This is a genomic window from Citrobacter sp. Cpo142 (assembly GCF_030332425.1).
Taxonomy (GTDB): Bacteria; Pseudomonadota; Gammaproteobacteria; order Enterobacterales; family Enterobacteriaceae; genus Citrobacter; species Citrobacter portucalensis.
Map to the genome: position 1 here is coordinate 230,687 of NZ_JAOWHW010000126.1, position 57,671 is coordinate 288,357.

51 protein-coding genes, 7 tRNA genes and 1 pseudogene (2 of these 59 running past the window's edge) are annotated in these 57,671 nt (G+C 53.0%); 41 read left to right on the forward strand and 18 right to left on the reverse strand.

The genetic code is table 11. The annotated features are described in order from the left end of the window. The 6 genes in view from OGY18_RS16040 to ybgI are tightly spaced (at most 55 nt apart) and all read right to left on the reverse strand, a layout consistent with a single transcriptional unit that may run on beyond the window. Positions 1-924, reverse strand: partial view of a DUF979 domain-containing protein gene (locus OGY18_RS16040; protein WP_286553597.1) — the 5' portion only. 72 nt of this gene lie to the left of the window's left edge; 924 of the gene's 996 nt are visible here — the first part of the coding sequence; the start codon lies at positions 922-924; its stop codon lies off the left edge, out of view. Further along, a complete protein-coding gene (locus OGY18_RS16045) occupies positions 921-1,643 on the reverse strand; it encodes a DUF969 domain-containing protein (RefSeq protein WP_003831395.1) in 723 nt (240 codons plus the stop codon). Before OGY18_RS16045 ends, OGY18_RS16040 begins: the two co-directional genes overlap by 4 nt. Positions 1,644-1,698: 55 nt before the next feature. Next, the gene (gene pxpA, locus OGY18_RS16050; RefSeq protein ID WP_008784130.1) at positions 1,699-2,433 is read right to left on the reverse strand and encodes a 5-oxoprolinase subunit PxpA; all 735 of its coding nucleotides are present in this window, start codon (positions 2,431-2,433) and stop codon (positions 1,699-1,701) included. Continuing rightward, entirely contained in the window at positions 2,423-3,355 is a 933-nt protein-coding gene (gene pxpC / locus OGY18_RS16055) for a 5-oxoprolinase subunit PxpC (protein WP_286553599.1), read from the reverse strand. Before pxpC ends, pxpA begins: the two co-directional genes overlap by 11 nt. Next, positions 3,349-4,005 (reverse strand): 5-oxoprolinase subunit PxpB, encoded by a 657-nt coding sequence (gene pxpB / locus OGY18_RS16060; protein ID WP_003831391.1) that lies wholly within the window; start codon positions 4,003-4,005, stop codon positions 3,349-3,351. The genes pxpC and pxpB overlap by 7 nt, the downstream gene beginning before the upstream one ends. Before the next feature lie 15 nt (positions 4,006-4,020). Further along, positions 4,021-4,764 (reverse strand): radiation resistance protein YbgI, encoded by a 744-nt coding sequence (gene ybgI, locus OGY18_RS16065; protein WP_286553740.1) that lies wholly within the window; start codon positions 4,762-4,764, stop codon positions 4,021-4,023. Positions 4,765-5,053: 289 nt separating this feature from the next. On the opposite strand from ybgI, the gene dtpD reads away from it, so the two are divergent. After that, on the forward strand, positions 5,054-6,535 hold the full coding sequence (dtpD, locus tag OGY18_RS16070) for a dipeptide permease DtpD (protein WP_003831389.1): 1,482 nt from the start codon (positions 5,054-5,056) through the stop codon (positions 6,533-6,535). A 46-nt stretch (positions 6,536-6,581) separates the two neighbouring features. On the opposite strand, the pseudogene OGY18_RS16075 reads toward dtpD, so the two are convergent. From OGY18_RS16075 to OGY18_RS16090, 4 genes and pseudogenes are all read right to left on the reverse strand, one after another. Next, positions 6,582-6,950, reverse strand: a pseudogene (locus OGY18_RS16075) (Rpn family recombination-promoting nuclease/putative transposase); the annotation flags it as partial. Between the two features lie 38 nt (positions 6,951-6,988). Beyond that, positions 6,989-8,407, reverse strand: a complete 1,419-nt coding sequence (phrB, locus tag OGY18_RS16080; protein WP_286553601.1) for a deoxyribodipyrimidine photo-lyase — start codon at positions 8,405-8,407, stop codon at positions 6,989-6,991. A gap of 18 nt (positions 8,408-8,425) precedes the next feature. Further along, a complete protein-coding gene (locus tag OGY18_RS16085) occupies positions 8,426-8,980 on the reverse strand; it encodes a DUF1722 domain-containing protein (RefSeq protein WP_003831377.1) in 555 nt (184 codons plus the stop codon). Between the two features lie 97 nt (positions 8,981-9,077). Continuing rightward, positions 9,078-9,284 carry a YbfA family protein gene (locus tag OGY18_RS16090; RefSeq protein ID WP_003022870.1) on the reverse strand — a complete coding sequence of 69 codons (207 nt, stop codon included), beginning with the start codon at positions 9,282-9,284 and terminating at the stop codon, positions 9,078-9,080. A gap of 308 nt (positions 9,285-9,592) precedes the next feature. Between OGY18_RS16090 and kdpF the strand changes: the two genes are divergently transcribed. From kdpF to kdpE, 6 genes are read left to right on the forward strand one after another with little or no spacing between them, the layout of a single operon-like run. Next, the gene (gene kdpF / locus OGY18_RS16095; RefSeq protein WP_001670793.1) at positions 9,593-9,682 is read left to right on the forward strand and encodes a K(+)-transporting ATPase subunit F; all 90 of its coding nucleotides are present in this window, start codon (positions 9,593-9,595) and stop codon (positions 9,680-9,682) included. Next, complete coding sequence (gene kdpA, locus OGY18_RS16100; protein WP_149335050.1) at positions 9,682-11,361, forward strand: potassium-transporting ATPase subunit KdpA; 1,680 nt, start codon at positions 9,682-9,684, stop codon at positions 11,359-11,361. Before kdpF ends, kdpA begins: the two co-directional genes overlap by 1 nt. A 20-nt stretch (positions 11,362-11,381) precedes the next feature. Further along, positions 11,382-13,430: a potassium-transporting ATPase subunit KdpB gene (gene kdpB / locus OGY18_RS16105; protein WP_286546762.1), complete on the forward strand. Its 2,049-nt coding sequence runs from the start codon at positions 11,382-11,384 to the stop codon at positions 13,428-13,430. Positions 13,431-13,438: 8 nt separating this feature from the next. Next, positions 13,439-14,005 carry a potassium-transporting ATPase subunit KdpC gene (gene kdpC, locus OGY18_RS16110; RefSeq protein WP_286553606.1) on the forward strand — a complete coding sequence of 189 codons (567 nt, stop codon included), beginning with the start codon at positions 13,439-13,441 and terminating at the stop codon, positions 14,003-14,005. Between the two features lie 10 nt (positions 14,006-14,015). Continuing rightward, positions 14,016-16,700, forward strand: coding sequence for a two-component system sensor histidine kinase KdpD (gene kdpD, locus OGY18_RS16115; RefSeq protein ID WP_286553608.1), 2,685 nt, complete (start codon positions 14,016-14,018; stop codon positions 16,698-16,700). After that, the gene (gene kdpE / locus OGY18_RS16120; protein WP_174785000.1) at positions 16,697-17,374 is read left to right on the forward strand and encodes a two-component system response regulator KdpE; all 678 of its coding nucleotides are present in this window, start codon (positions 16,697-16,699) and stop codon (positions 17,372-17,374) included. The genes kdpD and kdpE overlap by 4 nt, the downstream gene beginning before the upstream one ends. A 96-nt stretch (positions 17,375-17,470) precedes the next feature. Here kdpE and pgm read toward each other — a convergent pair whose 3' ends face one another. Both pgm and seqA read right to left on the reverse strand, forming a co-directional pair. Further along, complete coding sequence (pgm, locus tag OGY18_RS16125) at positions 17,471-19,111, reverse strand: phosphoglucomutase (alpha-D-glucose-1,6-bisphosphate-dependent) (protein WP_008784117.1); 1,641 nt, start codon at positions 19,109-19,111, stop codon at positions 17,471-17,473. A gap of 24 nt (positions 19,112-19,135) precedes the next feature. Continuing rightward, positions 19,136-19,678 carry a replication initiation negative regulator SeqA gene (gene seqA / locus OGY18_RS16130; protein WP_003022848.1) on the reverse strand — a complete coding sequence of 181 codons (543 nt, stop codon included), beginning with the start codon at positions 19,676-19,678 and terminating at the stop codon, positions 19,136-19,138. A 194-nt stretch (positions 19,679-19,872) separates the two neighbouring features. Between seqA and ybfF the strand changes: the two genes are divergently transcribed. The 9 genes from ybfF (at position 19,873) to OGY18_RS16175 (ending at position 27,640) form a co-directional block, all read left to right on the forward strand. Next, on the forward strand, positions 19,873-20,646 hold the full coding sequence (gene ybfF, locus OGY18_RS16135; RefSeq protein WP_286553616.1) for an esterase: 774 nt from the start codon (positions 19,873-19,875) through the stop codon (positions 20,644-20,646). 128 nt (positions 20,647-20,774) lie between these two features. Then, positions 20,775-21,062 (forward strand): LexA regulated protein, encoded by a 288-nt coding sequence (gene ybfE / locus OGY18_RS16140; protein WP_003831362.1) that lies wholly within the window; start codon positions 20,775-20,777, stop codon positions 21,060-21,062. Between the two features lie 279 nt (positions 21,063-21,341). Beyond that, entirely contained in the window at positions 21,342-21,872 is a 531-nt protein-coding gene (fldA, locus tag OGY18_RS16145) for a flavodoxin FldA (protein ID WP_003022839.1), read from the forward strand. Between the two features lie 210 nt (positions 21,873-22,082). Then, entirely contained in the window at positions 22,083-22,169 is an 87-nt protein-coding gene (locus tag OGY18_RS16150; RefSeq protein WP_100247215.1) for a ryhB-regulated fur leader peptide, read from the forward strand. Beyond that, on the forward strand, positions 22,162-22,614 hold the full coding sequence (gene fur, locus OGY18_RS16155) for a ferric iron uptake transcriptional regulator (RefSeq protein WP_286553618.1): 453 nt from the start codon (positions 22,162-22,164) through the stop codon (positions 22,612-22,614). Before OGY18_RS16150 ends, fur begins: the two co-directional genes overlap by 8 nt. Before the next feature lie 123 nt (positions 22,615-22,737). Then, positions 22,738-23,664: a tricarballylate utilization LysR family transcriptional regulator TcuR gene (gene tcuR / locus OGY18_RS16160; protein WP_003831357.1), complete on the forward strand. Its 927-nt coding sequence runs from the start codon at positions 22,738-22,740 to the stop codon at positions 23,662-23,664. A 97-nt stretch (positions 23,665-23,761) separates the two neighbouring features. Further along, positions 23,762-25,165 carry an FAD-dependent tricarballylate dehydrogenase TcuA gene (gene tcuA, locus OGY18_RS16165; RefSeq protein ID WP_286553621.1) on the forward strand — a complete coding sequence of 468 codons (1,404 nt, stop codon included), beginning with the start codon at positions 23,762-23,764 and terminating at the stop codon, positions 25,163-25,165. Then, the gene (gene tcuB / locus OGY18_RS16170; RefSeq protein WP_286553624.1) at positions 25,152-26,291 is read left to right on the forward strand and encodes a tricarballylate utilization 4Fe-4S protein TcuB; all 1,140 of its coding nucleotides are present in this window, start codon (positions 25,152-25,154) and stop codon (positions 26,289-26,291) included. The genes tcuA and tcuB overlap by 14 nt, the downstream gene beginning before the upstream one ends. A gap of 53 nt (positions 26,292-26,344) precedes the next feature. Beyond that, the gene (locus OGY18_RS16175) at positions 26,345-27,640 is read left to right on the forward strand and encodes an MFS transporter (protein ID WP_149384129.1); all 1,296 of its coding nucleotides are present in this window, start codon (positions 26,345-26,347) and stop codon (positions 27,638-27,640) included. Between the two features lie 51 nt (positions 27,641-27,691). On the opposite strand, the gene OGY18_RS16180 is transcribed toward OGY18_RS16175, so the two are convergent. The 4 genes from OGY18_RS16180 to nagE form a co-directional block, all read right to left on the reverse strand. Further along, the gene (locus OGY18_RS16180; protein ID WP_063940703.1) at positions 27,692-28,024 is read right to left on the reverse strand and encodes a ChiQ/YbfN family lipoprotein; all 333 of its coding nucleotides are present in this window, start codon (positions 28,022-28,024) and stop codon (positions 27,692-27,694) included. A 48-nt stretch (positions 28,025-28,072) separates the two neighbouring features. Then, entirely contained in the window at positions 28,073-29,479 is a 1,407-nt protein-coding gene (chiP, locus tag OGY18_RS16185; protein WP_003831346.1) for a chitoporin ChiP, read from the reverse strand. A gap of 436 nt (positions 29,480-29,915) precedes the next feature. Next, positions 29,916-31,583, reverse strand: a complete 1,668-nt coding sequence (gene glnS / locus OGY18_RS16190) for a glutamine--tRNA ligase (RefSeq protein WP_048226099.1) — start codon at positions 31,581-31,583, stop codon at positions 29,916-29,918. 187 nt (positions 31,584-31,770) lie between these two features. Next, positions 31,771-33,720, reverse strand: a complete 1,950-nt coding sequence (nagE, locus tag OGY18_RS16195) for a PTS N-acetyl glucosamine transporter subunit IIABC (RefSeq protein ID WP_003831342.1) — start codon at positions 33,718-33,720, stop codon at positions 31,771-31,773. Between the two features lie 342 nt (positions 33,721-34,062). Between nagE and nagB the strand changes: the two genes are divergently transcribed. From nagB to OGY18_RS16255, 12 genes are all read left to right on the forward strand, one after another. Then, complete coding sequence (nagB, locus tag OGY18_RS16200) at positions 34,063-34,863, forward strand: glucosamine-6-phosphate deaminase (RefSeq protein ID WP_003022803.1); 801 nt, start codon at positions 34,063-34,065, stop codon at positions 34,861-34,863. A 61-nt stretch (positions 34,864-34,924) separates the two neighbouring features. Next, positions 34,925-36,073, forward strand: coding sequence for an N-acetylglucosamine-6-phosphate deacetylase (nagA, locus tag OGY18_RS16205; protein WP_003831339.1), 1,149 nt, complete (start codon positions 34,925-34,927; stop codon positions 36,071-36,073). A gap of 8 nt (positions 36,074-36,081) precedes the next feature. After that, positions 36,082-37,302: a DNA-binding transcriptional regulator NagC gene (gene nagC, locus OGY18_RS16210; RefSeq protein WP_126955851.1), complete on the forward strand. Its 1,221-nt coding sequence runs from the start codon at positions 36,082-36,084 to the stop codon at positions 37,300-37,302. A 166-nt stretch (positions 37,303-37,468) separates the two neighbouring features. Next, positions 37,469-38,221 (forward strand): ribonucleotide monophosphatase NagD, encoded by a 753-nt coding sequence (nagD, locus tag OGY18_RS16215; protein WP_003022792.1) that lies wholly within the window; start codon positions 37,469-37,471, stop codon positions 38,219-38,221. A 251-nt stretch (positions 38,222-38,472) separates the two neighbouring features. Continuing rightward, complete coding sequence (gene asnB / locus OGY18_RS16220; protein WP_003831332.1) at positions 38,473-40,137, forward strand: asparagine synthase B; 1,665 nt, start codon at positions 38,473-38,475, stop codon at positions 40,135-40,137. Between the two features lie 223 nt (positions 40,138-40,360). Beyond that, positions 40,361-40,437, forward strand: a tRNA-Met gene (locus tag OGY18_RS16225). A gap of 8 nt (positions 40,438-40,445) precedes the next feature. Beyond that, a tRNA-Leu gene (locus OGY18_RS16230) sits at positions 40,446-40,530 on the forward strand. Positions 40,531-40,553: 23 nt separating this feature from the next. Beyond that, positions 40,554-40,628, forward strand: a tRNA-Gln gene (locus OGY18_RS16235). A gap of 37 nt (positions 40,629-40,665) precedes the next feature. Further along, positions 40,666-40,740 (forward strand) — tRNA-Gln (locus tag OGY18_RS16240). A 21-nt stretch (positions 40,741-40,761) separates the two neighbouring features. Next, positions 40,762-40,838 (forward strand) — tRNA-Met (locus OGY18_RS16245). A 43-nt stretch (positions 40,839-40,881) separates the two neighbouring features. Next, positions 40,882-40,956 (forward strand) — tRNA-Gln (locus tag OGY18_RS16250). 36 nt (positions 40,957-40,992) lie between these two features. Then, positions 40,993-41,067 (forward strand) — tRNA-Gln (locus OGY18_RS16255). A 120-nt stretch (positions 41,068-41,187) separates the two neighbouring features. Here the strand turns inward: OGY18_RS16255 and ubiF are convergent. Beyond that, complete coding sequence (gene ubiF, locus OGY18_RS16260; protein ID WP_174785005.1) at positions 41,188-42,363, reverse strand: 3-demethoxyubiquinol 3-hydroxylase; 1,176 nt, start codon at positions 42,361-42,363, stop codon at positions 41,188-41,190. Between the two features lie 145 nt (positions 42,364-42,508). Here ubiF and miaB point away from each other — a divergent pair, with 145 nt between their 5' ends. From miaB to rihA, 10 genes are all read left to right on the forward strand, one after another. Next, positions 42,509-43,939, forward strand: coding sequence for a tRNA (N6-isopentenyl adenosine(37)-C2)-methylthiotransferase MiaB (miaB, locus tag OGY18_RS16265; protein ID WP_286553627.1), 1,431 nt, complete (start codon positions 42,509-42,511; stop codon positions 43,937-43,939). Positions 43,940-44,145: 206 nt separating this feature from the next. After that, positions 44,146-45,192 (forward strand): PhoH family protein, encoded by a 1,047-nt coding sequence (locus OGY18_RS16270; RefSeq protein ID WP_003022776.1) that lies wholly within the window; start codon positions 44,146-44,148, stop codon positions 45,190-45,192. Beyond that, the gene (gene ybeY / locus OGY18_RS16275) at positions 45,189-45,662 is read left to right on the forward strand and encodes an rRNA maturation RNase YbeY (protein WP_048214688.1); all 474 of its coding nucleotides are present in this window, start codon (positions 45,189-45,191) and stop codon (positions 45,660-45,662) included. Before OGY18_RS16270 ends, ybeY begins: the two co-directional genes overlap by 4 nt. 158 nt (positions 45,663-45,820) lie before the next feature. After that, positions 45,821-46,699, forward strand: a complete 879-nt coding sequence (gene corC / locus OGY18_RS16280) for a CNNM family magnesium/cobalt transport protein CorC (RefSeq protein ID WP_003022770.1) — start codon at positions 45,821-45,823, stop codon at positions 46,697-46,699. A gap of 24 nt (positions 46,700-46,723) precedes the next feature. Then, positions 46,724-48,262, forward strand: coding sequence for an apolipoprotein N-acyltransferase (gene lnt, locus OGY18_RS16285; protein ID WP_063940705.1), 1,539 nt, complete (start codon positions 46,724-46,726; stop codon positions 48,260-48,262). Positions 48,263-48,681: 419 nt separating this feature from the next. Then, positions 48,682-49,590, forward strand: coding sequence for a glutamate/aspartate ABC transporter substrate-binding protein GltI (gltI, locus tag OGY18_RS16290; protein ID WP_003831318.1), 909 nt, complete (start codon positions 48,682-48,684; stop codon positions 49,588-49,590). 159 nt (positions 49,591-49,749) lie between these two features. Then, positions 49,750-50,490 carry a glutamate/aspartate ABC transporter permease GltJ gene (gltJ, locus tag OGY18_RS16295; RefSeq protein WP_286553630.1) on the forward strand — a complete coding sequence of 247 codons (741 nt, stop codon included), beginning with the start codon at positions 49,750-49,752 and terminating at the stop codon, positions 50,488-50,490. Further along, the gene (gene gltK, locus OGY18_RS16300) at positions 50,490-51,164 is read left to right on the forward strand and encodes a glutamate/aspartate ABC transporter permease GltK (RefSeq protein ID WP_003831315.1); all 675 of its coding nucleotides are present in this window, start codon (positions 50,490-50,492) and stop codon (positions 51,162-51,164) included. Before gltJ ends, gltK begins: the two co-directional genes overlap by 1 nt. Next, entirely contained in the window at positions 51,164-51,889 is a 726-nt protein-coding gene (gltL, locus tag OGY18_RS16305; RefSeq protein ID WP_003022754.1) for a glutamate/aspartate ABC transporter ATP-binding protein GltL, read from the forward strand. Before gltK ends, gltL begins: the two co-directional genes overlap by 1 nt. Before the next feature lie 116 nt (positions 51,890-52,005). Beyond that, positions 52,006-52,941, forward strand: coding sequence for a pyrimidine-specific ribonucleoside hydrolase RihA (gene rihA, locus OGY18_RS16310; protein WP_128611436.1), 936 nt, complete (start codon positions 52,006-52,008; stop codon positions 52,939-52,941). A 96-nt stretch (positions 52,942-53,037) separates the two neighbouring features. Here rihA and OGY18_RS16315 read toward each other — a convergent pair whose 3' ends face one another. Next, entirely contained in the window at positions 53,038-53,520 is a 483-nt protein-coding gene (locus OGY18_RS16315; protein ID WP_003022748.1) for a zinc ribbon-containing protein, read from the reverse strand. A gap of 235 nt (positions 53,521-53,755) precedes the next feature. On the opposite strand from OGY18_RS16315, the gene leuS reads away from it, so the two are divergent. The 3 genes in view from leuS to holA are tightly spaced (at most 14 nt apart) and all read left to right on the forward strand, a layout consistent with a single transcriptional unit that may run on beyond the window. Continuing rightward, positions 53,756-56,338 carry a leucine--tRNA ligase gene (gene leuS / locus OGY18_RS16320; RefSeq protein WP_286553633.1) on the forward strand — a complete coding sequence of 861 codons (2,583 nt, stop codon included), beginning with the start codon at positions 53,756-53,758 and terminating at the stop codon, positions 56,336-56,338. A 14-nt stretch (positions 56,339-56,352) separates the two neighbouring features. Further along, positions 56,353-56,952: an LPS assembly lipoprotein LptE gene (gene lptE / locus OGY18_RS16325; RefSeq protein WP_286553636.1), complete on the forward strand. Its 600-nt coding sequence runs from the start codon at positions 56,353-56,355 to the stop codon at positions 56,950-56,952. Continuing rightward, on the forward strand, positions 56,952-57,671 hold the 5' portion of the coding sequence (gene holA, locus OGY18_RS16330) for a DNA polymerase III subunit delta (RefSeq protein WP_126318843.1). The gene runs 312 nt beyond the window's last position; 720 of the gene's 1,032 nt are visible here — the first part of the coding sequence; the start codon lies at positions 56,952-56,954; its stop codon lies beyond the right edge, outside the window. Before lptE ends, holA begins: the two co-directional genes overlap by 1 nt.

Below are 57,671 nucleotides of genomic sequence, written 5' to 3' on the forward strand. Positions count from 1 at the left end.
TTTAATCACCGCATTTTTGTCCGGTAGTTCCAGCAACGCTGCAGGAACAATATTAAAGTTCGCCGCCATTGGCGTCATCAGCGTCCCGCAATAGCCGGAGAACATACCAATCGCCGCCATTACCGCTGGGTTGCCGCCGTGTTGCAGTACGAGGATTGGGATACCAATCCCAGCGGTCACGATCGGGAAAGCAGCAAACGCATTACCCATAACCATGGTCAGCAATGCCATGCCGATGGTGTACACCGCCACCGCGATAAAGCGACTATCCACCGCCAGATATTCCTGCGTCAGGTATGAAATGCCGCTACCCACACCCGCCGCTGTAAACAGCAGCCCAAGCGTAGCCAGAATCTGCGGCAGAATGAACGCCCAGCCAATGGAGTCCAGCAGACGTCGTGCCTCCTGAATCGGTTGATGCACCCGCTCATGGGTCATTTTTATCGCCATCGCCAGACCAATCAACGAGCCCGCTGTCATTGAAAAGAGCGTTACCAGCGTGGCGTGATTACCCGGCCCGAACAGCACATCCTGTAAGCCCGGAATATGGTTGAACATCAGTACGCCAATGACCGTTACCACCGGGATCGCTAATGCCGGGAAAAACAGGCGGTTGCCCAGGCGGCTGGCGCTTTCTTCGCGCTGTTGCTGCGTGCGTTGATGGTAGCTTCCCAGCTTCACACCGCCAAAACCCGCGATCAGGGCCAGCACGACCACCGCAACGCCGACGGCAATATGCACTGCGCGTTTATCGCCAAACAGCGAGTATGTCCAGTCACCAAGCAGAAACAGTACGCCATAGATGCCCCAAAACAGGCCTGTGGTGAAACGGCGCGGGTTTGCTTTGTCCTGCCATGACATCAGCGCCACAATCAGTAATACCGCACCTGCCAGCCAGTAGAGATAGCTTTGTTGAAAATTCATTTCGCTTCCCCTTTCGCTGCGGCATTCGCTTTCGCCACCTCACGTTGCAAATAGCTATCCAGACGCCACAAACGCGTGCCGTGTATCAGGAAAGCACAAATTGCCGTTGGGATCCCCCACAAGGCGATATGCAGCGGTTCGGTCTGGATCCCACCAGACTCCAGCATAAAGTTGTGCATGAATATGATCGCGCCGAAGGCAACAAAGATATCTTCACCGAAAAACAGCCCGACGTTATCGGTCGCCGCTGACATTGCGCGCAGGCGATAGCGAACCGCGCCGGGTATCTCGCCGTGATTTTTCTCGGCGGCCCCTTCCGCCATTGGCGCCAGCAGCGGGCGCACCATCTGCGGATGCCCCCCCAGACTGGTCAACCCTAACGCAGCAGTCGCTTCGCGAATGAACAGATAGACAATAAGCAGACGGCCACTGGTGGCACTGCGGATTTTAGCAATCCACGCCTGAGCACGCTCTTTGAGTCCGTGGCGTTCCAGCAGGCCAATAACCGCCAGCGGGATCAGCAGGATAAACGGCAGGTTGCGGGTGTTAAGAAAACCTTCACCCAGCTTCTCGAGGATGGTGGCGATCGGCATATGCGCCGCCAGTCCCGTGACGATCCCGGCAATAATAACCACCAATACCGGATTAAAACGTAAAAGAAATCCGACCACGATGACGGCGATCCCCGTCAATGGCCAGAGAGATATCACCTCTCCCATAACTCATTCCCGTATATGTTGTTGTGTAATATATTGTTGTTTTGTATGGTAAATCTTATGCACCAATTTCAATATTGCATGCATTAAAGGCGCTACGCAAGCGACGGGCAAAAGCGAGTGCGTGCTCGCCATCCCCATGAATGCATACCGTCTGGGCGGTCACGCTTGCCCATGTTCCACTTTGGCTTTTTACTCTGCCGGATTGCACCATTTCTAACGTTTGCGCCAGCGCCTGTTCTTCATCCTCAATCAGTGCGCCCGGCTGGTTACGTGGCACCAGACTGCCATCGGCCTGATAACCCCGATCGGCAAAAACCTCCTGACGCGTTATCAAGCCATAGTGTTCTCCAGCGCGAATCAGTTCGCTTCCCGCCAGCCCGACCAGAACCAGCGACGGATCGCAGGCATGAACCGCTTTCGCAATCGCATCGGCCAATTGAGGATCTTTCGCCGCCTGGTTATAGAGCATGCCATGCGGTTTGACATGGCGCATCACGCCACCTTCTGCCCTCGTGATGGCAGCCAGCGCGCCAATTTGATACAGCGTCTGTGCATACACCGTTTGTGCAGGCAGAGTCATGGCGCTACGACCAAAATTTTCCCGATCCGGAAAGCTGGGATGCGCGCCTACCGCCACACCATTTTTTAACGCATCACGCACGCTTGAGAGCATAGTTTGCGCATCGCCGGCGTGAAACCCACAGGCGATGTTGGCCGATGAAACCAATTGCAGCAACGCTGCATCGTTCGCACATCCCTCACCGAGGTCTGCATTGAGATCAATTTTCATTGTTAAGTCGCCATGCTAACTGTTCCAGATAACGCTGCTGGTCGTAGCGCGCCTTCAGCGCTTCCTCCAGCGAACACTGCACAAAATGAATCGGCTGACCGAGCGGGATCTGCGCCAGATGATACATATCTGCCTCGATAATACAGGCGATGCGCGGATAGCCACCCGTCGTCTGAGCATCGTTCATCAGCACGATTGGCTGGCCATTATGCGGAACCTGCACCACGCCGGGGAGCAAACCATGCGACAGCAGCTCGCGATCGGTCGTGCGCGTCAGCGGCTGCCCCTGAAGACGATACCCCATACGGTTACTTTGCGGGCTAAGCTGCCACGGCGAGCGCCAGAAAGAGGCCTGCGATACCTCATCAAACTCCTGATACTCAGGGCCGGGCAGTGCGCGAATGAGATTACCCCACATCAGTTGTTTTACACCTTGTGGCCCGTTGAATTGCCGGGTAGATACGCCAATCGCCAGTCGATCGCCATCACGCAGCAGACGCCCTTCAAACCCACCGATGCCCACTTTCAGATCGGTACTGCGCGAGCCCATCACTTCGGGAACATCAATACCGCCCGCTACCGCCAGATAACTGCGCATGCCATGAAGCGGGCGTTTTAGCGTCAGGCGCTGCCCGGCTTTTACCGGTAACCGCCATCCGCTCCATACGGGAGTTCGATCCAGATGCGCTTCGCATCCGGCACCGGTCAGGGCAAACCAGCCATCGGCTTCAAACTCCACCACCAGTTGCCCCAGCGTGATTTCCAGCGCTGCGGCATTCGCATCATTACCCACCAGCAGGTTAGCCACGTTCAGCGCCGGTTTATCCAGCGCGCCGCAGTGACTAATTCCGGATTGACGAAAACTATGGCGTCCCCCGTCCTGTACTGAGGTGTACATGCCAGCGCGGATGATGTTTAACATATCCCCTCCTTCTGCGGGACAAAACGCACGGTATCGCCAGCCCGTAACAGAATCGGCTCCTCCCGTTTTGGATCAAATAACGAAACGGAGGTACGCCCAATCAATTGCCACCCACCGGGTGTGGCAAGCGGGTAGATCCCCGTTTGAGATCCACCGATACCGACAGAACCTGCCGGAACAAGCAAACGCGGTTCCGCACGTCTGGGGGTATGCAGCTGTTCAGGTAAGCTCCCGAGATAGGGAAATCCCGGCTGAAAACCGATAAACCACACCACATAGTCAACTGACGCATGAAGTTCGACGACCTGCTTGTCGCTTAATCCACTGTGTCGGGCGACCTCTGCCAGATCAGGGCCAAACTCACCACCATAGGTCACAGGTATTTCAATAAAGCGTGAATCCGGCTCCAGTGCTTCACTCTCTTCCCACCAGCGCTGCAGGCGTTCAATCGCATCCAGCGCCAGTGTTTGCGGGTCGCGCAGGGTAACCGTGATATTGTTCATTCCCGGAATAGCTTCAAGCACATTCGGGGCGTCAACTAAACGCTGAGCCAGACGCCAGATGCGTTTCTGAGTCGCCAGCGTGATGGGGGGCTCCAGTTCGAGAACCACCGCCGTTTCACCTAACAGATAACAACGCGCTCGCTGCACTTTCATCCCTCTTTATTACGCTGGATTAGGAATATCGATAAAGGTTACGTCCAGAGCGGTATTTTCATTCAGCCATTCGCTTAATGCGCGAATGCCGCCGCGTTCGGTCGCATGGTGACCGGCAGCATAAAAATGCAGCCCCTGCTCGCGGGCTGAGTGAATGGTTTGCTCAGAGACTTCACCGGTAATAAAGGCGTCGACACCAAATCGGGCTGCGCTATCAATAAAACTTTGACCGCCCCCGGTACACCAGGCAACGCGCTGAACTTTCTCCGGCCCGGTATCACCGCACCATAACGGTTTACGACCTAAACGCGCTTCAATCCACGATGCCAGCTCCAGCCCCGGAACCGGCATGGAGAGTTCTCCCCATGGCACCAGCGGTTCAATTTCACCCATCACGGTGATTCCTAACAGCGCGGCCAACTGCGCGTTATTCCCCAATTCCGGGTGTGCATCCAGCGGCAAGTGCCAGCAATACAGGTTGATATCATTTTCTAACAGCGTTTTCAGACGATTGCGCTTCATGCCGCGAATAACCGGAGATTCGCCTTTCCAGAAATAACCGTGGTGAACGATAACCGCATCCGCTTGCTGGCGTACCGCCTCGTCCAGCAATGCCTGGCTTGCAGTCACACCGGTCACGATTTTATGCACCGTCTCTTTGCCCTCAACCTGCAAACCATTCGGCGCATAATCGCTAATGGCGGCGCTGTTTAGTTTGTCGTTGATCAGTTGTTCCAGTTCGGTGTTTTTCATCATCGTCCTCGTAGTCATCATTTCTGCCTGCCCAATCAGCAACACAGCTTAGGTTAAAATAGCGTCCCCGCCTGCGTTCGTCGATAGCCATTTCACTGACACATAAAGAAACAATCACACCCGCTTTGAACGTGATTTGCTTACCACTACGCGATCTAATTCATGTATATTTATGCAATCAGACAGCATATTGCAAAAATAATCAGATCTGTATCAAAGTTACAACTTTAAGGAAACACACTCGCGCAGCACGTTCAGCCAGTCGCGAGGCATTTACTTCGAGAAAATAATGAATAAACAAGCATCTCAACCACGGGCGATATACTACGTTGTCGCGCTACAAATCTGGGAATACTTCAGTTTTTACGGCATGCGTGCGCTGCTGATCCTGTATCTCACTAACCAGCTTAAGTACGACGATAATCACGCATATGAACTGTTCAGCGCCTACTGCTCGCTGGTCTATGTCACCCCTATTCTCGGGGGATACCTGGCCGATAAAGTGCTCGGCAATCGAATGGCGGTGATGATCGGCGCATTTTTAATGGCGGTGGGGCATCTGGTTTTGGGTGCCAGTGAAATGGCCCCGGCGTTCCTCTATTTGTCGCTGGCGATAATTGTCTGCGGTTACGGTCTGTTTAAATCAAATATCAGTTGCCTGCTTGGCGAGTTATATCAACCTGAAGACCCACGTCGCGATGGTGGATTCTCTCTGCTCTACGCCGCCGGTAACATCGGTTCGATCATCGCACCAATTGCCTGCGGATACGTGCAGGAAGAGTACAGTTGGGCGATGGGCTTTGCGCTGGCTGCCATCGGCATGCTGGCAGGGCTGGTGATATTCTTATGTGGTAATCGCCATTTCGCCCACACCACCGGCGTCAACAAGGCCGTTCTGTGTGCTAAAACCTTTATTCTGCCAAACTGGGCCTGGCTGTTAGTTTTGTTGGTTGCCGCACCGCTGCTGATTACCGTGCTGTTCTGGAAAGAGTGGTCCGTTTACGCACTGATTGTTGCCACCATTATTGGTCTGGCAGTTCTGGCGAAGATTTATCGCCAGGCACAGACGCAGAAACAACGCAAAGAGCTGGGGCTTATCGTCACGCTGACCTTCTTCAGCCTGTTGTTTTGGGCCTTTGCTCAACAGGGCGGCAGTTCGATCAGCCTGTATATCGACCGCTTCGTTAACCGCGATATTCTGGGGTATTCCGTCCCTACCGCGATGTTCCAGTCGGTTAACGCTTTTGCCGTTATGCTGTGCGGTATCGTACTGGCGTGGGTAGTCAAAGAAAGCGTGAGTGGCAATCGTACCGTACGTATCTGGGGTAAATTTGCCCTTGGCCTCGGCTTAATGAGCGCTGGGTTCTGTATTCTAACCTTGAGCGCTCGCTGGTCCGCTGCTTACGGCCACTCTTCGATGCCGCTGATGGTACTTGGGTTGGCGGTCATGGGCTTTGCCGAACTGTTTATCGATCCGGTGGCAATGTCACAAATTACGCGTATTGAGATCCCTGGTGTTACCGGCGTATTAACCGGCATTTATATGCTGCTTTCCGGTGCTATCGCCAATTACCTGGCAGGCGTTATCGCCGATCAGACCTCACAAGGCTCGTTTGATGCTGCGGGCGCTATCAACTACTCCATCAATGCCTATATTGATGTCTTTAGTGAAATTACCTGGGGCGCGCTGGCCTGTGTGGTGCTGGTGCTGATGATTTGGCTGTACCAGTCGCTTAAGTTCAGAAACCGTTCACTGGCGGTAGAATCCTGAGTGTAGGGGCCCGATGATGTAATCTGATTCGGGCTTTTTTCAGGAATTACGCATGACTGGCAGTCAACTCCTCTTCAGAAAGACCTGTAACCAGAAGCACCATGTTGCGATCTATTCCCTGCTCCAACATAGTTTGCGCTATACGTAATGCGGCTTCTCGTTTGCTTTGCTACAAACCTTCCTGTAATCCATCTAAGCGTAACCGCTCCGCAATCGTCATCAGCTTTTCCTTGTGTTGGGGGATCCGTTGCGCCATATCTTGTATAAATTCATTAAAGCGAGATTCATCGCCAGATTGCAGGATGTAATTAAACATCGCCTGTAGTTGTGTGTCATTAGCGCACCCTGTAAGTAACAGCGTGGCAAGCTGATCTACCAGTCCCAGCAAATCCCGCTGACGGATATGTTTTTGCAGATCTGCTGGAAGGTATTACGCAGAAATCCGCTGCGCGCTTATCCATTACGCGCCGCCTCATATGCCGCCAGCGTCGCCAGCCTCGCCTGTTTATGATCCACAATCGGGCGAGGATAACTTAGTGTCACCTGCGCTTTTTCAGCCCACGACCACGGTTCATGAATGGCTTTACCCGGCACGTCGCGCAGTTCCGGCACCCACTGGCGGATAAACTCACCGTCACGGTCGAATTTTTCGCCCTGCGTCGTGGGGTTAAAGATACGGAAATACGGTGCGGCGTCGGTTCCGGTTGAGGCTGCCCATTGCCAGCCGCCGTTATTGGCCGCCAGGTCGCCATCGATCAGTTGCGACATAAAATACTGTTCGCCTTTACGCCAGTCGATCAGCAGGTCTTTCACTAAAAAACTGGCGGTAATCATGCGTAAACGATTATGCATCCAGCCCGTTGCGTTGAGCTGACGCATGGCCGCATCCACAATGGGGTAGCCCGTATTCCCTGTTTTCCAGGCCTGCAAATGCGTCGGATTATTCTGCCATTGCACGCGATCGGTCCAGCGAATAAAAGGTTGATACCGACACAGCGCCGGATGGTAAGTCATCAGATGACGATAAAATTCGCGCCAGATAAGCTCATTCAACCAAACGCTACCTGCCCCATCCTCAAGCGCCTGCGGCTGCTCCACGAGCAGTCGATTCAGGCACTGGCGCGGTGATAGTCCTCCTGTCGCCAGGCTTGCGGATAATCGACTGGTTCCGTCAATCGCCGGAAAGTCACGCAGTTGTTCATATTCTCCGGCGGCCTGCTGGCAAAAATGGCGTAACTGCGCGATGGCCAATTTTTCTTCTGCCGGAAATTGCTGCGTATCAAAATCCTGCTGCGGGTAGCTCAGCGAGATGGATGTTAATGGAGAGTCAAGAGCACCGCTTTCTCTCACCTTCGGCGCACTGACACATTCTGGGAACCCGTCTTTTATCCGCTTCAGCCAGGCATTTTTAAACGGCGTAAAGACTTTATACATCTCGTGATTACCGGTCATGACCGCCCCCGGAGGCAGGATCACGCTGTCGTCAAACCCTTCGCACACCACCTGAGGTAATGACTTTTCGACGGCAGCATCACGCTGGCGTTCGTTTATTTCATATTGATAGTTATAAAATATTCGACTGGCGCCATGCTGTACGCAGACGTTTTTGACGGTTTCCACACTGGTCGCAAAATCAGCAACTTCATGAAACAGAAGCGGGATGCCCTTTTCTGCCAGCGCCGTTTGCAACGCGTTCAGCTGCGCGTTAACCAATGCCGCCTGACGTGGGGCCATATCATGCGCCTTCCACTGTTCAGGCGTGGAAATATAGAGCGCGAGTACATGTGCAGAACGATCCCGACAAGCCGCCGCCAGCGCGAGATTGTCGTGCAGACGCAAATCACGCCGAAACCAGACCAGATTCGTGGTCATAACACTCCCTGATAAAAATTAATCATTGCCCTGTAAACGCCAAATCGCAGGCCAGAGTTCAAAATAACGTTGCCCGGACAACCAGGTGTTCGGGTGCTCAGCCATATAGTGTTTGAGGAGCATTAAGGGTGCAAGTAGCGGCTGCGCCTCGCGTCGATAGTTATCGATTATCGAGGTCAATTCCTGACGTTGACGCAGATCGAGCTGATTACGGAAATAGCCCTGTACGTGCATCAATACATTGGTATGGTTACGCCGGGTAGCAGGATTTAATAACAGATGGGTCAATCGTAGGCGATACTCGGTAAAAAAAGCATCGAGATCTTGCCATTCATGGATTGCGGCAACGAAGGGGCCAAGCTCCCGATACTCTGGCTGGGAATGCGCCAGTAGTACCAGTTTGTAGCGAGTATGATAGTCAATTAATGCGCCCCGCGTTAATTTTCGCTGACGCAGGCGGTGCAATTCATGCAAAGCGTAAACACGTATTAATGTATTTTCGTCGAACTGAGGTGCCTCACTCGCTTCTGTGGTCAGACAGGTGCGGATACCAACAGGAATTCTCGTGCTCATCGCCACTCCTTATCCGTTACTCAGATAAGTGTAGACGTCGGCGTATAAAAAAACCGCCACATTGCTGTTAGCGGTTTTCTTGAACAATAACGACAACTTAATAGAAGTCGCAGGTGGCTTTTTCAGCCTGCTCCATCCACACCGGTTTATCACTGGTTTTGGACCAGACGCGGTGCAGATAGCTGTAAAAACGGGCGCGGTCTTTCCAGAACAACATGACCGGCAGCGCCAGCACGCCCGCCACAACGGCAAAGGTACGGCGCAAGAAAACAATGTGTGCTGGATATTCTTTATAAAAGTCCATAATCCTCTCCCATATATCTGTTCGGTGAATCGCACCGGAAAAATAAACTTGGTTAACTGATGAAAATAATACCGCCTTGTGTGTAATTTTGCTACTCATCCGACCACTTATTTTTATCTATTGATGCTCCGTTTAGCTAAAAACCGTAATTAAGTTACATAAAAGTTAAATTAATACTAATCATTAGTTAAACAATGGTCTTTGCCATTTTTATACTTTTTTTACACCTCTCTAACTGATTTTTGCGAAATCTTTGCAAGCAAAATTCTACGCTCTGGTTATCACATTTATGCCACTGGAGGTGCACCGTGAGTGCAGGCGTGATAACCGGCATTGTGCTGGTCTTTTTATTATTAGGTTATCTGGTGTATGCCCTGATTAATGCGGAGGCGTTCTGATGGCGGCCCAAGGATTTTTACTCATCGCCAGTTTCTTGCTGGTACTGTTTATCATCGCCAGACCACTGGGTTTTGGCTTGGCTCGGCTGATCAATAATACGTCCCTGCCGGGCCTGGCTGGCGTGGAACATCTGCTCTGGCGCGGTCTGGGCATCTCGCAGCAGGAGATGAACTGGCGGCAGTATCTGTTGGCGATCCTCGTGCTCAATGTGCTGGGTTTGCTGGTCCTGTTTTCAATGCTGATGGCGCAAAACCTGCTGCCGCTAAATCCGCAACAGCTACCTGGGCTTTCGTGGGATTTGGCGCTCAACACGGCGGTAAGTTTTGTCACCAACACCAACTGGCAATCCTATGCTGGCGAAACCACCTTAAGCTACTTCAGCCAGATGGTCGGGCTGACCGTGCAGAACTTCCTGTCAGCGGCAACCGGGATTGCGGTGATTTTTGCCCTGGCCCGTGCCTTTACTCGCCAGAGTATGAACACGCTGGGCAACGCCTGGGTCGATCTGGTTCGCATTACGCTGTGGATCCTGCTCCCCATTGCATTGCTCATTGCGTTGTTCTTCATTCAGCAAGGTGTGCTGCAAAACGTGTTGCCCTATCAGCCCATTACTACCCTTGAAGGGGTGAAACAGGTGCTGCCGATGGGGCCCGTCGCCTCACAGGAAGCGATTAAGATGCTTGGCACTAACGGGGGCGGGTTCTTTAACGCTAACTCATCACATCCGTTTGAAAACCCTACCGCGTTGACCAATCTGGTACAGATGTTGGCCATTTTCTTAATTCCTACCGCGCTGTGTTTTGCCTTTGGTGATGTGGTTGGCGATCGTCGCCAGGGGCGGACCCTGCTGTGGGCCATGTCGCTGATATTTGTGGTCTGCGTAGCCGTGGTGATGTGGGCCGAAGTTCAAGGCAACCCGCACCTGATGGCATTCGGTGCAGACAGTAATATCAACATGGAAGGCAAAGAAAGCCGCTTTGGCGTGCTGGCTACGAGTCTTTTTTCCGTCGTGACGACAGCGGCATCTTGCGGCGCTGTCGATGCGATGCATGACTCCTTCACCGCGCTGGGTGGGATGGTGCCGATGTGGCTAATGCAGATTGGCGAAGTGGTCTTCGGTGGTGTCGGTTCGGGCCTGTACGGCATGCTGCTGTTCGTGTTGTTGGCGGTGTTTATCGCGGGCCTGATGATTGGTCGCACGCCGGAATATCTGGGTAAGAAAATAGACGTGCGTGAAATGAAAATGACTGCACTGGCGATTCTGGTCACCCCTGCGCTGGTACTGCTCGGTACGGCGATAGCGATGATGAGCGATGCCGGGCGCAGCGCCATGCTCAACCCTGGTCCACATGGCTTTAGTGAAGTGTTGTACGCCGTATCGTCTGCCGCGAACAACAACGGTAGCGCCTTCGCCGGATTAAGCGCCAACAGCCCGTTCTGGAACTGTCTGCTGGCCCTGTGCATGTTCTTCGGCCGTTTCGGCGTGATCATTCCCGTGATGGCAATTGCCGGATCGCTGGTCAGTAAAAAGATCCAGCCAGCAAGCCCTGGCACGCTGCCTACTCACGGTGCACTGTTTGTCGGGTTGTTAATCGGTACGGTGTTACTGGTTGGCGCCCTCACCTTTGTTCCTGCCCTGGCACTTGGCCCGGTCGCAGAATACCTGTCATTACACTGAGTGATGCGGAGCACATGACTATGAGTCGCAAGCAACTGGCGCTGTTCGAACCCTCTCTGGTCGCACAGGCGCTGATGGACGCCGTGAAAAAATTAAGCCCACATACCCAGTGGCGCAATCCGGTGATGTTTATCGTCTGGCTGGGCAGTCTGCTGACAACCCTGTTAACGCTGGCAATGGCCACAGGCCATATGCAAGGCAATCCGTGGTTTACCGGCGCGATAAGTCTGTGGCTGTGGATTACCGTTCTGTTCGCCAACTTTGCCGAAGCGCTGGCGGAAGGACGCAGTAAGGCTCAGGCTAACAGTCTGAAAGGAGTTAAAAAAACCGCTTTTGCTCGCAAACTCCGCGAACCGAAATACGGTGCCGCCATGGATCACGTTCCGGCGGAGGATTTGCGCAAAGGAGATATCGTGTTAGTAGAAGCGGGCGATATTATCCCGTGTGACGGCGAGGTCATCGAAGGTGGCGCATCGGTGGATGAAAGCGCCATTACCGGTGAATCCGCGCCGGTCATTCGTGAATCCGGTGGTGATTTCGCCTCCGTCACCGGCGGGACCCGCATCCTCTCCGACTGGCTGGTGATCGAATGTAGCGTGAACCCTGGTGAAACGTTCCTCGACCGGATGATCGCCATGGTTGAAGGCGCGCAGCGGCGTAAAACGCCGAATGAAATCGCCCTGACGATCCTGTTGATAGCCCTGACCATCGTTTTTCTGCTGGCGACCGCCACGCTGTGGCCGTTTTCCGCCTGGGGTGGTAGCGCGGTTAGCGTCACAGTACTGGTTGCCCTGCTGGTGTGTCTGATCCCCACCACCATCGGTGGGTTGCTCTCTGCTATTGGCGTCGCCGGGATGAGCCGCATGTTGGGCGCGAACGTCATCGCCACCAGCGGACGTGCAGTGGAAGCGGCGGGTGACGTGGACGTACTGCTGCTGGACAAAACCGGCACCATTACGCTGGGTAACCGCCAGGCTTCGGATTTTCTGCCCGCCCTGGGCGTGGACGAAAAAACGCTGGCCGACGCCGCGCAGCTTTCATCACTGGCCGATGAAACCCCTGAAGGCCGCAGTATCGTGATTCTGGCAAAACAGCGCTTTAATCTGCGTATTCGCGACGTGCAATCGCTGCACGCCACCTTTGTACCGTTTACCGCCCAAAGCCGAATGAGCGGGATCAACATCGACAACCGCATGATCCGCAAAGGGTCGGTCGATGCTATTCGTCGTCACGTCGAAGCCAACGGCGGCCACTTCCCTGCCGACGTGGAGCAGAAGGTCGAAAACGTCGCACGCCTTGGCGCTACGCCGCTGGTGGTTGCCGAAGGCTCCCACGTGCTGGGCGTGATTGCCCTGAAAGATATCGTAAAAGGCGGAATCAAAGAACGTTTTGCCCAACTACGCAAAATGGGCATCAAAACGGTGATGATCACCGGCGATAACCGCCTGACCGCCGCCGCGATTGCGGCAGAAGCCGGGGTAGATGACTTCTTAGCTGAAGCCACGCCGGAAGCCAAGCTGGCGCTGATTCGTCAGTATCAGGCGGAAGGTCGTCTGGTGGCGATGACCGGCGACGGAACCAATGACGCCCCGGCGCTGGCGCAAGCCGACGTGGCGGTCGCCATGAACTCCGGGACCCAGGCGGCGAAAGAAGCAGGCAACATGGTGGATCTCGACTCTAACCCCACCAAGCTGATTGAAGTGGTGCACATTGGTAAACAGATGCTGATGACGCGTGGTTCGCTGACCACCTTCAGTATCGCCAACGACGTGGCGAAGTATTTCGCCATTATCCCGGCCGCGTTCGCCGCCACCTACCCGCAGCTCAATGCGCTTAACGTGATGGGCTTGCATTCGCCGGACTCGGCGATCCTCAGCGCGGTTATCTTTAATGCGCTGGTTATCGTCTTACTGATCCCGCTGGCGCTTAAAGGCGTGGGCTACAAACCGTTATCCGCATCCGCAATGCTGCGCCGTAATTTGTGGATCTATGGTCTGGGTGGTCTGGTTGTGCCGTTTATCGGTATCAAAGCAATTGATTTACTGCTGACCCTACTGGGTCTGGTGTGAGGTTTCAGATGAGTGGATTACGTCCTGCATTATCAACATTGATTTTCCTGATGCTTATCACCGGCGGAGCTTACCCGTTGTTGACCACCGCGTTGGGGCAGTGGTGGTTTCCCCACCAGGCTAACGGCTCGCTTCTACGCGAAGATCAAGTCGTTCGCGGCTCTGCGCTCATTGGGCAACATTTTACCGCGGCCGGTTATTTTCAGGGACGTCCGTCAGCTACAGCAGAAATGCCCTATAATCCAATGGTTTCAGGCGGCAGTAACCTGGCAGCCAGCAATCCGGAACTGGATAAACAGCTGCAAAGCCGGATAGCCGCACTGCGTGCTGCTAACCCGCAGGCAAATCCTGTCGTTCCGGTAGAGCTGGTAACGGCTTCTGCCAGCGGGTTGGATAACAATCTGACGCCAGCCGCGGTGGCCTGGCAAATCCCCCGCGTGGCGCAGGCTCGCAACCTCAGCGTTGAAGAGGTCACGCGCCTGGTTGCACAATACACGCAAAAGCCGTTGGTCAGTTTTATCGGCCAGCCGGTGGTGAACCTGGTAGAACTTAATTTAGCGCTGGATAAGCACTGAGAAAAAGGACATGCATAACGAACCCTTACGCCCCGACCCCGATCGCCTGCTGGAGCAGACCGCTGCCCCGCACCGCGGAAAACTGAAAATTTTCTTCGGCGCGTGTGCAGGCGTCGGTAAAACCTGGGCCATGCTGGCAGAGGCCCAACGGTTGCGGGCGCAGGGGTTAGATGTGCTGATTGGGGTGGTGGAAACCCACGGACGCAAAGAGACCGCCGCGTTGCTGGACGGTCTCAGCATCCTGCCGCTAAAGAGACAGGCGCGCCATGGTCGTCATATTAGCGAGTTCGATCTCGACGCGGCGCTGGCCCGCCGTCCGGCGCTCATTTTGATGGATGAACTGGCGCACAGTAATGCGCCTGGCTCACGCCACCCTAAGCGTTGGCAAGACATTGAAGAGCTGCTCGAAGCCGGTATTGACGTTTTTACTACCGTCAACGTGCAGCATCTGGAAAGCCTCAATGATGTGGTTAGCGGCGTCACCGGCATTCAGGTTCGCGAAACCGTCCCCGATCCTTTTTTCGATGCCGCCGACGATGTGGTGCTGGTCGATCTTCCCCCCGACGATTTGCGCCAACGCCTGAACGAAGGCAAGGTCTATATCGCCGGTCAGGCGGAAAGAGCTATCGAGCATTTCTTTCGCAAAGGTAACTTGATCGCGCTACGTGAGCTGGCCCTGCGCCGCACGGCCGATCGGGTTGACGATCAGATGCGTGCCTGGCGAGGGCGTCCGGGGGAAGAAAAAGTCTGGCATACCCGTGACGCCATTTTACTGTGCATTGGACACAATACCGGCAGCGAAAAGCTGGTGCGTGCTGCCGCGCGTCTGGCAGCGCGCCTCGGCAGCGTCTGGCATGCAGTGTATGTCGAAACGCCAGCGCTGCACCGACTGCCCGAAAAACAGCGCCGCGCAATTTTAAGCGCTCTGCGGTTAGCCCAGGAGCTGGGTGCAGAAACCGCCACCCTTTCCGATCCCGCTGAAGACAAGGCTGTAATCCGCTACGCCCGTGAGCATAATCTGGGAAAAATTGTCCTCGGACGTCCGGCTACACGACGCTGGTGGCGCAGTGATTCTTTTGCTGACAAACTGGCCCATCGCGCACCGGATCTCGACCTGATGATTGTTGCGCTCGATGAGCCACTTTCGCGCCCTGTGCTACAAACTGCAGATAACCGCACCTTTAAGGATAAATGGCGGGTACAAATTCAGGGTTGTGTGGTTGCCGTCGCGCTGTGCGCCATCATTACGTTGATTGCCATGCAGTGGTTGATGGCCTTTGACGCCGCCAACCTGGTGATGATCTATTTATTGGGCGTGGTGGTTATCGCCCTCTTTTACGGACGCTGGCCGTCGGTGCTGGCAACTTTTATTAACGTCGCCAGCTTCGATCTCTTCTTTATTGCTCCACGCGGCACGCTGGCCGTTTCCGACGTCCAGTACCTGCTCACCTTCGCCGTGATGCTAACGGTAGGGCTGGTAATCGGTAATCTTACCGCCGGAGTGCGTTATCAGGCTCGGGTAGCCCGTTATCGCGAACAACGTACGCGCCATTTGTATGAGATGTCGAAAGCGCTGGCCGTCGGACGGAGTCAGCAAGATATCGCCGCCACCAGCGAACAGTTTATTGCCTCAACGTTCCAGGCCCGCAGCCAGGTTTTACTGCCCAGTGAGAACGGTAAGCTGGCCCCTCTCACCCATCAACAAGGCATGACACCGTGGGATGATGCCATTGCCCAATGGAGCTTTGATAAAGGGCAACCGGCTGGCGCAGGTACTGACACGTTGCCAGGAGTGCCGTATCAAATTTTACCGTTAAAAAGTGCCGACAAAACGCATGGGCTGCTGGTTGTGGAACCGGGAAATTTACGCCAGCTGATGATCCCCGAACAGCAACGCCTGCTGGAAACTTTCACTTTACTGGTCGCCAGTGCGCTGGAGCGTCTGACGCTAACCGCCAGCGAAGAGCAGGCCCGGTTTGCCAGCGAGCGCGAAAGCATTCGTAACGCGCTGCTCGCCGCCCTTTCCCACGATTTACGTACGCCGCTAACGGTGCTGTTTGGTCAGGCAGAGATCTTAACGCTGGATCTGGCCAGCGAAGGATCGCCGCACGCACGCCAGGCCAGCGAGATTCGCCAGCACGTCCTGAATACCACCCGACTGGTTAATAACCTGCTGGATATGGCGCGAATTCAGTCTGGCGGCTTTAATCTTAAGAAGGAGTGGTTAACACTGGAAGAGGTGGTCGGCAGCGCCCTGCAGATGCTGGAGCCAGGACTCTCTGCTCCTATTAATTTGTCGCTACCAGCACCGTTGACGCTGATCCACGTCGATGGCCCACTCTTTGAACGGGTGCTGATTAATCTGCTGGAAAACGCCGTTAAATACGCAGGTCCAGCGGCGCAAATCGGTATTGATGCCAGCGTCGATGGCGAGCACCTGCAACTGGACGTCTGGGATGATGGCCCCGGCATTCCATCGGGTATGGAGCAGCGAGTTTTTGACAAGTTTTCCCGGGGAAACAAAGAGTCATCGGTACCGGGCGTTGGGCTGGGGCTGGCAATCTGCCAGGCCATTGTGGACGTTCACGGCGGTACAATTTCCGTCCACAATCGCGCACAGGGAGGAGCATGTTTCCGTGTTACACTGCCCCAGGAAATCCCCCCTGAACTTGAAGATTTTCATGAGGATATGTGACGAACGTACTGATTGTTGAAGATGAACAGGCTATCCGTCGCTTTCTGCGCACCGCGCTGGAAGCCGATGGTCTGCGTGTATATGAAGCGGAAACGCTGCAACGTGGTCTGCTGGAAGCCGCCACGCGAAAACCCGATCTCATCATTCTCGATCTCGGTCTGCCGGACGGTGACGGCATTGATTTTATTCGTGATCTGCGACAATGGAGCCATATACCGATAATTGTGCTCTCAGCCCGCAGCGAAGAAAGCGATAAAATCGCCGCTCTGGATGCCGGTGCCGATGACTATCTCAGTAAACCCTTTGGTATTGGCGAGCTACAGGCACGATTACGCGTGGCATTGCGTCGCCACGCCAGCGGCGCGTCTCCCGAGCCGGTGGTGCATTTTTCCAACGTAAAAGTAGATATCGCCGCCCGGCTCGTACATCGTGGTGATGAAGAGATTCATCTGACGCCGATTGAGTTTCGCCTGTTAGCGGTACTGCTGAATAATGCCGGAAAGGTACTGACGCAACGCCAGTTGCTAAATCAGGTTTGGGGACCAAACGCCGTCGAACACAGTCATTATCTGCGAATTTACATGGGACACCTGCGCCAGAAGCTGGAACTGGACCCGGCGCGTCCGCGTCATTTTCTGACCGAAACAGGGATTGGTTATCGGTTTATGCCGTGAATCTAAGCCGAATAAAAAAAGCCGGATCAGCACAAAGCTATCCGGCTTTTTAATTCATGCCGGATAGCGACGCTTGCGTCTTATCCGGCCTACGGTTTACGCGTTCTTCAGCACTTCACTGACGATCTCAACCGCTTCTTTTTCGATCTGCTTGCGGTGTTCTTCACCGAGGAAGCTCTCGCAGTAGATTTTGTAAGCGTCTTCCGTACCTGACGGACGTGCGGCAAACCAGCCGTTGTCAGTCATGACTTTCAGACCGCCGATAGAAGCACCGTTGCCCGGTGCCGCCGTCAGACGTGCGGTGATCGGGTCGCCCGCCAGCGTGCTAGCACTCACCATTTCCGGAGACAGCTTAGACAGCGCCGCTTTCTGTGCGGAGGTCGCACTTGCCTGCAGGCGGTTGTAGCTCGGCGCACCAAAGCGGGCAGCCAGTTCGTTGTAGTGCTCCTGCGGATTCTTACCGGTCACTGCGGTAATTTCTGCCGCCAACAAGCACATGATGATGCCGTCTTTGTCGGTCGACCACGGTGTACCGTCGAAACGCAGGAAAGATGCCCCCGCGCTCTCTTCACCACCAAAGCCAAAGCTGCCGTCGAACAGACCGTCAACAAACCATTTAAAGCCAACCGGCACTTCGACCAGTTTACGCCCTAAATCATTCACCACGCGGTCAATCATCGCCGAGGACACCAGCGTCTTACCAACGGCAACATCTTTGCCCCACTGCGGGCGATGCTGGAACAGGTAGTTGATCGCCACCGCCAGATAGTGGTTCGGATTCATCAGCCCTGCCGGGGTGACAATACCGTGACGGTCGTAGTCTGGGTCGTTGGCAAAGGCCAGATCGAACTTGTCGCGCAGCGCCAGCAGGCCTGCCATCGCGCACTCGGAGGAGCAGTCCATGCGGATTGCGCCATCTTTGTCGAGATGCATGAAACGGAAAGTCTGATCAACGTGATCGTTAACGATAGTCAGGTTCAGGTTGTAGTGCTTAGCAATACGCTTCCAGTATTCGATACCGGAACCGCCCAGCGGATCGACACCCAGCGTCAGACCCGCTTTTTGGATCGCCGCCATGTCGACGATGTCAGCCAGTCCTTCAACAAACGGCTGAACCAGATCCTGCTCTGTTACATGGCCAGATGCCAGCGCAGCGTCCAGCGACATGCGCTTCACGCCTTGCAAACCGTCAGCCAGCAGCGCGTTGGCTCTGTCTTCCACCACTTTGGTGACGTTGGTATCTGCCGGACCACCGTTTGGCGGGTTATATTTAATGCCGCCATCTTCCGGCGGATTGTGGGACGGCGTGATCACAATGCCGTCAGCCAGCGGGCCGCCTTTTTTGTTGTGAACCAGGATAGCATTCGACACAGCAGGGGTTGGCGTAAAGCCGTTATTTTCCTGCACGATGACGTCAACGCCGTTCGCCGCCAGCACTTCCAGTACAGAGATAAAAGCCGGTTCAGACAGCGCGTGGGTATCCTTGCCCACATAGCACGGGCCAGTAATCCCGTTTTTCGCACGTTCTTCGGCAATCGCCTGAGCGATAGCCAGAATATGCGGCTCGTTAAAACTATGACGACCTGCACTGCCGCGATGTCCGGACGTACCGAACTTAACGGCGTGCTCAGCGTTCCCTGCTGTTGGTTTCAGTACATAATACTGTGCCGTCAGTTGGGCGACGTTAATCAAATCACTCTGTTGCGCAGGTTGACCTGCACGGTTGTGGATTGCCATTGCCTGGTCCTTCTAATGCAAGGATTAAATTGTTCCGCAAACCTTTTCAATCAATTCCGCGGGGAATTGCATTGACTGCATGATGTGTTCAACCATGCTGCATTTACGGCCGGTATTGGTGTTGGTGATCACCCAGTACGGCGTGCCTGGCACGTGTTTCGGTTTGGTTTGATTACCATTTTTCAGCAGCGTCTGTTCATCTGCTGCAAAATAAACGCGCGTACGGCCATGCAACGATTCCGTTGCTTCGGCGAACGCGTTTTGATCCAGTGAATAGAGTGTAGACAGCACCAGCATAAAGCGATTTACTGCTTTCTTCTGTTCCGCGTATTCGTCGGACAGCAGCAGTTCACGCATCGCGCGCACTTTATCTTTTACGGGGTTAACCGGCTTAGCTTCCACGACAGGTTGCACAGCGCGGACTTCTTTGACTATCGGAGTGACAGGCTGTGATGCGGCGGAAAATTTCAACATACGCCGTAAAATGTCGGATGCGCTCTCGCCAATATGCTTGGTGTGGCTGGCAATATAGCTATAGAGTTCATCATCAACTTCAATCGTTTTCATCTTAATCCAGTGCAGTGTTTAGCTGAATACAAGTTGTCGGGGTAAACACACGTAGTGTAAAGGCAAATCCCAACAGCGGATAGCGTCAAGCCTGGTGGCCAGCAAAACTCAGAGTAACCGTAGTTGTTGCAGCCATGTGGCAGAATGGTCAACATGATACCCTAACCCGTGAGTGTGAAAAAAAGAACTTTGCCATGAAATTGAATATCCGAGCGCAATCTGCGCAAAACCTGCACAATAATTCTCCCATCGTCCTGGTTCACGGCCTGTTTGGCAGTCTGGATAACCTGGGGATCCTGGCGCGCGATCTGGTGGTCGATCACGATATCATCCAGGTCGATATGCGAAATCATGGCCTCTCCCCTCGCTCCCCTGAGATGAATTATCCGGCCATGGCGCAAGATTTGCTGGATACGCTGGACGCTCAGCAAATAGAAAAGGCGACCTTTATTGGTCACTCGATGGGGGGAAAAGCCGTCATGGCATTAACCGCGCTGGCTCCTGATCGTATCGATCGACTGGTGGCCATTGATATTGCACCGGTCGACTATCAAGTTCGCCGTCACGATGCGATCTTTACCGCTATTAATGCCGTAACCGATGCCCAGGTCACTTCGCGTCAGCAGGCGGCCAGCGTCATGCGTCAGCATCTGCATGAGGAAGGCGTAATCCAGTTTCTGCTGAAATCTTTCGTCGACGGCGAATGGCGTTTTAACGTTCCCGTGCTGTGGGATCAGTATCCTCATATCGTCGGTTGGGAAACCATTCCTGCGTGGGAGCACCCGGCGCTGTTTATCCCTGGCGGCAACTCACCGTATGTTACCGAAGCGTATCGCGAACAGCTGCTGGCGCAATTTCCGCAGGCTCGGGCGCATGTTATTGCTGGAGCCGGTCATTGGGTGCATGCGGAAAAACCGGAGGCGGTGCTGCGCGCCATCCGTCGTTATCTGAACGAATACGCTAACTGATTAAAAACTCAGCGTCTGCGCGCGATTACGCGCGTGGGCGTTGGCGTGTCACCCCTGCTGATGTATTATGGCGCGCTATCCATCCGGGCAGACGCCTGGCTGATTGTTTCCCCGAAGTCACCAAGATCATGGCCAAAGAACAAACGGACCGTACGACATTAGATCTGTTCGCGCAGGAGCGTCGCCCGGGACGACCCAAAACTAATCCGCTCTCGCGTGATGAACAGTTACGTATTAATAAACGTAATCAGCTTAAGCGTGACAAAGTTCGCGGGCTTAAGCGTGTCGAACTGAAACTGAACGCTGATGCCGTTGACGCTCTGAACGAGCTGGCGGAGGCGCGCAACATGAGTCGCAGTGAACTCATCGAAGAGATGCTGATGACCCAACTCAGCACATTGCGCGGTCAGGCATAGTCTGAATTTCTGCTCTATACCCAAATAATTCGAGTTACAGGAAGGCGGCAAATGAACGAATCCCGGTGAGCTTACTGCAGTAAGTGATTCGGGTGAGTGAGCGCAGCCAACGCACCTGAAACTTGAAGTATGACGGGTATAAATCATAAATCGTGTAGCACAGAGTGCAGTCCTGCGTGTTTGCTGTTTCCGCATGCCTGACTGTTCTGCTATGATTGCCCTTATCCGTGGGCAATGCGCCACCACCATTTCAATAAGTTTCAAGAGGTTATTTAACTCATGGCAATCACTGGCATCTTTTTCGGCAGCGACACCGGTAATACCGAAAACATCGCAAAAATGATTCAAAAACAGCTTGGTAAAGACGTTGCCGATGTTCATGACATTGCAAAAAGTAGCAAAGAAGACCTCGAAGGTTATGACATTCTGCTGCTCGGCATCCCAACCTGGTACTACGGTGAAGCGCAGTGTGACTGGGATGACTTCTTCCCTACCCTCGAAGACATTGATTTTAACGGCAAACTGGTTGCATTGTTCGGCTGTGGCGACCAGGAAGATTACGCAGAGTATTTCTGCGATGCGTTAGGCACAATTCGCGACATCATCGAACCGCGCGGTGCAACCATCGTTGGTCACTGGCCGACTGCGGGTTATCACTTTGAAGCGTCTAAAGGCCTGGCTGACGACGACCACTTTGTCGGTCTGGCTATCGATGAAGATCGCCAGCCAGAACTGACAGCAGAACGCGTAGAAAAATGGGTTAAGCAGATCTCTGAAGAGCTGCACCTCGACGAAATCATTAATGCCTGATTTCGTGCGGCGTAGATTTCCATCTGCGCCGCATCAATAGATAAAACCAATCAAAATAATTGCTACAAATTTGTAACTTTTTCGTCTGACCCTGTACAATGGCTGGATGCCAATCGGGTGTTGCACAGTGTGTTTGTCGGCGATACCACGTTTTGATTAACAATATATGCCAGAGACTTGCAGTTTTCATTTAGCCATGGCAGTTCTATAATGATACGCATTATCTCAAGTGCAATTTCTGTCACTTCTGTTAATGAAGTGAATCGTTTAGCTACAGGACAGATTCCGCATGACTGACAACAATACCGCATTAAAGAAGGCTGGCCTGAAAGTAACGCTTCCTCGTTTAAAAATTCTGGAAGTTCTTCAGGAACCGGATAACCATCACGTCAGTGCGGAAGATTTATACAAACGCCTGATCGATATGGGTGAAGAAATTGGTCTGGCGACCGTGTATCGTGTGCTGAACCAGTTTGATGATGCCGGTATCGTGACCCGCCATAATTTTGAAGGTGGTAAATCCGTCTTCGAACTGACTCAACAGCATCATCACGATCACCTCATCTGTCTCGACTGCGGCAAAGTAGTCGAGTTCAGCGATGATTCCATCGAAGCGCGCCAGCGTGAGATTGCGGCTAAACATGGTATTCGTTTAACCAACCATAGTCTCTATCTCTACGGCCACTGCGCTGAAGGCGATTGCCGCGAAGATGAGCATGCCCACGACGGCAAAAAAATGTAATGCTTTTTGAAAAGCCAACCTTCCGGTTGGCTTTTTTTATGGGCATTACCTGCCCTTTTCCCCTTCCCTACGCTCCTGTGTTGCTTTAATGTAAAAATCAATTGCCCCTTCCGGAGAGTCGAAATGGAACTTCGCCAGCTACGCTATTTTGTGCGCATTGTAGAAACAGGCAGCATGGGTAGCGCGGCGCTCGATCTCAATATCGGGGTTTCGGCACTCAGCCAGCAAATGTCGCGTCTGGAAAACGAACTCGCTATTCGCCTGCTGCAACGCACCTCACGAGGCGTGACACCCACCAGCGCCGGGCTGGCTTTTTACTCCCAGGCGCAGCTGGCGCTTCGTCACGCAGACGACGCGATCCTCGCCGCACGCGAGTCCCGACTTTCCGGGCACGTCAGCGTCGGCATGGCTCCCAGTACCGCTTCCGTTCTCGGAATGCCGTTTATCAACGCCATGCAGGAAAGCTACAGTGATGTCCGTCTGCATGTGGTGGAAAGCCTCTCTGGCAATCTGGAGCGGATGATTAATACCCGCCAGATTGATCTGGCTGTCGTGTTTCAGAAAGAAAAGATCCTGCGCTGGAGCGCCATACCGATTCTCGAAGAGCGGCTGTTTTTGATTGGGACTCATGCCTTACTGGCTGATATTGCCGATGACAATATTGCTCCAGCCCAGCTGGCAAGTATCCCATTGATAATGCCAAGCCCGGGCCACGGTCTGCGCGGCAGGCTGGAAGCGATTTGTCAGGAACACGCGCTGAACATTGAGATCGCCACGGAAATTGATGGTCTGGCGCTACTCATGCGTGCCGTGCGCAGTGGCATTGGTGCCACTCTCCAGCCCGGCGCGGCAATTTCCCATCTCGATAAAGAGACGCTAAGAGTGATCGGCGTCCACAATCCAATACTTAGCCGCCCCAACTTTCTGGTGAGTCTCTCAGACGATGAACTCACCCCGGCAGGCCTCGCGGCCCGTGTGGTGCTGACGAAAGTGATGCATCAACTGGTGGAAGCAGGAAGCTGGCCTGGCGCCATCCTTTACAATAACTAAAGTACCGTTTAGCACTACGTCATAGCGCCCGCACAAGCTGCGCGTATACATTTCAATTACAAATTTAACAATTAGTTAAATGGTAATGGAGTATACGATGGTTGATGTTCTGGTGATTGGCGGTGGCAATGCTGCCTTATGCGCTGCCCTTACCGCCCGGGAGCAAGGCGCTTCCGTTTTACTACTCGAAGCGGCTCCCCGGGAATGGCGTGGGGGAAATTCCCAACACACGCGTAATCTGCGCTGTATGCATGATGCGCCGCAGGATGTGCTGGTAGAAAGCTATCCGGAAGAGGAGTTCTGGCAGGATCTGCGCCGCGTCACGGAAGGAAATACCAACGAAGCCCTGGCACGTCTGGTGATCCGTACCTCTTCCCAATGCCGCGACTGGATGCGCCAGCACGGCGTTAACTTTCAGCCTCCTCTCTCTGGCGCTTTGCACGTGGCGCGTACCAACGCCTTTTTTATGGGGGGCGGAAAAGCCCTGGTGAATGCCTATTACCGCAGCGCAGAAAAGCTGGGCGTACAAATCCGCTATAACACACCGGTGCAGGCGCTTGAACTGCACAACGGCGAGTTCGTGGCGGCGCTGTCAGGCAACGAGCGTATCACAGCGAAATCCTGCGTGCTTGCTGCTGGCGGATTCGAATCTAACCGGGAGTGGTTGCGCGAAGCCTGGGGGGAAAATGCCCGCGGCGAGTGGCCTGCGGATAACTTTCTAATTCGCGGCACGCGTTTTAATCAGGGCGTACTGCTCAAATTTATGATGGATGCTGGCGCAGACATTATCGGCGATCCCTCCCAGTCACACTGTGTGGCAATTGATGCCAGAGCGCCATTATATGACGGCGGGATTTGCACCCGCGTGGACTGCGTTTCGCTCGGTATTGTGGTGAACCGGGACGCTGAGCGTTTTTATGATGAAGGTGAAGATTTCTGGCCCAAACGCTATGCCATCTGGGGACGTCTGGTCGCTCAACAGCCAGGACAGATTGGCTACTCCATCATCGACAGTAAAGCTATCGGACACTTCATGCCTCCGGTCTTTCCTGGCACACAGGCCAATACGCTGGCTGAACTGGCCTTTCAGTTAGGACTGGATGCCGAACGCTTTACCCACACCGTGACAGAGTACAACAACGCCTGCCAGCCAGGTCAGTTCGACCATACCGTTCTGGATAACTGCGCCACTAAAGATTTGCTACCCGCGAAAACGCATTGGGCGCGACCGCTGGATCAACCGCCTTACTACGGCTACGCCCTGCGGCCAGGAATCACCTTCACTTATCTTGGGTTAAAAGTGAACGAACGCGCCGCTGTGCATTTTGCAGGGCTTCCAAGCCGTAATCTGTTCGTCGCCGGAGAGATGATGGCGGGCAACGTGCTGGGCAAGGGTTACACCGCAGGCGTGGGGATGTCGATCGGCACGACCTTTGGCCGCATTGCCGGAAAAGAAGCCGCGCTGGCCGCACGTAAGGAGACACATCATGAAGCAGCTTGAGAAACTGATCATCGAAGCGCAAATTATCACCGAACCGGAAGCGGAAGTTGAACGCGTAATGCAGGTGTGTAACGCCTGCCGCTATTGCGAAGGCTTTTGCGCCGTGTTCCCGGCCATGACTCAGCGTCTGGAATTCGGTAAAGCGGATATCAATTATCTGGCAAACTTGTGCCATAACTGCGGCGCTTGCCTGCACGCGTGTCAGTATGCCCCGCCTCATGAATTTGCCATCAACGTGCCGAAGGCGATGGCGGAAGTCCGGCTCGAAACCTATCAGCATTACGCGCAGCCCGCTGCTTTTGGAGCGCTATATCGTCGCGCAGGCGTAACCGTGACGCTGGCGCTGGTATTCGGTCTGATCCTGTTTTTACTCCTCGCTATAGGTTTGAAAGGTTCACTATTCCATCCTCCGCTGGCCGGGGATTTCTATCAAATTTTCCCGCATAACCTGCTGGCCTGGATGTTTGGTTCGGTCTTTGTTCTGGCGATCGGTTTGCTGATGGCAGGCGTGATCCGCTTCTGGCGCGAGATTTCTCCGGGCATGCCGCGTTCCGTCGAGATTGCTGAAGCCTCACACAATGCGCTGACGCTGAAGTATCTCGATGGAGGCCATGGCAAAGGTTGTAACGAAGCGGATGATGCTTTCACCCTGATGCGTCGCCGTTTCCACCACTTCACCTTCTACGGTTTTCTGCTCTGCTTTGCCGCCACCGTGGTGGCAACAGGCTATCACTACTTTGCCGGCATAGAAGCACCCTACCCGTTCTTCAGCGTTCCGGTCATGCTGGGCACGTTGGGTGGCATTGGCCTGGTTGTCGGCCCGGCTGGCTTGCTATGGCTTAATCTCAGGCGCTCACCGCTACACGGCGACGCCCGGCAAAAACCGATGGATCGCGGTTTTATTTTGCTGCTGCTGCTGACCAGTCTGACCGGTCTGGCGCTGCTGGCAGGAAGAGATACCGCATGGATGGCTATTTTACTGGCCATTCATCTCGGCGTGGTCATGGCGCTTTTTCTGACCATTCCTTACGGAAAATTTGCCCACGGATTTTACCGCTGCGCAGCCTTACTCAAGTGGGCGATTGAGAAACGGCGCGGCAAACAGGCGGGAGTCTCAGGCGACTAACCCGCAAACTCTTACCTCTATAAATATTATGATAAGACAGTGGAGCAAACCCAATGACACAACAACCATCGCGCACCGGAACTTTCGGCGCAATACTGCGGGTAACCAGCGGTAATTTTCTCGAACAGTTCGACTTTTTTCTGTTCGGTTTTTACGCCACCTATATCGCAAAGACTTTCTTCCCCGCGGAGAGTGAGTTTGCCGGGCTAATGTTGACCTTTGCGGTTTTCGGTTCGGGTTTTTTAATGCGGCCGGTTGGCGCAATCGTGCTGGGTGCTTATATCGACAGAATTGGTCGCCGCAAAGGACTGATGGTGACGCTGGCGATCATGGGCTGTGGGACCCTGCTGATTGCCCTGGTTCCCGGTTATCAAAGTATTGGCCTGCTGGCTCCTGTGCTGGTATTAGTCGGTCGATTATTGCAGGGCTTCTCTGCGGGCGTAGAGTTGGGCGGCGTTTCGGTTTATCTTTCTGAAATCGCCACGCCTGGCAATAAAGGTTTCTACACCAGCTGGCAGTCCGCCAGCCAACAGGTTGCCATTGTGGTGGCAGCGCTGATTGGCTACGGCCTGAATGCCACGCTGGGGCACGATGAAATCTCTGAATGGGGCTGGCGCATTCCGTTCTTTATTGGTTGTATGATTATTCCGTTGATCTTCGTCCTGCGCCGCTCGCTTCAGGAAACGGACGCATTTTTACAACGTACACACCGTCCCGACACCAGGGAAATTTTCACCACTATCATCAAAAACTGGCGTCTGATCTCAGCGGGTACGCTGCTGGTGGCGATGACCACAACGACGTTTTACTTTATTACCGTCTATACCCCGACCTATGGCAGGGCTGTACTCCATCTGAGCGCTCGCGACAGCCTGGTCGTCACCATGCTGGTCGGTATTTCTAACTTTATCTGGCTGCCGATTGGCGGAGCGATTTCTGACCGAATTGGTCGCCGCCCGGTATTGATGGGGATTACCGTACTCGCTCTGATCACCACCTGGCCGGTCATGCACTGGCTCACCGCCGCGCCAGATTTTATGCGCATGACGTTGGTCCTGCTTTGGTTCTCGTTCTTTTTTGGTATGTACAATGGGGCAATGGTCGCGGCACTCACCGAGGTGATGCCTGTCTATGTCCGTACGGTGGGTTTTTCACTGGCCTTCAGTCTGGCTACGGCAATTTTTGGCGGTCTGACACCCGTCATATCCACGGCACTGGTTCAGCTAACCGGAGATAAAAGCTCACCGGGATGGTGGCTGATGTGCGCGGCACTTTGCGGACTCGCCGCCACGGCAATGCTGTTTGTCCGGCTGAGTCGGGGTTATCATCCAGTGGAAAATAAGCTCTGAAATGCAAACGGGCGGAAAATTCTCCGCCCGTTGTCTTTTTCATTTTTTGAATTACTGTGCGGCATTCTTGCTGCGAATTTCCTGCCAGACCTTGTCACAATCAGCATTAACGGACTGACCGTTACCCGTGCGCGTGGCCTGAATACACTGCTGATAATCCAGCACGCGTACGCTTTCTTCATTAGCAAACTGCTGGTGCTGTTTTTCTTTCTTCAGCACATTCAACACGCTTTGGCAGGCTTCTATTTTTTCCGGCGATCCTTGAGCGGTATTAATACACGCGCTGTAGGCTTCTTTCAGACGGCTGTCCTCTTTCGGCGCAGGAGATTGCGCACACGCCACCAGCCCTGATGCCATAACGGCAATGAGTATCAGTTTTTTCATAGCACTTTCCTCAACGAAGCGGCAGGCCCCTGGCTGCCGCTGTTGGCATTAGAAGATGGTGAACGGAGCAATAACGATGAACTTCACGTCGCGCTCATCCTGGAACATGTTGCCGTAGCCACCGCCCCAGCTCGGAATGTCTGAATGGTTGTCGTACTGAGTGAAGTGCAGCTTAAACATGGTGCCCTTCGCACGACCATCCTGCAGGGTGTAGACCGCATCCAGGCTGTAAGAAGATTCTTCGATAGTCCGGTTTTTGTCGTAGTACGCATCCGGGTTAAGCTGCCAGGTTGATGGCTTAGCATCCCATGCGTAAACGTAGGACGCGCCTACCGCCCAGCCCGGCAGATTCCAGTTCTTCAGGTCATACATTGCGCCGAAGAAGACTGCCTTTTCACCGTTGGCGTTGAAGTCAGAACGGTTATCCCACCAGACATCCAGACGACCGTTTGAAGAGGCATAGGTTGGGGTCATACGCTGCAGGAAGTAACCCTGCTGGCCGTCCGCTTTAACCCAAGTCCCTTCCAGACGAAGGTCAACGACTTCTGCCACTTTGTAGCCAAAGGTCAACGCCTGCAACCAGGCTGTGCCATCATAAATATCGTTCACGGTACGATCATCAACCTTGTCGCGTGCACCGTAGAACTGGTAGCTGGTGGTAAATGGGTTACCGCCTAAATCGAATTTGTAGCTGGCTTTTGCGAAGTACTGATCGACGTAACCTTCAGACTGACCAAATGCCGCTTCCAGCAACAGGTTATTTTTGAAGTCATATTTCGCGCCAATTGAGTGCAGGTAATCAACGCTGGTCTTTTTATCAGCCTGATAGAATTTATCGACTTCGGTGTGCCACGGTGCTTTATATTCGTTAGCCCACATATAGGAGAAGCTCAGCGCGCCAGCATCACCATAGTCGAAGTTGGCACCAGCTTCAGCACCCTGATAGGTACCTGGCATAAAACTCCAGTGCGGTGCCAGCAGAGTCTGCCCGGTTGGTTGAATGTAACCGGCACGCGCCCAGGTTGGGCCGTATTTAAATTTAGCTGCTGCTTTATAAAGGCTAATCCCGCTCTTATCGCCGGAATAATCCTCGTCATAGCCTTTATTTTTGGAAGAGAATGCGATTTCGTTTGGATGGCCGCTTTCGCTACTTTCGTTCATTTCAATAGCGGTAAATGCTGCGATATCAATACCAAACATATCGGCCGCATAACCGGACTGGAAGTCGAGGTTAGCGTTCCAGGTGGAGTGAGAAAGGTTGGTTTTGTATTTGTCATGATCGGTCACATCTTTACGGTCACGCTCACGCTGCCAGTAATAGATGCCGCCGGTTAAGGTTGAGTCATCAATAAATCCTTCGGCGTGTACCTGGGGAGCAACAACAAAACCCGACATTGCTGTGATACCGGCGATAGCCAGCGCCAGCGTACTACGTTTGCCACTAAACGTACGCATATGTTAATCCTCTTTGACGTATAAAATGCTGCCGACAAAAGCGGACAGCGAAAAAACAAAAAATAAAAAAGTAGCGCTAAGAAAACCTCAGTGACTACAATGAATAGACTATTTTTCGCGACGCGAATTATCAATCTCTTTCTGTAACGAGTATGTAATAGTATGAGCAACCGCACATATTTGATTGCTTTCTGTTACATTTTCATCGGAAGATAAAAAAGCGTTGAAAAAATTAAAAAATCGCTTGTTTTCCATGGAGATGAAATCGGTTTCAGCCCATTTCATATTGAGGTAAGTTATTTAAACGTAAAAACATTCGCCCAGCCCATTATTACGGACATGTAATTAATTCGCTCCGCAAACGGAGCCTGGAACACGTTTTTTTTGCGAAAAAAAACGCCGCATGAAGCGGCGTTTAGAGAGGATGTGTTGCGGCTTATTCGCCCGCTTTAGCCCACGTGTCACGTAGACCAACGGTACGGTTAAACACCAGCTTGTCAGCCGTTGCATAACGACTGTCCAGGCAGAAGTAACCTTCACGCTCAAACTGGAACGCTTTACCTGCAACCGCTGCCTTCAGCGACGGCTCACCGTAACCCTGCTTAATGACCAGCGATTCCGGGTTAATAACGGACAGGAAGTCTTCCGCCGCGCCTGGATTTGGCACGCTAAACAGACGATCATACAAGCGGATTTCAATCGGCAGCGCATGGGACGCGCTCACCCAGTGAATAACGCCTTTGACTTTACGGCCATCGGCCGGATCTTTGCTCAGGGTGTCGGCATCGTATGTGCAGAAAATGGTGGTGATATTTCCTTCCGCATCTTTCTCAACACGTTCGGCTTTGATCACATAAGCATTACGCAGGCGTACTTCTTTGCCCATCACCAGACGCTTGTACTGCTTGTTCGCTTCTTCACGGAAGTCTGCGCGATCGATCCAAATTTCACCGCTAAATGGCACTTCGCGGCTGCCCATTTCCGGTTTGTTCGGATGGTTAGGCATGGTGACCAATTCGCTTTCGCCCTGCGGATAGTTTTCGATAACCAGTTTAACCGGATCGATAACCGCCATCGCGCGCGGGGCGTTTTCGTTCAGATCTTCGCGGATACAGGATTCCAGAGAAGCGATCTCAATGGTGTTGTCTTGCTTGGTCACGCCAATGCGTTTGCAGAACTCACGGATCGCGGCAGCGGTGTAACCGCGACGACGCAGGCCAGAAATCGTCGGCATACGCGGATCGTCCCAGCCTTCAACGTGCTTGTCGGTCACCAGCAGGTTCAGCTTGCGCTTGGACATCACGGTATATTCCAGATTCAGGCGCGAGAATTCGTACTGACGCGGATGAACCGGAATGGTGATGTTGTCCAGCACCCAGTCGTACAGACGACGGTTATCCTGGAACTCAAGCGTACACAGGGAATGCGTAATGCCTTCCAGCGCATCGCTGATGCAGTGGGTAAAGTCGTACATCGGGTAGATGCACCACTTGTTGCCGGTCTGGTGGTGTTCGGCGAACTTAATGCGGTACAGCACCGGATCGCGCATCACAATAAACGGCGACGCCATGTCGATTTTCGCACGCAGGCACGCTTTACCTTCTTCAAAACCACCGGCACGCATTTTTTCGAACAGCGCCAGGTTCTCTTCGACGCTACGATCGCGGTACGGGCTGTTTTTGCCTGGCTGAGTCAGCGTGCCGCGGTATTCGCGGATTTCGTCCGCTGACAGTTCGTCAACGTACGCCAGTCCTTTATTAATAAGCTCTACCGCATAGGCGTGAAGCTGATCGAAGTAATCCGAAGAGTAGCGAATATCGCCAGTCCAGTGGAAACCTAACCATTCAACGTCGTTTTTAATCGACTCAACGTACTCGATATCTTCTTTAACCGGGTTCGTATCATCAAAACGCAGGTTGCACTGGCCCTGGTAATCTTGCGCAATGCCAAAGTTCAGACAAATGGATTTCGCGTGGCCAATGTGCAGATAGCCATTTGGCTCCGGCGGAAAACGGGTATGGATAGTGGTGTGCTTACCACTGGCCAGATCTTCATCGATGATCTGACGAATAAAGTTACTCGGGCGGGCTTCAGCCTCACTCATCGTGGATTCCTCAAAGCGTAAACAACGTATAACGGATTATGATCTTATAAGCGACGTCAGGAGACAACTATTAGTTGCACAAAAAAGGTGTTTCAACAGGATATATGAGGGCATTTGCTGCAAAAAAAAGCGGCGGAGGAATATCCCCCGCCGCTTAAGGCACTTAACTCACTTTACTCAGGAGCAGTTATTTACCTTTAATCTCATATAGTGGTGTTTGACCGGCAACCACATGACCTTCGGCTTTAATAACCAGAGCGCCGAAATCATCGCTGTTGCTGCACACAACCGGGCTTATCATGGAACGTGCGTTAGCGTTCAGGAACTCCAGATCCATTTCCAGAATCGGTTGGCCTGCAGTAACTTCCGCACCTTCTTCGACCAGACGCTTGAAGCCTTTACCTTCCAGCGCTACGGTATCGATGCCCATATGGACCACGATTTCCGCGCCTTTAACCGTTTCCAGGCAGAACGCATGGTTAGTGTTGAAGATTTTCACGATGGTGCCCGCAGCCGGAGCAACCACGATTTTATCCGTTGGTTTCACTGCCACGCCGTCGCCTACAGCTTTACTGGCGAAGGCTTCATCAGGAACCTGTTCCAGCGCAACTACGTCACCAGTAATCGGAGAAACCAGCGCTTCAACGGTGACTGCATTCGCTACAGCCTGCGGTTTTGCTACTGGGGCCGCTGCTGCTGGCGCACTTTCACCAGATGCTGCTGCCACTGGGCCACGCGCGACAACTTTCTTCATTTCGTCGCCGATGGATTCGGCTTTCGCACCCACGATGACCTGGATAGTTTGCTTGTTCAGCTTAACTACTCCAGATGCACCTAAACGCTTACACATCGCATCGTTTACGCGACCGGAGTCGGCAACGGTCAGACGCAGACGAGTGATACAGGCATCAATCGCTTTCAGGTTATCAGTACCGCCAACCGCTGCAATGTAGTTGGTTGCCAGTTGAGCCAAACCTTCTTCAGTGTTGCTGTTGGCTTCTTCAGTAACGATATCGTCTTCTTTATCTTCGCGGCCCGGCGTTTTCAGGTTAAACATACGAATAACCGCGCTGAACAGCACAAAGTAGATAACGAAGAACACCAGCCCCATCACCACCAGCATCCAGACGTTCTGGCTTGCTGCCGGCAGGTTGTACATCAACACGTAGTCGATAGCACCTGCGGAGAAGGAGAAGCCTGCGTGGATCCCCAGCAGTGTTGCAACGAACAGGCTGATACCCGTTAACAGTGCGTGCAGGAGGTACAGCAGTGGAGCCAGGAACATGAACAGGAATTCCAGCGGCTCGGTAACACCGGTCAGGAATGCGGTGATCGCAACGGACAGCAGCATACCGCCAACCATCGGACGACGTGCTTTAGGAGCCGCGAAGTACATCGCCAGCGCCGCACCCGGCAGACCAAACATCATGATTGGGAAGAAGCCAGACATGAACATACCCGCAGTGCCGTCACCCGCGTAGAAGCGGTTGATGTCACCGTGGAATACGGTACCTGCAGCGTTAGTAAATTCGCCAATCTGGAACCATGCGATGGTGTTCAGCACCTGATGCAGACCGGTTGGGATCAGCAGACGGTTGATGAAACCAAAGATACCGGAACCCAGCGCACCAGCGCCCACGATCCACTCACCACCCGCATGGATGGCATTCTGTACCGGCGGCCATACGTAACCGAAGATAGCAGCCAGCACCAGACAGAAGAAGCCAGTGGCGATCGGCACAAAGCGTTTGCCGCCAAAGAAGCTCAGGAAGTCAGGCAGTTTGATACCAGACCAGCGGTTATACACGGCACCGCCGACCAGACCGGTGATGATACCAGCCAGCACGCCCATATTGATTGCAGGGTTAATGGTAACCATTGCTTTGGTCAATATGAAATAACCGACCGCACCTGCCAGCGCTGCCGCACCTGCGCTGTCTTTTGACCAGCTGGAAGCAACACCGATCGCAAAAATTAACGCGAGGTTATCAAAGATGGCCCCACCCGCTTGCGCGATGAAGGGTACGTTAAGTAAATCTGGTTGGCCGAATCGCAGCAGCAGTGCCGCGACTGGCAGCACAGCGATGGGGAGCTGTAACGCCCTACCCAGCCGCTGGAAAAAACCTAAAATATTCATTTTATTCCCCCTACGAGACCCCGATTAGGCTTCTTTGAAGCCATATTTTTATTGTGCGACCATTCCTGACAGCAAGATTCTGGAACAACGATATTAACCATTCATCTACATTCAGAGTGTGTGAAAAATTAATTCGTATCGCAAATTAAACGCGTGTTTTTTGTGATTCCAGTCACCAAATATCGTTATTAACCCTCCCTTTCACTGGCTAACTACGAAAACTTATTTTATCATTCAAAAAATCGAAACGGATTGATCCTTACCGATGCAAAACCAGGTTACGCTTATTACTGCACAGAGACTCAATCCGCCAATTGCTTACATTTACTTTTGAGGTGAAGAATGAGACTGATCCCCCTGAATACCGCTGAACAAGTCGGCAAATGGGCTGCTCGCCATATCGTTAACCGTATTAACGCGTTCAAACCAACGGCAGATCGTCCGTTCGTTCTGGGCCTGCCGACTGGCGGTACTCCGCTGACAGCTTATAAAGCATTGGTTGAAATGCACAAAGCGGGCCAGGTGAGCTTCAAGCATGTTGTTACTTTCAACATGGACGAATATGTTGGCCTGCCGAAAGAGCATCCGGAAAGCTACCACAGCTTTATGCACCGCAATTTCTTTGATCACGTTGATATTCCAGCAGAAAATATCAACCTCCTCAATGGTAACGCGCCGGATATTGATGCAGAATGCCGTCAGTATGAAGAAAAAATCCGTTCTTACGGTAAAATCCACCTGTTTATGGGCGGTGTAGGCAACGATGGTCACATCGCGTTCAACGAACCAGCTTCCTCTTTGGCTTCCCGTACCCGCATCAAAACGCTGACTCACGACACACGTGTTGCTAACTCACGCTTCTTTGACGGCGACGTAAGCCAGGTGCCTAAATATGCGCTGACCGTTGGCGTGGGTACCCTGCTGGATGCTGAAGAAGTGATGATCCTGGTTCTGGGCCACCAGAAAGCACAGGCGCTGCAAGCCGCCGTTGAAGGCAACGTTAACCACATGTGGACCATCAGCTGCCTGCAGTTGCATCCAAAAGCCGTTGTGGTCTGCGATGAGCCTTCCACCATGGAACTGAAAGTGAAGACGCTGAAATACTTCAACGAGTTAGAAGCGGAAAATATTAAAGGTCTGTAATTGATGTCTCCGCCCTGTCGATAAGTTGCAGGGCGGCATTTTTTTGAAATCGGGGGTCGGAATGTATGCTTTAACCCAGGGCCGGATCTTTACCGGTCACGAAATTCTTGATGACCATGCGATTGTTGTCGCCAATGGCCTGATCGACAGCGTTTGCCCACTGGCTGAATTACCGTCAGGGATTGAACAGCGCTCACTGAATGGGGCCATTGTTTCCCCCGGTTTTATTGATGTACAGCTGAACGGCTGCGGCGGCGTACAGTTTAACGATACGGCAGAAGCCGTGACCGTTGAAACGCTGGAAATAATGCAGAAAGCCAATGAAAAATCTGGCTGCACCAACTATCTGCCAACGCTTATCACCACCAGCGATGACCTGATGAAACAGGGTGTTCGCGTGATGCGTGAATACCTGGCGAAACACCCGAATCAGGCATTAGGACTTCATCTTGAAGGACCGTGGCTGAACCTGGTGAAAAAAGGCACCCATAATCCGGGATTTGTCCGTCAGCCGGACGCTGCGTTGGTTGATTTCCTGTGCGATAATGCCGATGTGATCACCAAAGTCACACTGGCACCAGAAATGGTCCCGGTAGAGGTCATCACCAAACTGGTGAATGCGGGTATCGTGGTTTCTGCGGGTCACTCCAATGCAACGGTAAAAGAAGCAAAAATCGGATTCCGTGCAGGTATTACCTTTGCAACGCACCTGTTCAACGCGATGCCGTACATTACCGGCCGCGAACCCGGTCTGGCGGGCGCTATTTTGGATGAAGCCGATATCTACTGCGGTATCATCGCCGATGGCCTGCACGTTGACTACGTTAACATCCGTAATGCTAAGCGCCTGAAAGGCGACAAGCTGTGCCTGGTCACTGACGCAACCGCGCCAGCAGGTGCAAACATTGAACAGTTCATTTTCGCTGGTAAAACAATATACTACCGCAATGGACTGTGTGTTGATGAGAATGGTACGTTGAGCGGTTCATCATTAACCATGATTGAAGGCGTACGCAATCTGGTCGAGCATGCAAATATCGCCCTCGACGAAGTCTTACGCATGGCAACGCTCTACCCTGCTCGCGCCATCGGCGTCGACAAACAACTCGGCAGCATCGCGCCAGGCAAAGTAGCCAACCTGACTGCGTTCACGCACGACTTTAAAATCATCAAGACCATCGTTAATGGCAACGAGGTCGTTACTGAGTAAGAGAAAGAATGACACCAGGCGGACAAGCTCAAATAGGTAATGTTGATCTCGTAAAACAGCTTAACAGCGCGGCGGTTTATCGCCTGATTGACCAGCATGGGCCAATCTCGCGAATTCAAATTGCCGAGCAAAGCCAGCTTGCCCCCGCCAGCGTAACCAAAATTACGCGTCAGTTGATCGAACGCGGGCTGATCAAAGAAGTCGATCAGCAGGCCTCCACCGGGGGCCGCCGCGCTATCTCTATCGTCACAGAAACCCGCAATTTCCACGCCATCGGCGTACGCCTGGGTCGCCACGACACAACGCTCACGCTCTATGATATGAGCAGTAAAGTGGTTGCTGAAGAGCATTATCCTCTCCCGGAGCGCACCCAGGAAACGCTGGAATATGCTCTGCTCAACACCATTGCCATCTTTATTGAGAACTGCCAGCGGAAAATCCGTGAGCTGATCGCAATTTCTGTCATCTTGCCAGGCCTTGTCGATCCTGAAAGCGGCGTCATCCGCTATATGCCACACATTCAGGTCGAAAACTGGGGACTGGTCGAAGCGCTCGAAAAACGCTTCAACGTCACCTGCTTTGTTGGTCATGATATTCGCAGCCTTGCGCTGGCTGAGCACTATTTCGGGGCAAGCCAGGATTGCGAAGACTCCATTTTGGTGCGAGTGCACCGCGGAACCGGCGCGGGTATCATCTCCAATGGCCGAATTTTCATCGGTCGCAATGGCAACGTCGGCGAGATTGGTCATATTCAGGTAGAGCCGCTGGGTGAGCGCTGTCACTGCGGTAACTTCGGCTGTCTGGAAACCATTGCCGCCAATGCCTCTATCGAACACCGCGTGCAGAACTTATTGAAACAGGGTTATCCAAGCCGGCTCACGCTGGATGATTGCAGCATCAAAGCTATCTGTAAGGCGGCAAATAAAGGCGATAACCTGGCAGCAGAAGTCATTGAGCACGTTGGTCGCCACCTGGGTAAAACCATCGCCATCGCCATCAACCTGTTTAACCCACAAAAAATCGTCATTGCGGGCGAAATTACCGAGGCTGATAAAGTGCTGCTGCCTGCAATAGAAAGCTGTATCAACACGCAGGCGTTGAAAGCGTTTCGCCACAATTTACCGGTGGTTCGTTCCACGCTGGATCACCGCTCTGCCATTGGCGCCTTTGCGTTGGTGAAGCGTGCGATGCTCAACGGTACACTGCTGCAACGTTTGCTGGAAAACTAATACACGTCATCCTTCGAGCTGCCTCTGCGTTAGCTGCATCTGCTCACCCCGGTCACTTACTTCAGTAAGCTCCAGGGGTTCGCAGACTTGCCGCCTTGATGCAACTCGAATGATGTAGTGTATTTTGTGTATAGTAATGCCTTCTTTTTTTAATGTCGGATTGTCCATGGCCATTAAGAATGTAATTTGTGATATCGACGGCGTGCTGATGCACGACAATGTTGCCGTACCAGGTGCGGCAGAATTTCTGACTGGGATCCTGGAAAAAGGCCTGCCGTTAGTCCTGCTGACTAACTACCCTTCGCAGACCGGGCAAGATCTGGCAAACCGCTTCGCCACCGCGGGTGTGAATGTCCCTGATAGCGTCTTTTATACTTCCGCGATGGCTACCGCTGATTTCCTTCGTCGCCAGGAAGGAAAAAAGGCCTATGTGGTGGGTGAAGGCGCGTTAATTCACGAACTGTACAAAGCTGGATTTACCATTACCGACGTGAACCCCGATTTTGTGATTGTTGGCGAGACACGTTCCTATAACTGGGACATGATGCATAAAGCAGCATATTTTGTCGCCAACGGCGCGCGTTTTATCGCCACTAACCCGGATACCCACGGTCGCGGCTTTTATCCCGCCTGTGGAGCACTCTGTGCCGGTATTGAGAAGATCTCAGGTCGTAAACCGTTTTATGTCGGCAAACCCAGCCCGTGGATTATTCGCGCGGCTCTCAACAAAATGCAGGCGCACTCGGAAGAAACCGTTATCGTTGGCGACAACCTGCGTACCGATATTCTGGCTGGTTTTCAGGCGGGTCTGGAAACTATCCTGGTACTGTCTGGCGTATCCAAGCTTGATGATATTGACAACATGCCGTTCAGACCAAGCTGGATTTACCCATCCGTTGCTGAAATAGACGTCATTTAATCTCTTTAGCCGGATAACAACATCTGTAAGTTATCCGGCCTGAAAAATACATCCATTCAATAAAATCACCACTTCACTGTTGATTCATCAATAATAGCGCTCATTACATAATCTTTTTTCACCAATCCACAATGACTATTGCGTTTTTTATTTTCTGACCCGTAATTCGCTTGCGCCCTCTCCAGCTTTGCGGCATTTTCTTTATCAAGCAAACATAAAAAGCATCACGCAACAGGTTAACGGAGAAGGTTATGTGTTCTATTTTTGGCGTATTCGATATTAAAACTGACGCAGTTGAACTGCGTAAAAAAGCCCTGGAACTGTCTCGTCTGATGCGCCACCGCGGCCCGGACTGGTCAGGTATTTACGCCTGTGATAACGCCATTCTGGCGCACGAACGTCTGTCCATCGTCGACGTCAATGCCGGTGCTCAGCCGCTGTACAACATGAAGAAGACACATATCCTGGCGGTTAACGGTGAAATTTATAACCACCAGACACTGCGTGCTGAATACGGCGATCGCTACCAGTTCCAGACCGGTTCCGACTGCGAAGTTATCCTCGCGCTGTATCAGGAAAAAGGACCCGCTTTCCTCGATGACCTGCAAGGGATGTTCGCTTTTGCCCTGTACGACAGCGAGCAGGACGCCTACCTGATCGGTCGTGATCATATCGGGATCATCCCGCTGTATATGGGTTACGACGAGCACGGTAACTTCTACGTTGCGTCTGAAATGAAAGCGCTGGTTCCTGTCTGCCGCACAATCAAAGAATTCCCGGCCGGTAGCTATTTGTGGAGTAAAGACGGTGAAATTCGTCAGTACTACCAGCGCGACTGGTTTGAATACGATGCCGTCAAAGACAACGTTACCGATAAAAACGAGCTGCGCCAGGCGCTGGAAGATGCGGTGAAAAGTCACCTGATGTCAGATGTTCCTTATGGAGTTCTGTTGTCCGGTGGTCTGGATTCATCCGTCATTTCCGCGATCACTAAAAAATACGCGGCACGCCGTGTTGAAGATCAGGAACGTAGCGAAGCCTGGTGGCCACAGCTGCACTCCTTCGCCGTCGGCCTGGAAGGCGCTCCGGATCTGAAAGCTGCGCAAGAGGTGGCGAACCATCTGGGGACCGTGCACCATGAGATCCACTTCACCGTGCAAGAAGGTCTGGATGCGATCCGCGACGTGATTTACCACATCGAAACTTACGATGTCACGACGATTCGCGCCTCGACGCCAATGTACTTAATGTCGCGTAAAATTAAAGCGATGGGCATTAAAATGGTGTTGTCGGGTGAAGGTTCGGACGAGGTGTTTGGCGGCTACCTCTATTTCCACAAAGCGCCAGATGCAAAAGAACTGCACGAAGAAACTGTACGCAAGCTGCAAGCGCTGCATATGTTCGACTGCGCCCGTGCCAACAAAGCCATGTCGGCCTGGGGTGTAGAAGCTCGCGTGCCCTTCCTGGATAAGAAATTCCTTGATGTGGCGATGCGCATCAACCCGCAGGACAAAATGTGCGGCAACGGCAAAATGGAAAAACACGTTCTGCGCGAATGTTTTGAGTCCTACCTGCCGGCAAGCGTCGCATGGCGTCAGAAAGAACAGTTCTCTGACGGTGTCGGTTACAGCTGGATTGACACCCTGAAAGAGGTGGCTGCAGAACAAGTTTCTGACCAACAACTGGAAACTGCCAGCTTCCGTTTCCCGTACAACACGCCATCGTCAAAAGAAGCGTATTTGTACCGTGAGATTTTCGAAGAGTTGTTCCCGGTAGCAAGCGCTGCCGAATGTGTGCCTGGCGGGCCGTCGGTTGCCTGTTCTTCTGCCAAGGCGATCGAATGGGATGAGGCGTTTAAAACCATGAACGATCCGTCTGGCCGTGCCGTTGGCGTACACCAGTCTGCTTATAAATAAGTTAATCCTTAGATAAGAGCCCTGCGGGGCTCTTTTTTTATGTTTGTTTTCTGTGCAAAAAAACAATTAATAACTAATAATTGCCGAATATTGCGTCATGCTGTTCGCAACCTAACCAAACAGTCACATTCCAGCTATTTTCAATGAAAAAGGGGTTGACGCTTCAAGGCTCAATACGCATAATGCGCCCCGCAACGCCGATAAGGTTACGCGAAAAAAAGATGGCTACGTAGCTCAGCTGGTTAGAGCACATCACTCATAATGATGGGGTCACAGGTTCGAATCCCGTCGTAGCCACCATCTTTTTTGCGGGAGTGGCGAAATTGGTAGACGCACCAGATTTAGGTTCTGGCGCCGCAAGGTGTGCGAGTTCAAGTCTCGCCTCCCGCACCATTCACCCGTAAGCGTTGCACGGATGGGGTATCGCCAAGCGGTAAGGCACCGGTTTTTGATACCGGCATTCCCTGGTTCGAATCCAGGTACCCCAGCCATTTTTTCTTCGATATAGCGGTTCACCGCAACGGTCATTGGGGTATCGCCAAGCGGTAAGGCACCGGTTTTTGATACCGGCATTCCCTGGTTCGAATCCAGGTACCCCAGCCATCGAAGAAAATGTTAGTATTTGGCTACGTAGCTCAGCTGGTTAGAGCACATCACTCATAATGATGGGGTCACAGGTTCGAATCCCGTCGTAGCCACCATATTAAGGACGTATCGACTCGTTCGGTAAATCCAAAAAATTGTTGGGGTATCGCCAAGCGGTAAGGCTCTGGTTTCTGATACCAGCATTCCGAGGTTCGAATCCTCGTACCCCAGCCAATTTCAAAAAGTCGTCCACTCTGTGGGTGCACCCGTTGGGGTATCGCCAAGCGGTAAGGCTCTGGTTTCTGATACCAGCATTCCGAGGTTCGAATCCTCGTACCCCAGCCATATTAAAAAAGCTCGCTTCGGCGAGCTTTTTGCTTTTCTGACGCCGGATGACGGCAAGCTTTACCCGGCCTACATGAGCTGTAGGCCTGATAAACGTAGCGCCATCAGGCACCACTCGAGCTACAACCCTAACGCATACTTCAGTGCCTGACGTTTCAGTACGCCAGCGCGCTCTGCGGCCATGAGCCCGAGATTACGCATGATGCGCAGCGGCTGCAGGTTATTGCTAAATCCAGCATAGAACAGATCCATACCGCTTTGCATGATGAAATTGTCAGTCATACGGCGATTCTGATAGCGCTTGAGCACCGGCTGACTGGCCCAGGATTCACCGTAGCTGCGCGCGTTCACCAGCACATCAATCAACGCATCAACATCACGAAAGCCCAGATTGACGCCCTGCCCCGCCAGCGGATGAATGGTATGCGCGGCATCACCTACCAGCGCCAGCCCTGGTTGCACATATTGCAGCGCATGACGACGCGTAAGCGGGAACGCCCCCGCAGCCACTGGCATCACCTTACCGAGTCGCGATGGAAAATGTTTAGCAATCTCCGTCTGCAATTGCGGCATATTCAGCGCTTGCAATTGGCGGATGCGAGCCGGTGAGTCGTACCACACCAACGAGGCCCAGTTATCAAACAGCGGTAAAAACGCGCGCGGGCCGTCAGGCGTAAATTGCTGCCAGGTGCTGTCTCCCGGTGAGTTTTCGCATTGCACGGTTATCAACATACAGGACTGCGCGTACTGCCAGGCATGGATACCAATCCCGGCCATTTTTCGCACCTGAGAGTTGGCACCATCGGCGCCGATAACCAGCTTCGCGCTGATGGTTTCGCCGCCTGCCAGCTCAAGCTCATGTCGATCGTTATGTTGATGCAAAGAAATCAGGGACGCCGATACGCGCAGCGTGACTTTAGGGTGAGCTTCCAGAGCCTGCCAGAGCGCCTGTTGCAGGACCGTGTTTTCCACCATATAGCCCAACAGAGGCAGCTTAAGCTCGGCGGCATCAAACATCACATGGGCATTTTCCCACTCCCACGTTTCCAGTCGACGATAAGGATGGCTGCGCATCCCCTGCACCGTATCCCAGACGCCCAGCCCTTTTAGCAACGACACCGATGCGGAACTTATGGCAGAAATTCTGACATCAGGCTGTCCGTCAGCCACAAACGGCGCGGGAACGGCATGCTCAATGACCGTTACCGTAAATCCATGCTGCGCCAGTCCAAGCGCCAGCGCGCCGCCGACCATCCCCCCGCCGACAATGGCAATTTCCGTTGGTTGATTTGTCATGGTCAATTATCCAGTTACATGTATTGTGTAAGTTTACAGGATTTTTTACCCCTTGAGGCTGACATCCGTCATACTGGTCACAACCGCGCCAAAGCAGTACACTATGCGCCCTGCATTTCAGCCACAATTTCGCAAGAGCAAGTCGATGACCAAAAAACTCCATATTAAAACCTGGGGCTGTCAGATGAACGAATACGATTCATCGAAGATGGCCGATCTGCTGGATGCCACTCATGGGTATCAACTGACTGACGTGGCGGAAGAAGCGGATGTGCTGCTGCTGAATACCTGCTCAATCCGTGAGAAGGCTCAGGAAAAAGTGTTCCATCAACTGGGCCGCTGGAAACTGTTAAAAGAGAAAAATCCCAAGCTCATCATTGGGGTCGGTGGCTGTGTTGCGTCTCAGGAAGGCGATCATATTCGCCAGCGCGCGCATTACGTCGATATTATTTTTGGGCCGCAAACGCTGCACCGCCTGCCTGAAATGATCAACAAAGTGCGTGGAAGCACGACCCGTAGCCCGGTGGTTGATATCAGTTTTCCGGAGATCGAAAAGTTCGACCGCCTGCCGGAACCGCGTGCTGAAGGTCCAAGCGCGTTTGTGTCCATCATGGAAGGTTGTAATAAATATTGTACTTACTGCGTGGTGCCCTACACCCGCGGTGAGGAAGTCAGCCGTCCGGCGGATGATATTCTGTTTGAAATCGCCCAGCTTGCAGCCCAAGGCGTGCGTGAAGTGAACCTGCTGGGGCAAAACGTGAACGCCTGGCGTGGTGAGAACTACGACGGCACGATCGGATCTTTTGCCGATCTGTTACGTCTGGTCGCAGCGATCGACGGTATTGATCGTATCCGCTTCACCACCAGCCATCCGATCGAATTCACCGATGATATCGTTGAAGTTTATCGCGATACGCCAGAGCTGGTGAGCTTCCTGCATCTGCCGGTACAGAGCGGTTCAGACCGCGTACTGAACCTGATGGGGCGTACCCATACCGCGCTGGAATACAAAGCGATCATCCGCAAACTGCGCGCTGCGCGTCCGGATATCCAGATTAGCTCCGACTTCATCGTTGGCTTCCCGGGTGAGACCACGCAGGATTTCGAGCAGACCATGAAGCTGATTGCTGACGTCAATTTTGACATGAGCTACAGCTTTATTTTCTCTGCGCGTCCTGGCACCCCTGCCGCCGATATGGTCGACGACGTGCCGGAAGAAGAGAAGAAACAGCGTCTGAACATTCTTCAGGAGCGTATCAACCAGCAAGCTATGGCCTGGAGCCGTCGTATGGTCGGCACGATCCAGCGCATTCTGGTTGAAGGCACATCGCGTAAGAGCATCATGGAACTGTCAGGCCGTACCGAAAATAACCGTGTGGTGAACTTTGAAGGCAACCCGGAAATGGTCGGTAAGTTCGTAGACGTAGAAATTACCGATGTCTGGACTAACTCCCTGCGCGGTAAAGTAGTGCGTACCGAAGATGAAATGGGTCTGCGTATCGCAGAGTCCCCTGAATCGGTCATTGCGCGTACCCGTAAAGAAAACGATCTGGGCGTCGGTATTTATCAGCCTTAATCCTGCTGAAAAACGTAAACAAGGCCCGATGGCGCTATGCTTATCGGGCCAACACTCCCAGGCTCGCTGCTCCAGCGGGCCTTGTAATCAGCCCTGTCATCCCCATATTTATTGCAATGCTTGCGCCTTTCCCCCATGGCGTGAATAATTTCCTTAGATGCCGGTAAATGTTCAGCGTCCGGCGAGACATGCATAAGAGGAACAGTTTGAACATAGACACTCGCGAAATCACCCTTGAACCCGCAGACAACGCCCGCCTGCTGAGCCTTTGCGGCCCATTTGATGACAACATCAAACAGCTGGAACGTCGCCTCGGCATCGAAATTAACCGCCGTGATAACCACTTTAAACTGACCGGTCGCCCAATTTGCGTCACCGCCGCGGCAGATATTTTACGTAGTCTGTACGTCGATACCGCCCCAATGCGCGGTCAGACGCAGGACATCGAGCCTGAACAAATTCATCTGGCGATCAAAGAAGCGCGTGTGCTTGAGCAAAGCGCAGACAGCGTGCCTGAATTTGGCAAAGCGGTGAACATCAAAACCAAGCGCGGAGTAATAAAGCCGCGTACGCCGAACCAGGCACAGTACATTGCGAATATCCTCGACCACGACATCACCTTTGGCGTTGGCCCTGCGGGTACGGGTAAAACGTATCTCGCGGTTGCCGCTGCGGTCGATGCGCTTGAGCGTCAGGAGATCCGTCGTATTCTGCTGACCCGTCCGGCAGTGGAAGCGGGCGAAAAACTGGGATTCCTGCCGGGAGATCTCAGCCAGAAAGTCGATCCGTATTTACGACCACTGTATGACGCGCTGTTCGAAATGCTCGGCTTTGAAAAGGTTGAAAAGCTGATTGAGCGTAACGTCATTGAAGTTGCGCCGCTGGCCTATATGCGCGGTCGTACATTGAACGATGCGTTCATCATTCTTGATGAAAGCCAGAACACTACCATCGAACAGATGAAAATGTTCCTGACCCGTATCGGCTTTAACTCTAAAGCGGTCATCACTGGCGATATCACGCAGATTGACCTGCCGCGTAGCACCAAATCCGGTCTGCGTCATGCCATTGAAGTACTGGCTGAAGTCGACGAAATTAGTTTTAATTTCTTCCATAGCGAAGACGTGGTTCGCCACCCGGTGGTTGCCCGTATCGTCACGGCGTATGAAGCCTGGGAAGAAGCAGAACAGAAACGCAAAGCCGAGCAGGCTGCAGAACGCAAGCGCGAAGCTCAGGAGCAGGAACAAAAATGAGTCAGGTTATCCTCGATTTACAGCTGGCATGTGAAGACGAATCCGGTCTGCCAACAGAAAGTCAGTTTCAGGGCTGGCTGGATGCGGTGATCCCGCAGTTTCAGGAAGAGTCTGAAGTGACGATTCGTCTGGTCGATGACGCGGAAAGCCACGACCTGAACCTGACCTATCGCGGGAAAGACAAATCCACCAACGTGCTCTCTTTCCCGTTTGAGGCTCCGCCGGGCATCGAGATGCCGCTGCTGGGCGATTTGATCATCTGCCGTCAGGTGGTTGAGAAAGAAGCGCAGGAGCAAGGCAAACCGCTTGAGGCCCACTGGGCGCACATGGTGGTGCACGGTAGCCTACATTTACTCGGCTACGACCATATTGAAGACGATGAAGCGGAAGAGATGGAATCCCTCGAAACAGAGATTATGCTTGCTCTGGGCTATGAGGATCCGTACATTGCCGAGAAGATTGCAGAATAGTAGCTTGCCGGATGGCGGCGCTTGCGCCTTATCCGGCCTACATTCATGCCTTTCGTAGGCCTGATAAGCGTAGCGCCATCAGGCAAAACATGCCGTCAACTGCTGAGTATACGCATGACGCGCTTTGTATTAACTAACATGAGAACCCATACGACGCCATGAGCGACGACAATTCACACAGTAGTGACACCTTAAACAGCAAAAAGGGATTTTTTTCCCTGTTACTGAGCCAACTTTTCCACGGTGAACCGAAAAACCGCGACGAACTGTTGGAGCTGATCCGTGATTCCGGGCAAAACGATCTTATCGATGAAGATACGCGCGATATGCTCGAAGGGGTAATGGATATTGCGGACCAACGTGTTCGCGACATCATGATCCCTCGCTCCCAGATGATTACCCTGAAACGCAACCAAACTCTGGACGAATGCCTCGATGTCATTATCGAGTCTGCCCACTCGCGTTTCCCGGTAATTAGCGAAGACAAGGATCACATTGAAGGGATTCTGATGGCCAAAGATCTGCTGCCGTTTATGCGTAGCGATGCCGAAGCCTTCAGCATGGAGAAAGTGTTACGCCAGGCGGTTGTCGTCCCTGAAAGCAAGCGGGTTGACCGCATGCTGAAAGAGTTCCGCTCCCAGCGTTATCATATGGCTATCGTCATCGACGAGTTTGGCGGTGTCTCAGGTCTGGTGACCATTGAGGACATCCTTGAACTGATTGTCGGTGAAATTGAAGACGAGTACGACGAAGAAGACGATATTGATTTCCGTCAGCTCAGTCGCCACACCTGGACTATTCGTGCGCTGGCGCCGATTGAAGACTTCAACGAAGCTTTCGGCACGCATTTCAGCGATGAAGAAGTGGATACCATTGGCGGGTTGGTCATGCAGGCCTTCGGTCATCTGCCCGCGCGTGGAGAGACCATCGACATTGATGGTTACCAGTTCAAAGTGGCAATGGCCGACAGCCGTCGTATTATTCAGGTTCATGTCAGAATTCCGGACGACTCACCCCAGCCCAAACTGGACGAATAAAACCGAAACTGGATCTAAGACTACATGGCATTTGCCCCTTTAATTGAACGCCAGCGCATTCGCCTGCTGCTGGCGTTATTATTCGGTGCCTGCGGGACACTGGCTTTCTCACCGTATGACATCTGGCCCGCTGCGATTGTTTCGCTGATGGGTCTGCAGGCTCTCACCTTCAACCGTCGTCCGCTCCAGTCTGCCGCTATCGGCTACTTCTGGGGACTGGGACTGTTTGGCTCAGGCATCAACTGGGTTTACGTCAGTATCGCGCAGTTTGGCGGTATGCCGGGCCCCGTTAACGTCTTCCTCGTGGTTCTGCTTGCTGCTTACCTTTCCCTCTACACCGGCCTGTTTGCCGGCGTTTTGGCGCGTCTGTGGCCGAAAACTACCTGGACACGCGTAGCGATTGCCGCGCCGGTAGTCTGGCAAATCACTGAATTTCTACGCGGCTGGGTACTGACCGGTTTTCCGTGGCTGCAGTTCGGCTACAGCCAGATCGACGGTCCGTTAAAAGGGCTGGCGCCGGTAATGGGCGTTGAGGCGATTAACTTCCTGCTGATGATGGTTAGTGGCCTGCTGGCACTTGCGCTGGTAACGCGTAACTGGAAGCCGCTGGCTGCCGCCGCAGTTCTTTTCGCTCTGCCCTTTCCGCTACGTTATATTCAGTGGTACACGCTGGAGCCGGAAAAAACCACCCAGGTCTCGATGGTGCAGGGTGACATCCCGCAGTCGCTCAAATGGGATGAAGGCCAGTTACTCAACACCCTGAAGATTTATCTCGACGCCACCCAGCCTGAGATGGGCAAATCACAGCTCATCATATGGCCAGAATCCGCTATTCCTGACCTGGAAATTAACCAGCAGCGTTTTCTGAGTATGATGGATGACCTGCTGAAATCGAAAAACAGCACGCTGATTACCGGTATTGTAGACGCGCGTCTGAACAAGCAGAATCGTTACGACACTTACAACACCATCATCACACTGGGTAAAGACAGCCCATACAGCTACGACTCCAGCAACCGCTACAACAAAAACCATCTGGTACCGTTTGGCGAGTTTGTCCCGCTGGAATCTATCCTGCGCCCGCTAGCGCCATTCTTTGACCTGCCAATGTCTTCGTTCAGCCGCGGTCCTTATGTACAGCCACAGCTGCATGCACACGGCTTTAAGCTGACCGCAGCCATCTGCTACGAAATCATTCTTGGCGAACAGGTACGAGATAACTTCCGCCCGGATACGGACTATCTGCTGACTATCTCCAACGATGCATGGTTTGGTAAATCTATTGGTCCGTGGCAGCACTTCCAGATGGCGCGGATGCGTTCCCTCGAGCTGGCGCGACCTCTGCTGCGTAGCACCAACAACGGTATTACGGCGGTGATTGGTCCGCAGGGCGAAGTGCAGGCGATGATCCCGCAGTTTACCCGCCAGGTGCTGACCACCAGCGTGACGCCAACGACGGGCTTAACCCCTTATGCCCGTACCGGAAACTGGCCGCTCTGGCTGCTAACCGCGCTGTTTGGCTTTGGCGCAGTGGTAATGAGTCTGCGCCAACGTCGTAAATAAACCAGTACCCCATCAAATGCAGGCCGGATAAGGCGGTACGCCGCCATCCGGCAGTTGTGCCGCATCGTGCCTGATGGCGCTACGCTTATCAGGCCTACTCCCCCCTTCCTCTCTTCCAATGCCCATTCTGGCACGTCTATTGCTTTGTTCTACAAGGCAAACGCTGTTTTGGCTGAATGTGCAACCTGGTCGCACCAAAGTTGAGCGCCGGTAGCACCTGAAAAGTGCAACAAGATATTTTTGCCCCCAAATGGTGCGGCGCACTTCGCAAAAATAAACAATAACACAGCAAATTCTTTACATTCATCCAAACTAAATGTTAACAAACACACACAAGACTGCACGTTTTAGTAGCAAACAATAACAACATCACAATGGGTATCAATGCGTCCCTGGCGCAGACGATAAAGGAGTTGGATATGCAATTACGTAAGCTCGCCACTGCCATGCTGGTCATGGGAATGTCCGCCGGTCTGGCGCACGCAGAAGACGCAGCACCAGCGGCAGGCAGCACGCTGGATAAGATCGCCAAAAATGGCGTGATCGTTGTCGGCCACCGTGAATCATCAGTACCGTTTTCTTACTACGATAATCAGCAAAAAGTGGTCGGTTATTCACAGGATTACTCCAACGCGATCGTTGACGCCGTGAAGAAAAAGCTGAACAAGCCTGATCTGCAGGTGAAACTGATCCCGATTACTTCTCAAAACCGTATACCGCTGCTGCAAAACGGCACCTTCGATTTTGAATGTGGATCCACCACCAACAACGTCGAGCGCCAAAAACAAGCGGCTTTCTCTGACACCATTTTCGTTGTCGGCACCCGTCTGCTGGCGAAAAAAGGCGGCGACGTCAAAGATTTCGCCGATCTGAAAGGTAAAGCCGTAGTCGTGACTTCGGGTACCACCTCCGAAGTTCTGCTGCACAAGCTGAATGAAGAACAAAAAATGGATATGCGCATCATCAGCGCGAAAGACCACGGTGACTCTTTCCGTACTCTGGAAAGCGGTCGCGCCGTTGCCTTTATGATGGATGACGCCCTGCTGGCTGGCGAGCGCGCGAAAGCGAAGAAACCAGACAACTGGGAGATCGTCGGCAAGCCACAGTCTCAGGAAGCCTACGGCTGTATGTTGCGCAAAGATGATCCTGAGTTCAAAAAGCTGATGGACGACACTATCGCCAAGGCGCAAACCTCAGGCGAAGCTGAGAAATGGTTTGATAAGTGGTTTAAAAATCCAATTCCACCGAAGAACCTGAACATGAATTTCGAACTGTCAGATGAGATGAAAGCTCTGTTCAAAGAACCAAATGATAAAGCGCTTAACTAACTAAAATAAATGGGAGGCTTCCCCTCCCTCTCGATTGTTACTCGGCACGGACAGACTATAAGCCTGATGGTCGTTCCCCATCAGGCCTGAAAACCGCAAAACGCCGAATAACAATCTTCGAGGGTAGCGCTGCTACCCTTTTTTTTCTGGAGTAGATTTATGTCTATAGACTGGAACTGGGGTATTTTTTTACAACAAGCCCCGTTCGGCAACACCACCTATCTCGGCTGGCTCTGGAGTGGTTTCCAGGTCACTGTCGCGTTATCCATCACCGCCTGGATTATCGCTTTCCTCATAGGCTCTTTATTCGGCATCTTACGTACCGTTCCAAATCGTTTCCTTTCTGGGATCGGCACACTGTACGTTGAGCTGTTTCGTAACGTTCCGCTCATCGTCCAGTTTTTTACCTGGTATCTGGTTATTCCGGAACTGCTGCCGGAAAACATTGGGATGTGGTTCAAGGCTGAGTTGGATCCCAACATCCAGTTCTTCCTCTCATCGATGCTTTGTCTGGGGCTGTTTACCGCCGCGCGCGTCTGCGAACAGGTTCGCGCCGCAATTCAGTCTCTGCCTCGTGGGCAGAAAAACGCCGCACTGGCGATGGGGCTAACGTTGCCGCAGGCCTACCGCTATGTTCTGTTGCCAAACGCCTACCGCGTGATTGTTCCGCCAATGACCTCAGAGATGATGAACCTGGTGAAGAACTCCGCTATCGCCTCCACCATCGGCCTGGTCGATATGGCGGCACAGGCGGGCAAACTGCTGGATTACTCCGCCCACGCATGGGAATCGTTTACCGCTATCACTCTGGCTTACGTCCTGATTAACGCCGTCATCATGCTGGTGATGAATCTCGTTGAACGTAAAATCCGCCTGTCTGGCAATTTGGGAGGCAAATAATGTACGAATTTGACTGGAGTTCTATCATCCCTTCCCTGCCGTATCTGCTGGATGGGTTAATCATCACGCTGAAAATCACCGTTACGGCGGTAGTCATTGGTATTGTCTGGGGAACCATCCTTGCAGTAATGCGTCTGTCCAGCTTCGCGCCGATTGCCTGGTTTGCGAAAGGCTACGTCAACGTATTTCGTTCTATTCCGCTGGTCATGGTGCTGCTGTGGTTCTACCTGATTGTGCCCGGCTTCCTGCAAAACGTACTGGGTCTGTCGCCTAAAACCGATATTCGCCTGATCTCAGCGATGGTCGCGTTTTCGATGTTTGAAGCCGCGTACTATTCCGAGATTATCCGTGCCGGTATCCAGAGTATTTCTCGTGGGCAATCCAGCGCCGCGCTGGCTCTGGGGATGACCCACTGGCAGTCGATGAAGCTCATTATTCTGCCGCAGGCATTCCGCGCGATGGTACCGCTGCTGCTAACCCAGGGCATCGTACTCTTCCAGGATACCTCGCTGGTCTATGTATTAAGTCTGGCAGACTTCTTCCGTACCGCCTCTACCATTGGCGAGCGTGACGGCACACAGGTTGAAATGATCCTGTTTGCTGGCGCCGTTTATTTTGTATTCAGTCTGAGCGCATCGTTGTTGGTCAGCTATTTGAAGAAAAGGACAGTTTAATGATTACCCTGAAAAATGTTTCTAAATGGTATGGTCACTTTCAGGTGCTGACCGACTGCTCCACGGAAGTGAAAAAAGGTGAAGTGGTGGTGGTCTGCGGCCCGTCAGGCTCAGGTAAATCAACGCTTATCAAAACGGTGAACGGGCTGGAGCCGGTACAACAGGGCGTTATCACCGTTGATGGTACCGTGGTGAATGATAAAAAAACCGATCTGGCCAAACTGCGCTCTCGCGTTGGTATGGTGTTCCAGCACTTTGAACTGTTCCCTCACCTGTCGATCATTGAGAACCTGACTCTGGCGCAGGTAAAAGTGCTCAAGCGCGATAAAAAGCCGGCCCGCGACAAAGCGCAAAAGTTACTGGAACGCGTTGGTCTGTCAGCACATGCCGAGAAGTTTCCAGCTCAGCTCTCAGGGGGCCAGCAACAGCGTGTCGCTATCGCCCGGGCGCTGTGCATGGATCCTATCGCCATGCTGTTTGACGAGCCGACGTCAGCGCTTGATCCTGAAATGATCAACGAAGTACTGGACGTTATGGTTGAACTGGCCAATGAAGGGATGACCATGATGGTGGTAACCCACGAAATGGGCTTTGCGCGTAAAGTGGCGAACCGGGTGATCTTCATGGATGAAGGGAAAATTGTTGAAGACTCACCGAAAGAAGAGTTTTTCGCTAATCCGAAATCGGACCGCGCCAAAGACTTTCTCGCGAAAATACTGCACTAATCTTGCTGGCGCGCATCTCCATGTGCGCGCCACCTCACGCTTTATCCCTTCGCCTCTCGAAACACATACAGCCCAGCGTTAACCTTGTCACAAAGTCCCACTTACAAGGAGCAACAATGGCACTTCCTATCCTGTTTGATTGCGATCCGGGTCATGACGACGCTATCGCAATTGTGCTCGCCCTCGCCTCACCAGAACTGGATGTGAAAGCGATAACCTCATCAGCCGGTAACCAGACACCTGACAAAACGCTGCGTAACGTGTTGCGCATGTTAACGTTGCTCAACCGTACGGATATCCCAGTGGCTGGTGGCGCAGTGAAACCACTGATGCGCGATCTGATTATCGCCGATAACGTTCACGGCGAGAGTGGGCTGGATGGCCCGGCGCTGCCGGAACCCGCTTTTGCGCCACAAGACTGTACCGCCGTGGAACTGATGGCGAAAACCCTGCGTGAAAGCCCGGAACCGATGACGATTGTCTCCACCGGGCCGCAAACTAACGTCGCATTGCTCCTGAATAGCCATCCTGAGCTGCACGCCAAAATCGCCCGTATCGTGATCATGGGTGGTGCGATGGGACTCGGAAACTGGACGCCCGCCGCCGAGTTCAATATTTTCGTGGATCCTGAAGCCGCTGAAATCGTATTCCAGTCTGGCATTCCAGTGGTGATGGCTGGTCTGGACGTCACGCATAAAGCGCAAATACATCGCGAAGATACCGAACGATTCCGCGCTATCGGCAACCCTGTTTCGACGATCGTGGCTGAACTACTCGACTTCTTCTTTGAGTATCATAAAGATGAAAAATGGGGATTCATCGGCGCGCCACTGCATGATCCATGCACCATTGCCTGGCTGCTGAAACCTGAACTGTTTACCACCGTTGAACGCTGGGTCGGCGTGGAAACTCAGGGTAAATATACCCAGGGAATGACCGTGGTGGATTACTACTTCCTGAGCGGCAATAAGCCAAACGCCACCGTAATGGTAGACGTTGATCGTCAAGGGTTTGTCGATTTGCTGGCAGAACGGCTGAAGTTTTACGCCTAATACACGCCGGATGGCGCTAACGCTTATCCGGCCTACAAAATCGTGCAATTTGTAGGCCGGATAAGACGCTTTGCGTCGCCATCCGGCAAAAAGCGATCACGGCTCAAACGGTCGGCGCTGGAACTGATCGTGTCCGCATTTTGGACACAGCGGCAGCACATCCGGGGTGTAAACCGCTAAATGGAAGTGGCACTTCTCGCAGACCAGATTACCTAATCCGACCACCTCACCGCTGTGATAAACCCCGTGATGACTGAGATCCTGGAACACTTCTCGCCATTCGAGCTGCGTTTTATCGGTAATATCGGCCAGTTCCTGCCAGATACTCTCCTTGATAACCCGCATAAAGACGCTGTCTGTCTCCTCATCGAGACTTTCTTCATAGCTCAGAGCAAACTCTTCCAGGTCACGTCTGACGGCCCGGGTGAGCTCTTCCACCTCGGTTCGCGTTAACTCCCCGGTCTGCATAACTCGTTGACGCGCTTGCTCCACCAACGCATCAATATCGCGTTCGCCATTACGCAGACGTTCGCTCAGTGAAGCCACCAGTTCACGGTAATATTGAGCAACCTTGTTCATCGCTTCGCCTCCTGGGTCGTTAACTGTCTATAATAATAGACGTTATTTACGCTACGCTTTGCAAGACTGTCCACAGAGTGTGTAAATTCGTGCAAGAATTATCCTTGCGGGAATTCAACGCTGAATGCGCGAAAGGCTGTTTTGGCGCGGGCGTTTGGGCTATGCTATGCGGATCTGAAACACCACATCTAGAGCTACGTTTGTAGCTGTATTGAAAACAGGACCACTGGCTGCCATGCAAGAGCAATACCGCCCGGAAGAGATAGAATCCAAAGTACAGCTTCACTGGGATGAGAAGCGCACATTTGAAGTTACCGAAGACGAGAGCAAAGAGAAGTATTACTGCCTGTCTATGCTTCCCTATCCTTCTGGTCGACTACACATGGGCCACGTACGTAACTACACCATCGGTGACGTGATCGCCCGCTACCAGCGCATGCTGGGCAAAAACGTACTGCAGCCAATTGGCTGGGATGCGTTCGGTCTGCCTGCAGAAGGCGCTGCGGTTAAAAACAATACCGCGCCAGCACCATGGACGTACGACAACATCGCATACATGAAAAACCAGCTCAAAATGCTGGGTTTCGGTTACGACTGGAGCCGTGAGCTGGCGACCTGCACCCCAGAATACTACCGTTGGGAACAGAAATTTTTCACCGAGCTGTACAAAAAAGGCCTGGTGTATAAGAAAACGTCTGCGGTCAACTGGTGCCCGAACGACCAGACCGTACTGGCGAACGAACAGGTTATCGACGGCTGCTGCTGGCGTTGCGATACCAAAGTCGAGCGTAAAGAGATCCCACAGTGGTTCATCAAAATCACCGCTTACGCTGACGAACTGCTGCGTGACCTGGATAACCTGGATCACTGGCCTGACACCGTGAAAACGATGCAGCGCAACTGGATTGGCCGTTCTGAAGGCGTGGAAATCACCTTCGATGTGAACGGTTACGACAACACGCTAACCGTTTACACCACCCGCCCGGACACCTTTATGGGTGCGACCTATCTGGCCGTTGCCGCAGGTCACCCGCTGGCGCAGAAAGCTGCTGCAAATAATCCAGAACTGGCCGCCTTCATTGACGAATGCCGCAACACCAAGGTTGCTGAAGCCGAAATGGCAACCATGGAGAAGAAAGGCGTCGACACGGGCTTTAAAGCCGTTCACCCGCTGACTGGCGAAGAAATCCCCGTTTGGGCGGCAAACTTCGTCCTGATGGAATACGGTACGGGCGCAGTCATGGCCGTTCCGGGCCACGATCAGCGCGATTACGAGTTTGCGACAAAATATGGCCTGACCATCAAGCCAGTAATTCTGACCGCTGAAGGCGCAGAGCCGGATCTGTCCGAACAAGCTCTGACCGAAAAAGGCGTGCTGTTTAACTCCGGCGAGTTTGACGGCCTCGGCTTCGAAGCTGCCTTCAACGCCATTGCTGACAAGCTGGTAGCGAAAGGCGTGGGTGAACGTAAAGTGAACTACCGTCTGCGTGACTGGGGTGTTTCCCGTCAGCGTTACTGGGGGGCGCCAATTCCGATGGTGACGTTGGAAGACGGTACCGTACTGCCGACGCCAGAAGATCAGTTGCCGGTTATTCTGCCGGAAGACGTGGTTATGGACGGCATCACCAGCCCAATAAAAGCCGATCCGGAGTGGGCAAAAACCACCGTTAACGGCATGCCTGCGCTGCGCGAAACCGACACCTTCGATACCTTTATGGAATCCTCCTGGTACTACGCGCGCTATACCTGCCCGCAGTACAACGAAGGGATGCTGGATCCAGAAGCCGCAAACTACTGGCTGCCAGTTGATATCTACATTGGTGGTATTGAACACGCCATCATGCACCTGCTCTACTTCCGCTTCTTCCACAAGCTGATGCGCGATGCGGGCATGGTCAACTCTGACGAACCGGCCAAACAGCTGCTGTGCCAGGGTATGGTGCTGGCTGATGCGTTCTATTACGTTGGTGCAAACGGCGAGCGTAACTGGGTTTCTCCGGTTGATGCCATCGTTGAGCGCGACGAAAAAGGTCGTATCGTCAAAGCTCAGGACGCAGAAGGCCATGAACTGGTCTATACCGGCATGAGCAAAATGTCCAAGTCGAAAAATAACGGTATCGACCCGCAGGTCATGGTTGAACGTTACGGCGCTGACACGGTACGTCTGTTCATGATGTTCGCTTCTCCGGCTGATATGACGCTGGAATGGCAGGAATCCGGCGTTGAAGGGGCGAACCGCTTCCTGAAACGTGTATGGAAGCTGGTTTACGAACATACTTCCAAAGGCGATGTTGCTGCCCTGAACGTTGATGCGTTGAGCGAAGACCAAAAAGCGCTGCGTCGCGACGTACATAAAACCATTGCTAAAGTTACCGATGATATCGGTCGTCGTCAGACCTTTAACACCGCAATTGCGGCGATTATGGAGCTGATGAACAAGCTGGCGAAAGCACCGCAGGAAGACGAACAAGACAGAGCCCTGATGCAGGAAGCGTTACTGGCCGTCGTTCGCATGCTGAACCCGTTCACCCCACACGTTTGTTTCACGATGTGGGAAGCACTGAAAGGCGAAGGCGATATCGACAACGCACCGTGGCCGGTGGCGGACGAAGCCGCAATGGTTGAAGACTCGAAGCTGGTTGTTGTTCAGGTGAACGGTAAAGTCCGTGGCAAAATTACCGTTCCGGTAAATGCGACAGAAGAACAGGTTCGTGAACGTGCTGGCCAGGAGCATCTGGTGGCAAAATATCTTGATGGCGTTACCGTACGTAAAGTGATTTATGTACCGGGTAAACTCCTCAATCTGGTCGTTGGCTAAGCGCGGGAGGAAGCGTGCGACTTCTGACAACATTGTTGTTATCTCTGGCGGTGCTTGTCACCGCCGGATGTGGATGGCATCTGCGTAATACTACGCAGGTCCCACCCTCAATGAAAACCATGATTCTGGACTCTGGGGATCCAAACGGCCCATTAAGCCGCGCGGTTCGTAATCAGCTGCGTCTGAACGGCGTTACGCTGCTAGAGGACGGCTCAATGCGTAAAGATGTGACGTCCTTACGTCTGGGCGCGGTCAGCATATCGCAAGATACGGCGTCGGTATTCCAGAACGGTCAAACGGCTGAATACCAGATGGTGATGTTCGTGAGTGCTACTGTGCTGATTCCAGGTCATGATATTTATCCAATCAGTGCCAAAGTTTATCGTTCGTTCTTTGACAACCCACAGGCTGCACTGGCGAAGGATAACGAGCAAGAGATGATCGTTAAAGAGATGTATGACAAAGCGGCTGAACAGTTAATTCGTAAGCTGCCAAGCGTACATCTGGCCGATACTCTGTCATCCAATGCTGATGATGATGCTAAGCCAGCGGCGACAAAAGCCGCAGAGCCTGCGTCATCTCCGGCGCGTGTTTCCACCACGCTGGGTAACTGATGCTCAAGTTGTACCCTGAACAACTCCGCGCACAGCTCAATGAAGGGCTGCGCGCGGCGTATTTGCTCTTAGGTAACGATCCTCTCTTATTGCAGGAAAGCCAGGACGCTATCCGTCAGGCAGCAGCAACGCAAGGATTCGAAGAACACCACGCTTTCACCCTGGACAATAGCACCGACTGGGGAGAGATTTTTTCACTCTGCCAGGCGATGAGCCTGTTTGCCAGCCGTCAAACCCTACTTTTGCAGTTGCCTGAAAATGGCCCCAATGCCGCCATTAACGAACAGCTCGCTTCACTCGTCACACTGCTACATGACGACCTGCTGCTGATTGTTCGCGGCAACAAACTGACTAAAGCGCAGGAAAACGCCGCATGGTATACCGGACTTGCCAATAATGCGGTGCAGGTAAGCTGCCAGACGCCGGAGCAAGCACAGCTTCCTCGTTGGGTCGCTGCCAGGGCGAAGCTTAACAATCTACAACTGGATGACGCAGCCAATCAGCTGTTGTGCTATTGCTATGAAGGTAATCTGTTAGCGCTGGCGCAAGCGCTGGAACGGCTAGCGTTGCTTTGGCCTGATGGCAAACTAACGCTGCCTCGCGTGGAGAAAGCCGTTAACGATGCCGCGCACTTTACCCCGTTCCATTGGGTGGATGCGCTGCTGATGGGCAAAAGCAAACGCGCGCTGCACATTCTGCAACAGTTACGTCTGGAAGGC

Bases quoted from the DNA above. Each gene is read 5' to 3' on its own strand.
- OGY18_RS16045 (WP_003831395.1), bottom strand. From the start codon at position 1,643: ATGGGAGAGGTGATATCTCTCTGGCCATTGACGGGGATCGCCGTCATC.
- pxpA (WP_008784130.1), bottom strand. From the start codon at position 2,433: ATGAAAATTGATCTCAATGCAGACCTCGGTGAGGGATGTGCGAACGAT.
- pxpC (WP_286553599.1), bottom strand. From the start codon at position 3,355: ATGTTAAACATCATCCGCGCTGGCATGTACACCTCAGTACAGGACGGG.
- ybgI (WP_286553740.1), bottom strand. From the start codon at position 4,764: ATGAAAAACACCGAACTGGAACAACTGATCAACGACAAACTAAACAGC.
- dtpD (WP_003831389.1), top strand. From the start codon at position 5,054: ATGAATAAACAAGCATCTCAACCACGGGCGATATACTACGTTGTCGCG.
- phrB (WP_286553601.1), bottom strand. From the start codon at position 8,407: ATGACCACGAATCTGGTCTGGTTTCGGCGTGATTTGCGTCTGCACGAC.
- OGY18_RS16085 (WP_003831377.1), bottom strand. From the start codon at position 8,980: ATGAGCACGAGAATTCCTGTTGGTATCCGCACCTGTCTGACCACAGAA.
- OGY18_RS16090 (WP_003022870.1), bottom strand. From the start codon at position 9,284: ATGGACTTTTATAAAGAATATCCAGCACACATTGTTTTCTTGCGCCGT.
- kdpA (WP_149335050.1), top strand. From the start codon at position 9,682: ATGGCGGCCCAAGGATTTTTACTCATCGCCAGTTTCTTGCTGGTACTG.
- kdpB (WP_286546762.1), top strand. From the start codon at position 11,382: ATGAGTCGCAAGCAACTGGCGCTGTTCGAACCCTCTCTGGTCGCACAG.
- kdpC (WP_286553606.1), top strand. From the start codon at position 13,439: ATGAGTGGATTACGTCCTGCATTATCAACATTGATTTTCCTGATGCTT.
- kdpD (WP_286553608.1), top strand. From the start codon at position 14,016: ATGCATAACGAACCCTTACGCCCCGACCCCGATCGCCTGCTGGAGCAG.
- pgm (WP_008784117.1), bottom strand. From the start codon at position 19,111: ATGGCAATCCACAACCGTGCAGGTCAACCTGCGCAACAGAGTGATTTG.
- seqA (WP_003022848.1), bottom strand. From the start codon at position 19,678: ATGAAAACGATTGAAGTTGATGATGAACTCTATAGCTATATTGCCAGC.
- ybfF (WP_286553616.1), top strand. From the start codon at position 19,873: ATGAAATTGAATATCCGAGCGCAATCTGCGCAAAACCTGCACAATAAT.
- ybfE (WP_003831362.1), top strand. From the start codon at position 20,775: ATGGCCAAAGAACAAACGGACCGTACGACATTAGATCTGTTCGCGCAG.
- fldA (WP_003022839.1), top strand. From the start codon at position 21,342: ATGGCAATCACTGGCATCTTTTTCGGCAGCGACACCGGTAATACCGAA.
- OGY18_RS16150 (WP_100247215.1), top strand. From the start codon at position 22,083: ATGATACGCATTATCTCAAGTGCAATTTCTGTCACTTCTGTTAATGAA.
- fur (WP_286553618.1), top strand. From the start codon at position 22,162: ATGACTGACAACAATACCGCATTAAAGAAGGCTGGCCTGAAAGTAACG.
- tcuR (WP_003831357.1), top strand. From the start codon at position 22,738: ATGGAACTTCGCCAGCTACGCTATTTTGTGCGCATTGTAGAAACAGGC.
- tcuA (WP_286553621.1), top strand. From the start codon at position 23,762: ATGGTTGATGTTCTGGTGATTGGCGGTGGCAATGCTGCCTTATGCGCT.
- tcuB (WP_286553624.1), top strand. From the start codon at position 25,152: ATGAAGCAGCTTGAGAAACTGATCATCGAAGCGCAAATTATCACCGAA.
- OGY18_RS16175 (WP_149384129.1), top strand. From the start codon at position 26,345: ATGACACAACAACCATCGCGCACCGGAACTTTCGGCGCAATACTGCGG.
- OGY18_RS16180 (WP_063940703.1), bottom strand. From the start codon at position 28,024: ATGAAAAAACTGATACTCATTGCCGTTATGGCATCAGGGCTGGTGGCG.
- chiP (WP_003831346.1), bottom strand. From the start codon at position 29,479: ATGCGTACGTTTAGTGGCAAACGTAGTACGCTGGCGCTGGCTATCGCC.
- glnS (WP_048226099.1), bottom strand. From the start codon at position 31,583: ATGAGTGAGGCTGAAGCCCGCCCGAGTAACTTTATTCGTCAGATCATC.
- nagE (WP_003831342.1), bottom strand. From the start codon at position 33,720: ATGAATATTTTAGGTTTTTTCCAGCGGCTGGGTAGGGCGTTACAGCTC.
- nagB (WP_003022803.1), top strand. From the start codon at position 34,063: ATGAGACTGATCCCCCTGAATACCGCTGAACAAGTCGGCAAATGGGCT.
- nagA (WP_003831339.1), top strand. From the start codon at position 34,925: ATGTATGCTTTAACCCAGGGCCGGATCTTTACCGGTCACGAAATTCTT.
- nagC (WP_126955851.1), top strand. From the start codon at position 36,082: ATGACACCAGGCGGACAAGCTCAAATAGGTAATGTTGATCTCGTAAAA.
- nagD (WP_003022792.1), top strand. From the start codon at position 37,469: ATGGCCATTAAGAATGTAATTTGTGATATCGACGGCGTGCTGATGCAC.
- asnB (WP_003831332.1), top strand. From the start codon at position 38,473: ATGTGTTCTATTTTTGGCGTATTCGATATTAAAACTGACGCAGTTGAA.
- ubiF (WP_174785005.1), bottom strand. From the start codon at position 42,363: ATGACAAATCAACCAACGGAAATTGCCATTGTCGGCGGGGGGATGGTC.
- miaB (WP_286553627.1), top strand. From the start codon at position 42,509: ATGACCAAAAAACTCCATATTAAAACCTGGGGCTGTCAGATGAACGAA.
- ybeY (WP_048214688.1), top strand. From the start codon at position 45,189: ATGAGTCAGGTTATCCTCGATTTACAGCTGGCATGTGAAGACGAATCC.
- corC (WP_003022770.1), top strand. From the start codon at position 45,821: ATGAGCGACGACAATTCACACAGTAGTGACACCTTAAACAGCAAAAAG.
- lnt (WP_063940705.1), top strand. From the start codon at position 46,724: ATGGCATTTGCCCCTTTAATTGAACGCCAGCGCATTCGCCTGCTGCTG.
- gltI (WP_003831318.1), top strand. From the start codon at position 48,682: ATGCAATTACGTAAGCTCGCCACTGCCATGCTGGTCATGGGAATGTCC.
- gltJ (WP_286553630.1), top strand. From the start codon at position 49,750: ATGTCTATAGACTGGAACTGGGGTATTTTTTTACAACAAGCCCCGTTC.
- gltK (WP_003831315.1), top strand. From the start codon at position 50,490: ATGTACGAATTTGACTGGAGTTCTATCATCCCTTCCCTGCCGTATCTG.
- gltL (WP_003022754.1), top strand. From the start codon at position 51,164: ATGATTACCCTGAAAAATGTTTCTAAATGGTATGGTCACTTTCAGGTG.
- rihA (WP_128611436.1), top strand. From the start codon at position 52,006: ATGGCACTTCCTATCCTGTTTGATTGCGATCCGGGTCATGACGACGCT.
- OGY18_RS16315 (WP_003022748.1), bottom strand. From the start codon at position 53,520: ATGAACAAGGTTGCTCAATATTACCGTGAACTGGTGGCTTCACTGAGC.
- leuS (WP_286553633.1), top strand. From the start codon at position 53,756: ATGCAAGAGCAATACCGCCCGGAAGAGATAGAATCCAAAGTACAGCTT.